The sequence below is a fragment of the Allochromatium humboldtianum genome (genome assembly GCF_013385175.1).
In the GTDB taxonomy this organism is placed as follows: Bacteria; Pseudomonadota; Gammaproteobacteria; order Chromatiales; family Chromatiaceae; genus Thermochromatium; species Thermochromatium humboldtianum.
The window spans coordinates 1-52,964 of record NZ_JABZEO010000018.1 but is presented as its reverse complement, the minus strand read 5'-3'; the positions used below and the strand labels follow the sequence as shown (position 1 = coordinate 52,964).

The 52,964-nt window shown below is 59.5% G+C and carries 72 protein-coding genes (1 of these 72 running past the window's edge); 23 read left to right on the top strand and 49 right to left on the bottom strand.

Going from position 1 to position 52,964, the window contains the following annotated elements:
- The 3 genes from HW932_RS18710 to HW932_RS18700 form a co-directional block, all read left to right on the top strand.
- Positions 1–240, top strand: partial view of an ORF6N domain-containing protein gene (locus HW932_RS18710; RefSeq protein WP_176977981.1) — the 3' end only. It extends 597 nt beyond the left edge of the window; only the last 240 of its 837 coding nucleotides appear in the window; the start codon falls outside the window, past its left edge; its stop codon occupies positions 238–240.
- A 161-nt stretch (positions 241–401) separates the two neighbouring features.
- Positions 402–689 (top strand): hypothetical protein, encoded by a 288-nt coding sequence (locus HW932_RS18705; RefSeq protein ID WP_176977980.1) that lies wholly within the window; start codon positions 402–404, stop codon positions 687–689.
- Positions 686–1,261: a helix-turn-helix domain-containing protein gene (locus HW932_RS18700; protein WP_176977979.1), complete on the top strand. Its 576-nt coding sequence runs from the start codon at positions 686–688 to the stop codon at positions 1,259–1,261. The genes HW932_RS18705 and HW932_RS18700 overlap by 4 nt, the downstream gene beginning before the upstream one ends.
- Positions 1,262–1,408: 147 nt before the next feature.
- Here HW932_RS18700 and HW932_RS18695 read toward each other — a convergent pair whose 3' ends face one another.
- The 6 genes from HW932_RS18695 to HW932_RS18670 all read right to left on the bottom strand — a co-directional run bounded on the left by HW932_RS18695 (position 1,409) and on the right by HW932_RS18670 (position 7,357).
- Positions 1,409–1,747 carry a hypothetical protein gene (locus HW932_RS18695; RefSeq protein WP_176977978.1) on the bottom strand — a complete coding sequence of 113 codons (339 nt, stop codon included), beginning with the start codon at positions 1,745–1,747 and terminating at the stop codon, positions 1,409–1,411.
- Positions 1,748–1,805: 58 nt separating this feature from the next.
- A complete protein-coding gene (locus HW932_RS18690; protein ID WP_176977977.1) occupies positions 1,806–2,285 on the bottom strand; it encodes a hypothetical protein in 480 nt (159 codons plus the stop codon).
- A 71-nt stretch (positions 2,286–2,356) separates the two neighbouring features.
- On the bottom strand, positions 2,357–5,950 hold the full coding sequence (gene recC / locus HW932_RS18685) for an exodeoxyribonuclease V subunit gamma (RefSeq protein ID WP_176977976.1): 3,594 nt from the start codon (positions 5,948–5,950) through the stop codon (positions 2,357–2,359).
- 43 nt (positions 5,951–5,993) lie between these two features.
- Positions 5,994–6,488, bottom strand: coding sequence for a SprT-like domain-containing protein (locus HW932_RS18680; RefSeq protein ID WP_176977975.1), 495 nt, complete (start codon positions 6,486–6,488; stop codon positions 5,994–5,996).
- 114 nt (positions 6,489–6,602) lie between these two features.
- Positions 6,603–6,791 carry a DUF433 domain-containing protein gene (locus HW932_RS18675; protein WP_222932448.1) on the bottom strand — a complete coding sequence of 63 codons (189 nt, stop codon included), beginning with the start codon at positions 6,789–6,791 and terminating at the stop codon, positions 6,603–6,605.
- Positions 6,792–7,075: 284 nt separating this feature from the next.
- Positions 7,076–7,357 carry a hypothetical protein gene (locus tag HW932_RS18670; RefSeq protein ID WP_176977974.1) on the bottom strand — a complete coding sequence of 94 codons (282 nt, stop codon included), beginning with the start codon at positions 7,355–7,357 and terminating at the stop codon, positions 7,076–7,078.
- Positions 7,358–7,415: 58 nt separating this feature from the next.
- Here HW932_RS18670 and HW932_RS18665 point away from each other — a divergent pair, with 58 nt between their 5' ends.
- Together HW932_RS18665 and HW932_RS18660 are read left to right on the top strand one after the other, a co-directional pair.
- Entirely contained in the window at positions 7,416–7,781 is a 366-nt protein-coding gene (locus tag HW932_RS18665; RefSeq protein ID WP_176977973.1) for a type II toxin-antitoxin system RelE/ParE family toxin, read from the top strand.
- Positions 7,774–8,088 (top strand): XRE family transcriptional regulator, encoded by a 315-nt coding sequence (locus HW932_RS18660; protein WP_176977972.1) that lies wholly within the window; start codon positions 7,774–7,776, stop codon positions 8,086–8,088. The genes HW932_RS18665 and HW932_RS18660 overlap by 8 nt, the downstream gene beginning before the upstream one ends.
- Positions 8,089–8,122: 34 nt before the next feature.
- On the opposite strand, the gene HW932_RS18655 is transcribed toward HW932_RS18660, so the two are convergent.
- The 7 genes from HW932_RS18655 to HW932_RS18620 form a co-directional block, all read right to left on the bottom strand.
- Complete coding sequence (locus HW932_RS18655) at positions 8,123–9,103, bottom strand: DNA-binding protein (RefSeq protein WP_176977971.1); 981 nt, start codon at positions 9,101–9,103, stop codon at positions 8,123–8,125.
- Positions 9,104–9,130: 27 nt separating this feature from the next.
- A complete protein-coding gene (locus HW932_RS18650; protein WP_176977970.1) occupies positions 9,131–10,159 on the bottom strand; it encodes a nucleotidyl transferase AbiEii/AbiGii toxin family protein in 1,029 nt (342 codons plus the stop codon).
- Positions 10,152–10,763, bottom strand: a complete 612-nt coding sequence (locus HW932_RS18645; RefSeq protein ID WP_176977969.1) for a DUF6088 family protein — start codon at positions 10,761–10,763, stop codon at positions 10,152–10,154. Before HW932_RS18645 ends, HW932_RS18650 begins: the two co-directional genes overlap by 8 nt.
- A gap of 157 nt (positions 10,764–10,920) precedes the next feature.
- Positions 10,921–11,217 carry a hypothetical protein gene (locus tag HW932_RS18635; RefSeq protein WP_176977968.1) on the bottom strand — a complete coding sequence of 99 codons (297 nt, stop codon included), beginning with the start codon at positions 11,215–11,217 and terminating at the stop codon, positions 10,921–10,923.
- 161 nt (positions 11,218–11,378) lie between these two features.
- Positions 11,379–12,563 (bottom strand): ATP-binding protein, encoded by a 1,185-nt coding sequence (locus HW932_RS18630; RefSeq protein ID WP_176977967.1) that lies wholly within the window; start codon positions 12,561–12,563, stop codon positions 11,379–11,381.
- Between the two features lie 47 nt (positions 12,564–12,610).
- Complete coding sequence (locus HW932_RS18625) at positions 12,611–12,931, bottom strand: hypothetical protein (RefSeq protein WP_176977966.1); 321 nt, start codon at positions 12,929–12,931, stop codon at positions 12,611–12,613.
- Positions 12,918–13,199: a hypothetical protein gene (locus HW932_RS18620; RefSeq protein WP_176977965.1), complete on the bottom strand. Its 282-nt coding sequence runs from the start codon at positions 13,197–13,199 to the stop codon at positions 12,918–12,920. The genes HW932_RS18625 and HW932_RS18620 overlap by 14 nt, the downstream gene beginning before the upstream one ends.
- 594 nt (positions 13,200–13,793) lie before the next feature.
- On the opposite strand from HW932_RS18620, the gene HW932_RS18615 reads away from it, so the two are divergent.
- The 7 genes from HW932_RS18615 to HW932_RS18585 all read left to right on the top strand — a co-directional run bounded on the left by HW932_RS18615 (position 13,794) and on the right by HW932_RS18585 (position 16,915).
- Positions 13,794–14,258: a helix-turn-helix domain-containing protein gene (locus HW932_RS18615; protein ID WP_176977964.1), complete on the top strand. Its 465-nt coding sequence runs from the start codon at positions 13,794–13,796 to the stop codon at positions 14,256–14,258.
- Positions 14,255–14,827 (top strand): PIN domain-containing protein, encoded by a 573-nt coding sequence (locus tag HW932_RS18610; protein WP_176977963.1) that lies wholly within the window; start codon positions 14,255–14,257, stop codon positions 14,825–14,827. Before HW932_RS18615 ends, HW932_RS18610 begins: the two co-directional genes overlap by 4 nt.
- Positions 14,828–15,067: 240 nt before the next feature.
- The gene (locus HW932_RS18605) at positions 15,068–15,304 is read left to right on the top strand and encodes a type II toxin-antitoxin system prevent-host-death family antitoxin (RefSeq protein ID WP_176977962.1); all 237 of its coding nucleotides are present in this window, start codon (positions 15,068–15,070) and stop codon (positions 15,302–15,304) included.
- Positions 15,301–15,687, top strand: a complete 387-nt coding sequence (locus HW932_RS18600) for a PIN domain-containing protein (RefSeq protein ID WP_176977961.1) — start codon at positions 15,301–15,303, stop codon at positions 15,685–15,687. The genes HW932_RS18605 and HW932_RS18600 overlap by 4 nt, the downstream gene beginning before the upstream one ends.
- A 22-nt stretch (positions 15,688–15,709) precedes the next feature.
- Positions 15,710–16,030 (top strand): hypothetical protein, encoded by a 321-nt coding sequence (locus tag HW932_RS18595; RefSeq protein WP_176977960.1) that lies wholly within the window; start codon positions 15,710–15,712, stop codon positions 16,028–16,030.
- Between the two features lie 43 nt (positions 16,031–16,073).
- Positions 16,074–16,508: a hypothetical protein gene (locus HW932_RS18590; protein WP_176977959.1), complete on the top strand. Its 435-nt coding sequence runs from the start codon at positions 16,074–16,076 to the stop codon at positions 16,506–16,508.
- Positions 16,505–16,915, top strand: coding sequence for a hypothetical protein (locus HW932_RS18585; protein WP_176977958.1), 411 nt, complete (start codon positions 16,505–16,507; stop codon positions 16,913–16,915). Before HW932_RS18590 ends, HW932_RS18585 begins: the two co-directional genes overlap by 4 nt.
- Positions 16,916–17,117: 202 nt before the next feature.
- Here the strand turns inward: HW932_RS18585 and HW932_RS18580 are convergent, their stop codons facing one another.
- Positions 17,118–17,375 (bottom strand): helix-turn-helix domain-containing protein, encoded by a 258-nt coding sequence (locus HW932_RS18580; RefSeq protein WP_176977957.1) that lies wholly within the window; start codon positions 17,373–17,375, stop codon positions 17,118–17,120.
- A gap of 33 nt (positions 17,376–17,408) precedes the next feature.
- On the opposite strand from HW932_RS18580, the gene HW932_RS18575 reads away from it, so the two are divergent.
- Complete coding sequence (locus tag HW932_RS18575; RefSeq protein ID WP_176977956.1) at positions 17,409–17,705, top strand: hypothetical protein; 297 nt, start codon at positions 17,409–17,411, stop codon at positions 17,703–17,705.
- Here HW932_RS18575 and HW932_RS18570 read toward each other — a convergent pair.
- Both HW932_RS18570 and HW932_RS18565 read right to left on the bottom strand, forming a co-directional pair.
- On the bottom strand, positions 17,690–18,121 hold the full coding sequence (locus tag HW932_RS18570) for an antirestriction protein (protein WP_176977955.1): 432 nt from the start codon (positions 18,119–18,121) through the stop codon (positions 17,690–17,692). The genes HW932_RS18575 and HW932_RS18570 overlap by 16 nt on opposite strands.
- 155 nt (positions 18,122–18,276) lie before the next feature.
- Positions 18,277–18,612, bottom strand: a complete 336-nt coding sequence (locus HW932_RS18565; RefSeq protein ID WP_176977954.1) for a hypothetical protein — start codon at positions 18,610–18,612, stop codon at positions 18,277–18,279.
- Positions 18,613–18,968: 356 nt separating this feature from the next.
- Between HW932_RS18565 and HW932_RS18560 the strand changes: the two genes are divergently transcribed.
- Together HW932_RS18560 and HW932_RS18555 are read left to right on the top strand one after the other, a co-directional pair.
- On the top strand, positions 18,969–20,051 hold the full coding sequence (locus HW932_RS18560) for an RNA-guided endonuclease InsQ/TnpB family protein (protein ID WP_343047418.1): 1,083 nt from the start codon (positions 18,969–18,971) through the stop codon (positions 20,049–20,051).
- 675 nt (positions 20,052–20,726) lie between these two features.
- Positions 20,727–21,119, top strand: coding sequence for a hypothetical protein (locus HW932_RS18555; RefSeq protein ID WP_176977953.1), 393 nt, complete (start codon positions 20,727–20,729; stop codon positions 21,117–21,119).
- A 253-nt stretch (positions 21,120–21,372) separates the two neighbouring features.
- Here the strand turns inward: HW932_RS18555 and HW932_RS18550 are convergent, their stop codons facing one another.
- From HW932_RS18550 to HW932_RS18530, 5 genes are all read right to left on the bottom strand, one after another.
- Positions 21,373–22,209, bottom strand: a complete 837-nt coding sequence (locus HW932_RS18550) for a transposase (RefSeq protein ID WP_176977952.1) — start codon at positions 22,207–22,209, stop codon at positions 21,373–21,375.
- The gene (locus tag HW932_RS18545; protein ID WP_176977951.1) at positions 22,206–22,649 is read right to left on the bottom strand and encodes a hypothetical protein; all 444 of its coding nucleotides are present in this window, start codon (positions 22,647–22,649) and stop codon (positions 22,206–22,208) included. Before HW932_RS18545 ends, HW932_RS18550 begins: the two co-directional genes overlap by 4 nt.
- A 296-nt stretch (positions 22,650–22,945) precedes the next feature.
- Complete coding sequence (locus tag HW932_RS18540) at positions 22,946–23,533, bottom strand: DUF2269 family protein (RefSeq protein WP_246296927.1); 588 nt, start codon at positions 23,531–23,533, stop codon at positions 22,946–22,948.
- Positions 23,530–23,976: a hypothetical protein gene (locus HW932_RS18535; RefSeq protein WP_176977950.1), complete on the bottom strand. Its 447-nt coding sequence runs from the start codon at positions 23,974–23,976 to the stop codon at positions 23,530–23,532. The genes HW932_RS18540 and HW932_RS18535 overlap by 4 nt, the downstream gene beginning before the upstream one ends.
- Positions 23,966–24,433 (bottom strand): MarR family transcriptional regulator, encoded by a 468-nt coding sequence (locus HW932_RS18530; RefSeq protein ID WP_176977949.1) that lies wholly within the window; start codon positions 24,431–24,433, stop codon positions 23,966–23,968. The genes HW932_RS18535 and HW932_RS18530 overlap by 11 nt, the downstream gene beginning before the upstream one ends.
- A gap of 403 nt (positions 24,434–24,836) precedes the next feature.
- Between HW932_RS18530 and HW932_RS18525 the strand changes: the two genes are divergently transcribed.
- From HW932_RS18525 to HW932_RS18510, 4 genes are read left to right on the top strand one after another with little or no spacing between them, the layout of a single operon-like run.
- A complete protein-coding gene (locus HW932_RS18525; protein ID WP_010791757.1) occupies positions 24,837–26,519 on the top strand; it encodes a Mu transposase C-terminal domain-containing protein in 1,683 nt (560 codons plus the stop codon).
- 2 nt (positions 26,520–26,521) lie between these two features.
- Positions 26,522–27,430, top strand: coding sequence for a TniB family NTP-binding protein (locus tag HW932_RS18520; RefSeq protein WP_000393453.1), 909 nt, complete (start codon positions 26,522–26,524; stop codon positions 27,428–27,430).
- Positions 27,427–28,644, top strand: coding sequence for a TniQ family protein (locus HW932_RS18515; protein ID WP_000801210.1), 1,218 nt, complete (start codon positions 27,427–27,429; stop codon positions 28,642–28,644). Before HW932_RS18520 ends, HW932_RS18515 begins: the two co-directional genes overlap by 4 nt.
- A 60-nt stretch (positions 28,645–28,704) precedes the next feature.
- Positions 28,705–29,319, top strand: coding sequence for a recombinase family protein (locus tag HW932_RS18510; RefSeq protein WP_000904941.1), 615 nt, complete (start codon positions 28,705–28,707; stop codon positions 29,317–29,319).
- A gap of 52 nt (positions 29,320–29,371) precedes the next feature.
- Here the strand turns inward: HW932_RS18510 and merE are convergent, their stop codons facing one another.
- Genes merE through merT form a run of 6 tightly spaced genes read right to left on the bottom strand, consistent with a single transcriptional unit; the run spans position 29,372 to position 32,519 of the window.
- Complete coding sequence (gene merE, locus HW932_RS18505; RefSeq protein WP_001087809.1) at positions 29,372–29,608, bottom strand: broad-spectrum mercury transporter MerE; 237 nt, start codon at positions 29,606–29,608, stop codon at positions 29,372–29,374.
- Positions 29,605–29,970: a mercury resistance co-regulator MerD gene (gene merD / locus HW932_RS18500; protein ID WP_003465059.1), complete on the bottom strand. Its 366-nt coding sequence runs from the start codon at positions 29,968–29,970 to the stop codon at positions 29,605–29,607. Before merD ends, merE begins: the two co-directional genes overlap by 4 nt.
- Before the next feature lie 16 nt (positions 29,971–29,986).
- Positions 29,987–31,633, bottom strand: a complete 1,647-nt coding sequence (merA, locus tag HW932_RS18495; RefSeq protein ID WP_000136268.1) for a mercury(II) reductase — start codon at positions 31,631–31,633, stop codon at positions 29,987–29,989.
- On the bottom strand, positions 31,630–31,875 hold the full coding sequence (merF, locus tag HW932_RS18490) for a mercury resistance system transport protein MerF (RefSeq protein ID WP_000654684.1): 246 nt from the start codon (positions 31,873–31,875) through the stop codon (positions 31,630–31,632). Before merF ends, merA begins: the two co-directional genes overlap by 4 nt.
- A gap of 2 nt (positions 31,876–31,877) precedes the next feature.
- Entirely contained in the window at positions 31,878–32,153 is a 276-nt protein-coding gene (merP, locus tag HW932_RS18485; RefSeq protein ID WP_000735441.1) for a mercury resistance system periplasmic binding protein MerP, read from the bottom strand.
- Between the two features lie 15 nt (positions 32,154–32,168).
- Complete coding sequence (gene merT / locus HW932_RS18480; RefSeq protein WP_032454987.1) at positions 32,169–32,519, bottom strand: mercuric ion transporter MerT; 351 nt, start codon at positions 32,517–32,519, stop codon at positions 32,169–32,171.
- A 71-nt stretch (positions 32,520–32,590) separates the two neighbouring features.
- Between merT and merR the strand changes: the two genes are divergently transcribed.
- A complete protein-coding gene (gene merR / locus HW932_RS18475; RefSeq protein WP_000429838.1) occupies positions 32,591–33,025 on the top strand; it encodes a mercury resistance transcriptional regulator MerR in 435 nt (144 codons plus the stop codon).
- A gap of 27 nt (positions 33,026–33,052) precedes the next feature.
- Here the strand turns inward: merR and HW932_RS18470 are convergent, their stop codons facing one another.
- The 5 genes from HW932_RS18470 to aadA1 form a co-directional block, all read right to left on the bottom strand.
- On the bottom strand, positions 33,053–33,379 hold the full coding sequence (locus tag HW932_RS18470) for a hypothetical protein (protein ID WP_077253980.1): 327 nt from the start codon (positions 33,377–33,379) through the stop codon (positions 33,053–33,055).
- Between the two features lie 127 nt (positions 33,380–33,506).
- Positions 33,507–34,346, bottom strand: a complete 840-nt coding sequence (gene sul1, locus HW932_RS18465) for a sulfonamide-resistant dihydropteroate synthase Sul1 (RefSeq protein WP_000259031.1) — start codon at positions 34,344–34,346, stop codon at positions 33,507–33,509.
- A complete protein-coding gene (locus HW932_RS18460) occupies positions 34,340–34,687 on the bottom strand; it encodes a quaternary ammonium compound efflux SMR transporter QacE delta 1 (protein WP_000679427.1) in 348 nt (115 codons plus the stop codon). The genes sul1 and HW932_RS18460 overlap by 7 nt, the downstream gene beginning before the upstream one ends.
- 135 nt (positions 34,688–34,822) lie before the next feature.
- On the bottom strand, positions 34,823–35,650 hold the full coding sequence (locus HW932_RS18455; RefSeq protein WP_001007673.1) for an oxacillin-hydrolyzing class D beta-lactamase OXA-2: 828 nt from the start codon (positions 35,648–35,650) through the stop codon (positions 34,823–34,825).
- A gap of 76 nt (positions 35,651–35,726) precedes the next feature.
- Complete coding sequence (aadA1, locus tag HW932_RS18450) at positions 35,727–36,518, bottom strand: ANT(3'')-Ia family aminoglycoside nucleotidyltransferase AadA1 (RefSeq protein WP_001206317.1); 792 nt, start codon at positions 36,516–36,518, stop codon at positions 35,727–35,729.
- Positions 36,519–36,663: 145 nt separating this feature from the next.
- Here aadA1 and intI1 point away from each other — a divergent pair, with 145 nt between their 5' ends.
- From intI1 to HW932_RS18435, 3 genes are all read left to right on the top strand, one after another.
- Positions 36,664–37,677: a class 1 integron integrase IntI1 gene (gene intI1 / locus HW932_RS18445; protein ID WP_000845048.1), complete on the top strand. Its 1,014-nt coding sequence runs from the start codon at positions 36,664–36,666 to the stop codon at positions 37,675–37,677.
- A gap of 296 nt (positions 37,678–37,973) precedes the next feature.
- Positions 37,974–38,573 (top strand): recombinase family protein, encoded by a 600-nt coding sequence (locus HW932_RS18440; protein WP_176977948.1) that lies wholly within the window; start codon positions 37,974–37,976, stop codon positions 38,571–38,573.
- On the top strand, positions 38,570–41,530 hold the full coding sequence (locus HW932_RS18435; protein ID WP_176977947.1) for a Tn3 family transposase: 2,961 nt from the start codon (positions 38,570–38,572) through the stop codon (positions 41,528–41,530). Before HW932_RS18440 ends, HW932_RS18435 begins: the two co-directional genes overlap by 4 nt.
- Before the next feature lie 33 nt (positions 41,531–41,563).
- On the opposite strand, the gene HW932_RS18430 is transcribed toward HW932_RS18435, so the two are convergent.
- From HW932_RS18430 to HW932_RS18350, 17 genes are all read right to left on the bottom strand, one after another.
- On the bottom strand, positions 41,564–41,851 hold the full coding sequence (locus tag HW932_RS18430; protein WP_176977946.1) for a hypothetical protein: 288 nt from the start codon (positions 41,849–41,851) through the stop codon (positions 41,564–41,566).
- 38 nt (positions 41,852–41,889) lie between these two features.
- Positions 41,890–42,156, bottom strand: a complete 267-nt coding sequence (locus HW932_RS18425; protein ID WP_176977945.1) for a hypothetical protein — start codon at positions 42,154–42,156, stop codon at positions 41,890–41,892.
- A gap of 72 nt (positions 42,157–42,228) precedes the next feature.
- Positions 42,229–42,489, bottom strand: a complete 261-nt coding sequence (locus tag HW932_RS18420) for a hypothetical protein (protein ID WP_176977944.1) — start codon at positions 42,487–42,489, stop codon at positions 42,229–42,231.
- Between the two features lie 2 nt (positions 42,490–42,491).
- Entirely contained in the window at positions 42,492–42,779 is a 288-nt protein-coding gene (locus HW932_RS18415; RefSeq protein ID WP_176977943.1) for a hypothetical protein, read from the bottom strand.
- The gene (locus tag HW932_RS18410; protein WP_176977942.1) at positions 42,772–43,116 is read right to left on the bottom strand and encodes a hypothetical protein; all 345 of its coding nucleotides are present in this window, start codon (positions 43,114–43,116) and stop codon (positions 42,772–42,774) included. Before HW932_RS18410 ends, HW932_RS18415 begins: the two co-directional genes overlap by 8 nt.
- A 65-nt stretch (positions 43,117–43,181) precedes the next feature.
- Entirely contained in the window at positions 43,182–43,553 is a 372-nt protein-coding gene (locus HW932_RS18405) for a hypothetical protein (RefSeq protein WP_176977941.1), read from the bottom strand.
- 611 nt (positions 43,554–44,164) lie between these two features.
- Complete coding sequence (gene iscB / locus HW932_RS18400) at positions 44,165–45,514, bottom strand: RNA-guided endonuclease IscB (protein ID WP_176977940.1); 1,350 nt, start codon at positions 45,512–45,514, stop codon at positions 44,165–44,167.
- Positions 45,515–45,783: 269 nt separating this feature from the next.
- Positions 45,784–46,014: a hypothetical protein gene (locus HW932_RS18395; protein ID WP_176977939.1), complete on the bottom strand. Its 231-nt coding sequence runs from the start codon at positions 46,012–46,014 to the stop codon at positions 45,784–45,786.
- 82 nt (positions 46,015–46,096) lie between these two features.
- Positions 46,097–46,570 (bottom strand): hypothetical protein, encoded by a 474-nt coding sequence (locus HW932_RS18390; RefSeq protein WP_176977938.1) that lies wholly within the window; start codon positions 46,568–46,570, stop codon positions 46,097–46,099.
- A gap of 64 nt (positions 46,571–46,634) precedes the next feature.
- Positions 46,635–47,984 (bottom strand): RNA-guided endonuclease IscB, encoded by a 1,350-nt coding sequence (iscB, locus tag HW932_RS18385; RefSeq protein ID WP_176977937.1) that lies wholly within the window; start codon positions 47,982–47,984, stop codon positions 46,635–46,637.
- Between the two features lie 290 nt (positions 47,985–48,274).
- Positions 48,275–48,985 (bottom strand): metallophosphoesterase, encoded by a 711-nt coding sequence (locus HW932_RS18380; protein WP_176977936.1) that lies wholly within the window; start codon positions 48,983–48,985, stop codon positions 48,275–48,277.
- 64 nt (positions 48,986–49,049) lie between these two features.
- Positions 49,050–50,399, bottom strand: coding sequence for an RNA-guided endonuclease IscB (gene iscB, locus HW932_RS18375; protein WP_176977935.1), 1,350 nt, complete (start codon positions 50,397–50,399; stop codon positions 49,050–49,052).
- Positions 50,400–50,622: 223 nt separating this feature from the next.
- Positions 50,623–50,919: a hypothetical protein gene (locus HW932_RS18370; RefSeq protein ID WP_176977934.1), complete on the bottom strand. Its 297-nt coding sequence runs from the start codon at positions 50,917–50,919 to the stop codon at positions 50,623–50,625.
- Positions 50,920–50,950: 31 nt separating this feature from the next.
- The gene (gene dnaN / locus HW932_RS18365) at positions 50,951–52,063 is read right to left on the bottom strand and encodes a DNA polymerase III subunit beta (RefSeq protein ID WP_176977933.1); all 1,113 of its coding nucleotides are present in this window, start codon (positions 52,061–52,063) and stop codon (positions 50,951–50,953) included.
- A 47-nt stretch (positions 52,064–52,110) separates the two neighbouring features.
- Positions 52,111–52,323 (bottom strand): hypothetical protein, encoded by a 213-nt coding sequence (locus HW932_RS18360; protein ID WP_176977932.1) that lies wholly within the window; start codon positions 52,321–52,323, stop codon positions 52,111–52,113.
- Between the two features lie 32 nt (positions 52,324–52,355).
- Positions 52,356–52,649, bottom strand: coding sequence for a hypothetical protein (locus tag HW932_RS18355; protein ID WP_222932446.1), 294 nt, complete (start codon positions 52,647–52,649; stop codon positions 52,356–52,358).
- 41 nt (positions 52,650–52,690) lie between these two features.
- Positions 52,691–52,964, bottom strand: a 274-nt coding sequence (locus HW932_RS18350) for a hypothetical protein (RefSeq protein WP_176977931.1), incomplete at its 5' end; no start/stop codon positions are given.

Here is a 52,964-nt window from a genome sequence, read left to right as displayed (position 1 = left end):
CTGGCCGATGGGATCTTTCATGCCGCCCTTGGCGCCTCGCAGGTGCCGACGAAGCCCTACATTCACACCACAGATGACGGCCATCAGGTTCCCACGATCGCGTATCTCGAGCACGAGATTGAGCCGGCGATCGAGCAGTTCCTGGCCGATTCTATTCAGTGCACCGCGCATATGTGCGCCTCCCCCGTGCTCGGTGGGCGGCGGTTTCGGTATCAGAAATTGGGAGCCTTGGCGGCGTAGTTATCCAAGCATCGTGCAGGCGTAAAGCTGCACAATGCAGTTGCCGCAACGCGCGGGGTAGGGTAGGGGAGACGAGAGGCCTAGCCCCGCGTTGCGCAATCTATCTCTGCCTAAAAGAACCAGTTTTTTCGCTGACTTTTTAGGAATAAGGTGTGCGTGTTATGCGATCTTCGGATACAGAAATGCTTTTTATAGACATTGCAGAAGACCAATCTTTATCGGTTCATGCGCGTTTGGTTTTAGTTTGGGCATTTGGGAACCGCCATGAATCACGTTTTCGCGTCAGCCATATTCGTGATTCATTGGGGATAAGCGAAGGCACATGGCGGCGGATTCGAGCTGAGCTTGTTTTGCGCAAAATACTAACAGTAAAAAGGAAATTCAAATCAGGAATAATTACATGGGATATTAAATTTAACTTTGACGCTATCACGCCAAAAGAATCATGACTGGAAACGAATTACGCGCGCTCTTGAGGCGCATTGGCTTAACACAGCAAGAAGCGGCTAATCGGTGCGACGTCACCCTCCGCACGATTCAAAACTGGATCGCGGATCGCTCACCGATTCCTGAACTGGCGGCACAAGCATTGCGGAAGATCGAGAGCGACGGCCGCGGGCTGCCAAACGATCGCCAGGAAGCCCTGAAAATCGTTGTTGCTGAACTGCGCCGCCGGATCACGCTTCTGGAAGGTTTTCTGGAAGAGGACAGGGTCGCGCTTGCGCGACATGAATCTCTGGCGCGAAGAGATACCGGTGTCCCCGCTGGAGAAGGTGTATTACCCAAATGCGCGAAAGAGGAGGTCAAAATGAACCTTGCAAATTGGTTTAACCCACACAATCCTGAGCATATGAAGGCCTATGATTTTTTGCGCAAAAATGGTCATTGGCATGAAGGCTTTATGCCGGATGATGTCGAGGTGCCTGTTCTTTGGGCGCCATTGATTCATGAGAAAATGGCTACGGCATGGCTCGAAGCCATGCGTAATGGGCATATTTTGGGCTGCTCTCCTTTCGATTAACACCGATACCACTCGAAAGAAGGAGTATCGATTTAATGGCCAATGACGCACTTCGCGAAGCCGAGGCTCAGACCCCACGCCTGTGTCTCCCCTGGACGAATCCAATGCCGGCCAGATGTCTCTGGAACCATTTTTTAGAAGGAGACGCTAACTCCTTGTTTTTTCGATGTGCTCTCGTGGTGCAGAGAAAAAGGTTAGGACCGGGGAATTGCTAAAAACGCTTGAAAAATAATCGATTTTAGCACTAAAATTTGTAGTAAACAGCCGGATAGGCTGCTTATAGAAAGAGCAGGATTCGCGACGGCTCGAAGTGCGAATAAACAGCCGGATAGGCTGCTTATCCAGCGCACCGACGCCTTCTATAAGAACGGCCAGCGGCTCTATTACAAAGACCTCGCCGGGCAACTGAACGGACTCAAACAGCATCCCGACACCGCCTGGCTCTCCGAGGTCTCCAGCGTCGTCCTGCAACAGGCGCTGCGGCATCTGGATATGGCCCCAAAAGAAACCCCGGCACTCAAGGAGCGTCGGGGTTTTTTGTTGGTCAGAGTGGCTCGCCGTGCGAGACGATTATGGGGATGAAATCCTCTTCCTTGATCGGATCATCGTCGCCCTGATGATTGGCGACGACGACCGCTTTTCGAGCCTTCTTGACGGCGTCCTCCGCGGTGGCAGCTGAAATTGGCCCCGAATGATATGTCTCCGCATATTCGCTGGTCATATATTCGGGGTAGAGCAGCGCCACCCAATAGGGCTTGGAGACCATCTGCGTTAAAACCGATTCCGACACAGCCTCTTCTGCATCGCGAAGCAGAACTCCTGCCCTAAAATTGACTGACGGCGCAGAATATCCACAAGCATCGTCTGAACAGAACATCGGCGAACGATCATCGAAATACCACTCTGAGTCCTTAATCGGGCGGGCTTCGAGCGTTTCATCATCGCCCTGGACCAGAACGCTGACGACAGAGATGTCGACGCGCAGGTCCGTGTTACCGCAGAGCGGGCAGCGATAGGTTGCCATGGAGCGTTTCCTCTCAAAAATCCCCAGCGGAATGCCAAGGTTCGAGAGGAGTTGAGAGGCACAAAAAGTCGTTACGACGCCGGTCGCTTCCTGATTCGTGCGTGCAGATCGGCATAGAGCCGATGCGCCCAGTGGGCGAACGCGCCTCCTGACCACAGCGCCTCGAAGCTGTCGTAACAGCGTCCGACGTAGGCGTTGTATTCCAGATCCTTCTCGAAGGCCTTGACCGCCTCCCCCCACGCCTTGAGCGGTTGCGGGTCGGAGTCATCAGGCAGGGCAGGGGGGCCATCGTGGTCGAGCCAGGCCATGCCGGCGTTGAGCGCCACGGGAAGCGGACCGTGCATGCCCTGCCACCAGGCGAGTAGCAGGCCTTCGAGTCGGGTGCGCGCCTCCGCAGCGGGGATGGGAGCAAGCCGTGCCTCGCCCGAGGGTGTCAGCAACAGCGTCGTGACCGGCTCGCCATCGATCTGACTGGCCAGATGGCGCACCCAGGCGCGCAGCGCATTGCGCCATTGATAGCGCCGCTCTTTGGTCAGTCCGCTGGCTTGCAGCAGGATCGGGCCCCGGCCGGCAGGCCCCTGGCGTATCCCGGTCAACACGTCCTCCAGGAGGATCTGTCCGGTCGGCACGGCCATCTCCAGGTCAATCAAGAGCGGGTGTTCGAGCGGCTGGGGCCATTCTTCCAGCGCCGCGTTCCAGGCGTGATAGAGATCCGGCAGATAGGCAATCGCCTCACGACCGATACGTTCGCCCAGCGCCCCGGTCAAGAGACGCCCCTGGGCCTGGAAGCGCGCGATGCCGGCGTGCAGTCTCCGCTCCAGCGTCGCGGGATCCAATCCAGGTTCAAAGGTCTCGCGGATCAGTTCGTCCTTGAGTTGCCAGGCACCGAGGCCGTCCAGCGCGAAGGTCTCCACATCCGGCGGGGTGATGACCTCACCCGGCGTCGTGATCCGCAGCCGCTGATCGAACAGCGCCGTGATCGGATCGCGCAGGAAGCGTTCGAGGCGCTCCAGATCGACGGGAGCCTCGGGGAGCCAGGGGGCGAGGTGATCAGGGCCGGCGTCCGGGCGGGCCGTACCCTCATGCACCGCGCGCCACTCACGGGCATAGGTGAACAGGGACGCCGGACGTCCCGGATCGAAATAGACGCGCCCAAAGGGTTGAAGTGGATGCACACTGGTCAGGGCATCGAGCAGCGACCCAGGCTGTCCCTCGGCCAGACGCCAGCCGGCGGCCAGATGATCGCGCAGCTGCCCTACCAGCACCGAGGGCGGGCGCTCACTATTGTCGCGGATGCTGCGTCCGGCCCAGCCAATGACCAGCTTTTCGCGTGCGGAAAGCAGTGCTTCCAGGAACAGATAGCGATCATCATCGCGTCGCGAGCGATCCCCCGGACGATAATCCCCAGCCATGAGGTCGAAATCGGCCGGGGCACGGCGGCGGGGATAGTCACCATCGTTCATGCCCAGCAGCCAGATCTGACGGAAGGGGATGGCACGCATCGGCATCAGGGTTGCGAAGTTGACGGACCCGCCCATAAACCGCTGGGTCAGATTCGGCTGATCGAGCCGCGAAAGAAAACACTCGCGGAAAATCTCTGCCGCGATGGGTTCCTCGCCCATGCCACCCTGGAGGCACTCATTTTCCCAGGCATCGAGCTCGTCGAGGATACGCGAGAGCATGGTTGCATCGGACTCGCTCGCTTCGGCGAAAAAGTCATCCAATAGCGTGCTCAACAGATTCACCCAATCGGCGGGCAGACGCGATTCGCTCAGGCGCAATTCATAGTGCTCCAGGCGCTCGAGCAGCTGCGCCAGAGGACCAAGTAACGCCGCTTCCAGTCCGCCAACCTCGTCGTGCGGCTCCACGCCGCGCCAGGGGCCGGTGCCGCCACTGGCGAATCCCAGCAGCAGCCGGCGCAGTCCGAAAATCCAGGTATTTTGCTCCAGTCCCTCCGGCAGCCCGAGTCGGGTACGCTGGGCGGCATCCAGTCCCCAGCGGATGTTGGCCCCTGCGATCCAGGAGCGCAGCTGTGGCAAGTCGGTTTCCTCGAGGTCGAAGCGCACGCGCAGTGCCGGAATGTCGAGCAGGTCAAGCAGGTCGCTGACGGTCAATCGGGCTTGCGGCAAATGCAGCAGGTATTCAAGTCCGATGACCAGCGGATGGCGGTGGCGCTGGCCCTGGTCGGCAATCTGGAACGGGATGTAACGCTTGTCGTCCTGATCGAAGCGATCGAAGACGGCCTGGATGTGCGGGGCATGGACGGCGATGTCGGGCACCATCACCAGCACCTCGCGCGGCTGCAACGGATGGTCGGTGCGCGCCGAACGCTCGAACTCATCGAGCAGCCGGTCGTGCAGGATCTCGATTTCGCGCTGCGGGCTGTGGGCAACGATGAACTCCAGACTACGGTCCTGTGTGGGGTCCACAACGGTTTGGCAAGCCTGGCGCTCGTGGAGCGGGCGTAGCTCCAGGATGTCATCCTGCAACTGGTGTAGCAGGCCGTCGGTGCCGGGCGAGGCGAACAGGTCGATTCCCTCACCCCAGGGCACCAGTCCCTGGAAATAGGCCTCGTAGCGCTGACGCTCGTCGTGCTCATCGAGCAGACGCATGTAGTCGCGGCCCTGCTTGCCCCAGCTGGCCAGCAACGGATGTCCGTGCAGATGCAGTTCGCGCTCCTCCACCCCCTCCGGCACCTTGCGGGCGGTCTGACGCTGATAGGGACGACGGAACAGATCCCGTCCCTCGATGATGTCGCCCCAGTAGTGCCGGCAGGGATTGAGCACGAACAGCATCACCTGCGACACTGGTGCGATGGCGGCCAGCACCTCCAGCATCTGGCGCGGCAGCGAGGAGAGACCGAAGACGATCACCCGGCGCGGCAGATCGGCGGCGTGCAATCGCGCGCGGCGATCCTGAAGCGAGCCATGGCCGGCGCGTTTCAGGAAGAGTCGGTGGACGTCGGCGCGGCTGGCGTGGAGGAGGGCAGGGCCCGTGGAACCATACTCCGCTTTTACGTCCTCCATAAGGGAGCGCCAGAGTACCGGCTGCCACGCTTGGCTGTCAGGAACCGGTCTCGGATCACCGTTCAGGTGAGCCAGACGATCGCGGCCTTGGCTCCAGTCCTCCAGCCAGTCGGCACGATAGACCTGATATTGGTCGAGCAAGTCGGCCAGTGCGGCGGCCAGCTGATAGAGTCCGCGTGCCGCGCCGGCTTTCTCCAGGTTGCACAGCGGAATCAGCGCCTCTAAACGCGGGTCGCCATGGCTATTCTTGTTTGATGACGTGTCCGACAACTGCGTCAGCAATCGGTACAGCCGCCAGGTCAGCGGGGCCTTGTCGAACGGGGAGGTCGCTGGAAGATCGCCGAGCACTGAGCGATAGGTTTGCCACAGGAAGCGCGCTGGCAGCATCACATCCAGTGCGGCGGCGATGCCAAGTCCCCCGGTGAGCGGATCCTCGGAGGGCTGCGCCGCCAGGGCGAGCTTGAGCCACTGGGCGATGCCGTTGCTCTGCACCAGGAGCGTTTCGTTCTCCAGCGGGGCGAGCGGATGACGGCGCATCCAGGCCACCATGAGTGCGCGCAACTCCTCCAGCCGGTTGCCCTGGATCAGCATGAAGCCGGTGGGCCAGTCGGCCGCTGGGGGGAGGTCTTCAGGGAACATACGTCGGTCCTGTGCGCGGTGGTTTGAGCGGTGGGTCCGGAGTCTATCCCGTCGTCTTCACCCGCTCCAGGCGCAACGTCCCGCGCGTCTCGGGCCGTCCGCGTACATGGCGGTGCGGCAGCGAGTCGAGAAAGGCGCGCGACGGGCGGCGGTGATAGTGCCGGATCATCTGCTCCTGCCCATCGACGAGGGGCACCAGCACATAGCGCGCCGGCAAGGGGGCGGCCTCGGGTGAGGCGGCGCGCGAGGCGGCGATGTGGGTACAGCCGACCTGCTCGGCCCAGGCCCGCCAGCGTGGGCTATGTCCGGCGCGGGGACCGGCGAGCGCATGGGCGATCTCATGACGGATGGTGTTGAGGATGAGCGCTGGATCCGGCTCACGCGCCGTCAACAGGGCCGAGAGTTCTATCCGACGTCGATCGTAACGGCACAGCCCATGCGCCCGGCGGCGACGATTCCAGCCGAATGACCAGTCGGCCAGCTGAGGAAAGCGGCGCAGTTCGCGCTGGGCCAGGGCTTCGGCGGCGTGCAGATCCATCGGCGACTCAAGCGGCTACCGGGCGTCAGACAGGACTTTGGCTGTACCGCCCCAGACGCAGGTATCCAGTAGCAGTTTCATGCGGCTTCACGGACGATCAACGGCTCAACCCGCTCATGCTCGACCATACGCCAGACAGGCCAGGATGTCTTCGCGCTCCAGCCAGGGGTAGCCCTCCAGCAGCGTCTCGAAATCGTCGCCGGCCGCGAGCATCCCCAGAACATGCTCAACTGCCAGTCGGCGGTCACGGATGATGGGCTTGCCGCTGAAAATAGCGGGGTTGATCGTGATGCGCTCTAACAACTGATGTTCAATGAAATTGAGGACACGCTTTTGAAGCGTTCAGAGCCGTGCTGCTATACTTGTCGCGCAGCCCTAGGCTCAAGTCCTCTCCCAGCCACTATACTGGTGATGACACTAGGTATGCCCCGGACACGCCTCTGCGTCAGCAAGCGACCGGGGCTCAGCTTTTCTAAGTCCTGTCAAGCAGGGCCACCCCAATTCCTCGACAAACCCGCCAGTAGGCGGGTTTGTCGTTTCTGGCACCTTGGCCTCGTGCTTGGCCAAGGCTGCGCGCCCCTCGTCCCTCAACACTCCGAATCCCGATCCGTCGTCGTCGCGCTCAAGCGGCGGATCTCGCTGAGTAGGGCCGCGCGTTCCCGCTCGCGGGCCGCTGAAAGTTCTTGGCGCTGAGCATCGATCTGAACCAACCACCGCACCGACTCGGCCTCATGCGTGGCCTGCGTGCGCTCCAGAAGATCGGTCAGGGTCTTGATCTGTGCCGCGTGTTCGGCAAGTGCCGCGCGTCCCGCTTCCAGATCCGACCGACTCTGGGCCAGAGCGGCCGCGAGTTGGGCGCGTTCAGGCACGGTCTGATCACACAAATATTCCTTTCAAGGAATATAGATTTGCTCTAAACTTGCCACTATGATCTGGGACGTTGAATATACCGATGAGTTTGAGCAGTGGTGGGCAAGCCTCACAGACAACGAACAGGAAGCCTTGGCCGCTTCCGTTGGGTTGCTGGAAGAGCGTGGTCCAGCACTGGGCTATCCGCACAGTAGCGATGTCCACGGTTCAAAGCACGGACGCATGCGCGAATTGCGGACCCAAGAGGGTGGACGCCCTTTGCGGACGCTCTATGCCTTCGATCCGCGCCGCTCCGCCATTCTTTTGATCGGCGGAGACAAGACCGGGGATAAGCGTTGGTATGACGTGTATGTTCCGATCGCGGATCGACTGTACGATGAGCATTTGCAGCAACTACGACAGGAGGGTTTGATTGATGGCTAAGAAGTTCGCTGAACTCCGTGCCGGGTTGTCACCAGAATCTCAGGCGCGCGCTAAAGCCCGGACGCAATCCATGCTGGCCGAGATGCCTTTGAATGAACTACGTCAGGCACGCGGACTCTCGCAAAAAATGCTCGCCGAGGTACTGCATGTGCAACAGCCGGCGATTGCCAAAATTGAGAAGCGCACAGATCTGTATCTGTCCACTTTGCGCAGTCATATTGAAGCCATGGGCGGCTGTTTGGATGTCATTGCGCGATTCCCTGACGGAGAGGTCCGGATCACCAATTTTTCGAATCTCGCTCGATAGCTTTCTACCAATTTCGAGCAAGCGCACCATTCGTTCAATCCTCGAGTGGTGGTCGAGGCGCAAACTCAGCGCTCAAACGGCGGATCTCACTGAGTAGGGTAGCGCGTTCCTGATCCCAGCGCCGCTCGCGCTCGCGGGCCGACGACAGCGCTTGGCGTTGATCGTCGATCTGAAGCAGCCAATGCGCGGATTCGGCCTCATGCGTGGCCTGCGTGCGCTCCAGAAGATCGGTCAGCGTCTTGATCTGTGCGGCGTGTTCAGCCAGTGCCGTGCGTCCGGCTTCCAGATCCCCTCGACTCTGATCCAGTGCGGCCGCGAGTTGGGCGCGTTCGCGTTTCTCCTGCGTGCGAAGGTGTTCCAGCTGGGCAATCTTCTGTTTGGCCGCTTCGACCTCGGCCTGCAACTGATCGCGCTCGGTCTCAAGGCGCTTCGCTGTTTCTTTCCATTCCTGCTCGCTGTGCTCCAGGTCGCGGACTTTGGCGACCAGCTGGGCACCGGTTTCCGTCAGCTGCGCGACACTGGCCTCGGCGTCGGCTAGGCGCTGCATCAGGTCGGCGCGCTCGGTCTCCAGGGCACGGGTGTGCTGGTGAGCGGCGAACAGTTCGCCCTGGGCCTGCGCGAGCGCCTGGGTACGCTGATCGCGTTCGGCACGAATCTGATCACGCTCATTCTCCAGAGCATCACGTTCCTGCGTGCGCTCGGCCAGCTGCTGATCGCGGCTCTCCAGCTGGGTCAGAAGCGCCGCGCGTTCCTCATCCCACTGCGCCTTGGCCGTCTGACAGGCCACATCCCAGAACGCGATCACAGCCATTTGCAGTGATTCCGGCAAACCGGGCAGCTGGAAGCGCCGCGCGGCTTCTTCGATCCAATCATTCAGTCCAGCCTGGATCGCGTTTTGGCCACCTTTGCCGCCCAGCTTCGCGCGCACGGCCACGACGGTCGGACGCTCGCCGGAGGCGGCCAGTTCGCAGGCGGCTTCAAACGCCGCTTTTCGGGTGTCGCCGTGGGTGCTCATCAGTTTCCCCTGGTAGACCAGACCGCTTCAGCGGCGACTAATGCTGTTGATTTCAGCTTCCAACTGCCGCAGGCGTCCCACGATGGTCTCGAATACCAGGGTGTCGCCGTAAAACATCTGGGCGGCCAGCATCGCCTGGTAGTCCTGACGCAAGGCATCCAGCAGCGGCTCATCCGGAATTAATCGTAAGCCACCCGCGATGCATCGGTCATAGTGACTGAAACCGCTTCGGTAGAAGGTCTCCTTGATGCGCAGGACGTCGCGCAGCAAATCTGAATCACCCAACGCTTGTTGCCCGACCTCGTGATCCGCGAGACGTGCGAGGTCGTACCAATGGCGAGACAGTCGTTCCGCACTGGGTCTCAGGCTCGAGCGATGGCACTCCACATGAATCAGCGTCGCCTTCTCCCAAAAGGTACGCGCGGCCGATAGCACCGACACCTGCGCCGTCGGCAAAGCCAGATCGGGGACGTGTTCGGCAATATCCGGTGTGATGGCCAGCGTGCTCTTTGGCAAGGTCGAGTTGCGACCACCGAACTCGATCAGGATGCTCGGCCGCACATAGCTGTCGGCGTTTTCTACGGCGCTGGGGTAGAACACCCACAGCTTCTCGGCATCATCACTGACCTCGATGCTGGTGGAATGCGTGGGCAACGCCGATGCCAGCGTCGCCCGCAGTGCCGGCACCAACTCCTCAATCACGTGCCTGGTGAGCGCCGCCTTCAAAGCGTCCGACAACTTGCTGCGCTGGCTGTTGCTGGCGATGGATTCCAGTTCGGGCGCGTCGGCTACCAGGCTGCGGTAATCGACCGTGACGTCGATGTCTTCCGAGAAGCGCTCAATCGCCTTGTAGACCTTGGACAGCGAGGTGCCGCCCTTGAAAGCCATGGGCTTGCGGCATGGAAGCTGAAAAAGGATGTTGAGCACCTGGCACAGCCAGATGTCTTTTTCGAGGATCTCGGCCCGGCGTCCCATCACGGGCGCCAGGCTCTGGAGCACATCGGCTTGATCACTGACGGGGAGGTCGAAGTAATGCTCGCGGTCGATGTCAGCCATGCGCCACCGTGCCTTCCTCATACCGGCGAAGGGCTTCGACCATCCAGGCCGGCATCGAGGCCTTGGCGCGGCGCAAGGCTTCGAATTCGACCGGCGGCAGCTTGGCGGCGATACGCTCGAACGTGGCCGGCGTGACTTGCCGACGGCCGAGATACCAGAGTGCGGACAAGGCTTGGCCTGCTGGTCGGCCGGCCAGTGCCAGCTTGCGCGCCGCGACGCGCTGTAGTCGCACCCGCAGCTTGCCCATCTGCACGGTGCGAGACGAGCCGGTCGTGTAAAAGACCGGCTGGGCCGGCACCTGGGTGCTGAAACCAAAACGACGAGCGGCTTCGGCTCCATGCACTTCAATAGAGGCACCTTCAGTGGCCGCTACCGTCTGCGCTACCGTTTCTGGCGAAGGCATGGTCTTCAGACCAAAACGGCTGGTCTTGGGGACGATGTAGAGGCCACGACCGAGCCGCTCAATGAGGCCGTCCTTGGTCAGGCGCATCAGGGTCTGATCAATAGACGCACGCGACCCCAACCCTGCAAACAGGGCCGGGGTGAACGGTTCTCCAGCAGGTTGCGCCGCGATGCGCTCGCGGATGGCTTGTGATGTGCTCATGGCGGCCTCCGTGTTAGATAATTTAACAAAAAATCTAACAGTTCACCACATCGTTGGCAGGCGGCTTCAAAGGCCGCTTTTCGGGTGTCGCCGTGGGTGCTCATCCGTTTTTCCTGTTTTTTGCTGCTTGCGCTTGACAGGCATTTTCGAAAAAGAATTAAGGAACAGTTTTTGGCTCCAAAACTTCCAAGGTGCAATGGCTTTCGGCTTTTGCACAAAACAACTGCATGGCGTTTTGCTGTCTGTTTTTGAAGTCGTCCGATGCCATCGCCAACTTCAGTTCATCGTGACTGGCAAACGGATACCCGCGCTCGGCCTCGATCGTTTTGATGACTTCATAGGCAACAGGAGAAAGTGCGTTCAGCGCCTCCCTGTCAATCTGAGAAACGCCTTCGGCAGAAAAGACCGCAGAACAAAAAAAGACGGATAACAACAGATGAGTCGATTTATTCATTAGTTTCTCCACGAGAAAACCCGTCGGGGCGGTAAGGAATAGCGGCTGCACTGTTGCATCCGCCGACTGACATAGGTGTGCTTTGGTGCAACGATATTATCGCGTAAGCTTTTAAAAGTGAATGTAATTCGATTATTTATTTGCGGTTAAATACAATGATTTTAAGTCGTTCCATTTCCTAAACTGTTGGGGCACATCGCCAATGACCGCCAGGACCGAATCTCGGTCTGTTCGCGCTGATACGAATCTTCCCCGCCATAGATCAGCCACCCCGGTAAGGTCTCATCACCGGCATAGCCCTGCCAACGATGCAGCGCCTTGAGCCACTCGCGCACGAAGGTCGCGCCGGATTTGATCTCGACCGGTTGCAGTCGCGGGCCGCACTCAAACAGCACGTCTACATCGTTCCCCGTGTTGTCGCGCCAGAAATACAAGTCCGGCGGACGTCCGGCATTGAATCGTTGTTTGATCAGTTCGCTGATCACCCAGGTCTCGAACAGCGCTCCGCGTTGTGCATGGATGCCCAGGGTATCGGCCTCACGGATCCCGAGCAGCGCGGCGGCCAGTCCGGTATCCAGGAAATAGAGCTTGGGCGTCTTGACCAGGCGTTTGCCGAAATTGCGGTGATACGGCGGAAGTCGCCAGACCAGATAGCTCGCCTCCAGCACTGTGAGCCATTCACGCGCGGTTGTGTGCGAGATCCCGCTGTCGGCCGCTAAGGCTGAGAGGTTGAGCAGCTGGCCGGTGCGCGCCGCGCAGAGCCGCACGAAGCGCTGGAAGAGCGTCAGGTCACGGACCTGGAGCAGTTGGCGGACATCGCGTTCCAGATAGGTCGCGATGTAGTTGGGAAACCAATCGCTCGGCGACAGCGGGCGGTCATAGAGCGGCGGATAGCCGCCCTGCCACAACAGCGTGTCGAGGTCCGCCGGCAACCGTCCGGCGGCCGCCAGTTCAGCGGCCGAAAACGGCAGCAACTCCAGACGCCCGACCCGACCGGCCAGCGACTGGCCGATCCGAGCCATCAACCCGAACTGCTGGGAACCGGTCAGGATGAAGTCCCCCATCCGTCGGCGTTCATCGACCACCCCCTGAAGATAGGAAAAGAGCGCTGGGACATGCTGGACCTCATCGATGACCGCTCCCTCGCGAAAGCGAGCCAGGAAGCCGCGCGGGTCGCTGTGTGCAAACTCGCGGTGTTCCGGATCTTCCAGGGACACATAGGGGCGATCGGCGAACAGGGTCCGGGCCAACGTCGTCTTGCCCGACTGTCGGGGGCCGGTGATCGTCAGGATCGGGAAGCCTTGCGCCAGGCGCTGGGCGGTGGTTTGAGCGAGACGTGGAATCATGTGCGGATCTTACAAATTGAATTCGCAAACTTCAATCTGTAAAAGCGTCATTTCCGGCCATAGGTGGCGTCATGATCGGGCGCGATGGTGAGCAGGCGAATGAAATCTCCGTCACGATACGCGGTGGCCCGTCGTGCCTGGGTGAGGCGCAGGGAGTAAATCGCATTGATCCCCTGGGGTGGTTTGACGCTGGTGATCTTTTCCCACTTGAGTCCTTGGTCGCGGTACAGCTGGTTCCAGGTCAGCTGGCGGATCTTGTTGAGCGTATCCAGGGCGGCATGGCGCTCGGGCTTTTGCAGGGTGAGCAGATTGTCCTGAAACACCGGGTTGTTCAGGTCGAGCCTGATCTTGGTTTCACGGCTCGTCATGTTCGAGACGCTTCAGGGTGTCTTCCGTCTCGGTGTCCGAGGCGGCTCGGGCGACGGACCAGGCCATGGCCGCTTCCAGATCAGCGGCTGCCTTGGGTTCGTGCAGCCAGCGTTCGTTGTCAGGAATCACTGTCGCGGTGCGCACGATCCAGACGCCGGGTTCGCGTTCTTCCACCAGCACTGAGCGGCCGGCGTATTGCTTGCCCAGAGAGATCTGGCCGTTTGTACCGACGACCTTGACCGTAGGTGAGTGTGCCGTGATGGCCATGATGAGGCTCCAGAAGAGTTCTGCACGATATTATAATTTTCGTGCCGCACTATTCAACGCAAAAGGTCGCACCGAAGCGACCCTGGCCAGTTGGTAGATGGCCCAGGAACGCCGCTGTTCGGGTATCGCCGTGGGCACCCATGCTGGAGTATATTTTTCGCGTAAACCGTTTTATGTAAATTTTAAGACGGTTTTAGGGTGCTGAGATCACTCACGATAATGGCAATTATCGTGAGTGATCTCAGGCGAGGGACCGATCCGCTGGGGAGGTCGGCGGCGCCGCAACAGCCCTGGAACAGCATCGGTGCTGGGCGGCGGAACGGGTTGGACGGCTGGCCGGGAAATAGCCGTTAAGCGCCTCGGGGGGCGGCTCCTCTCGCCCGTGCAGTCGAGGACGGCGCGCATAATCCATCCCGGCTTTCACAAAGCTGGGCGGCTGCCGGTCGCGGCCAGGTGCCCGATGGGCCTGGAGACCCCGTTGGATTCGGCCCCGGCTTTAGCCGTGGGGGGGGGCAGCAAAAGCGGTTGGATGTTTCGATTATTTCGTTTATGATTCGGGGGCAGCGCAAAAAATAGATAAACACCGAGAGCAAGATGACTACGATCCAACTACCGCAGACGATGCCCACGGCTGAAGAGGTGGCGCTGGCTCGTGAGAGCGGGCGCGCACTCTCGGCTTACCTGCAAATGCGCGCTGAAACCCAGCAGATCGAGCTTTTCGATGACAAGGGTGCGGCACACCCTGTGCGCGTTCCGATGTCGGCGCTACGTCTGCTAGTGGATGTGCTGACCGAGATTGGTGAGGGCAACGCTGTCAGCATCATTCCGGTGCATGCCGAACTGACCACTCAAGAGGCGGCTGATGTTCTCAATGTATCGCGTCCGCATCTTGTGAAACTGCTGGAAGGCAAGGAGATCCCGTTCCACAAGACTGGCACCCATCGCCGCGTTCGCTACCAGGACGTGATCGCCTACAAGGAGCGCATCGATACCGAACGGCGCAAAGCATTGGATGCACTAGCCGAGCAGGCTCAGGAGCTGGGGATGGGTTACGAATGAGTTCGCACTTCACGGTCGTCTACGACGCTTGCGTACTCTACCCTGCGCCGCTACGCGATCTACTCATGCGACTGGCGCTCACGGACAGGTTCCGTGCACGCTGGTCAAATGCTATCCATGAAGAGTGGATTCGCAATCTGCTTAAGCAGCGCCCTCAACTCGATCCTGCCGTACTGGAAAAAACGCGGACCTTGATGAATTCGAATGTGCGCGACAGCCTGGTCGAAGGCTTCGAGCACCTGATTCCAGCCATCGAGTTACCCGATCCGGATGACCGACACGTGGTGGCTGCTGCCATCCACTGTGGCGCTGAAACCATCGTCACGTTCAACCTGAAGGACTTCCCGTCTGGCGCACTGGAACGCTACAACTTGGACGCCCAGCATCCGGATGACTTTATCGTTGATCTATTCGACCTTCACCCAGCATCGGTTTTACAGGCAGTGGCCGAGCAGCGCGCCTCGCTGAAAAAACCACCCAAGACCGCTGACGAGTTTCTCGACATCCTGCTCAAGCAGGGGCTGACGCAAACCGTGTCGATCCTCAAAGACTGGAAACTCACCTTCTGAATAGTGAGTGATCTTGGGCGAGGGATCGATCCGCTGGCGAGTTCGGCGGCGGCTCAATGGCCGTGGAACAGCTTCGGTGCGGGGCGGCGGAACGGGTTGGACGGCTGGCCAGGAAATAGCCGTTAAGCGCCTCGGGAGGCGGATCCAGACAGGATGGACGCAGGCACTTGGAACACTGGAAAGACGAGGGGACCGTGCTAGACTTAGTCCATTAACTCAACCTATGCGCGAGCGCTCACTGTGACCCTGACCGTCAACGTCCATGAAGCCAAGACCCATTTTTCCCGCTTGCTGGAACAGGCCCATGCCGGACAGGAGATCATCCTCGCCAAGGCCGGCAAGCCCTACGCCCGGCTCATGCCGCTCTCCCCGCGCGAGACAAGCCGCCAACCCGGACGTCTGAACGCACGCCTGAGCGAGGCCTTCTTCGACCCCCTCCCGGAGCATGAACTGGCCGCTTGGGAGGACGGCCAGTGAGGCTGCTACTCGACACCCATGCCTTTCTGTGGTGGGTCACTGACGATCCGCGTCTCTCAGATCGGGCGCGGGAGGCCATATCCGATGACGGCAACCCGGTGTTTGTGAGCGCGGCCAGCGCTTGGGAGATAGCCACCAAGCATCGCCTGGGTAAGCTCGGGGAGGCTGAGGGGGCGATCGAACGCTTTGCCGAGCTCGTCGCGGCCGATGGATTCACGCACCTGGCAGTCAACTATTTCCATGCACTCAAGGCCGGACGCTATGCGGTAGAACACCGCGACCCCTTCGACCGGATGCTGGCGGCGCAAAGCGAGTTGGAAGGACTCGTTCTGGTGACACGCGATCCGGCGTTCGAGGCCTTTGCGACCAAAACGCTATGGTGACACCCTCCATCAAGGCGCAACCATGCTGACACACCATCCTATCACCGCGTTCTACCGCGCCATGGCCGACGCGCGGCGCGTCTTTCTGGAGCGCAGTCCTCAGTACGAACGCCGGACAATGACGCGCGACGAATGGTGCGCACTCAGCGCGCTGGTGCGGCTTCAGTACCGGCTGGGCATTGAAACAGACGAGGCCCTCGACAGATGGGTCTGGAAGCAGCGCCCGGCACTGCCCGGCGATACCGATCCGCGATCCGACGCGCTGCGATGGCGACTGGAGCGACTGCCGAATCGATGGACGCAGACGCCGGACGATTCCTACGATTCCGACATTCCATTCTGACTGCTGCCGTCTACTCCAGCAAATCCGTGCACTGAGGGCCCCCATGAAAATCATCAAGTCCTTCGACCCGGATGGCACCTTCACGGGCGTCACCATTCGCGCTTCCGATCGGGAAGTGCGCGGCGCGTCAATCGAGGTGCTCGACCCGGCCGAGACGTCCGTCCGGCTGCCGCGTGGTTGGTATCTGTTCCAGACCAGCGGGCGCAGCGAATACCAGCTGCTCTGCCGTCCGACCGATACCGATGTTCTGGCCGAACTGTCATCGGTTATGCGCCAGGTCCAAGAGATCCGCTCTAGCCTGATCCCTGACGATCCAAGCTGGGGCGACATGATTGAGGATTTCCGCTCGCTGTCGTTCCAGGACAGCCCCGACGCTTGGCGGGAATGGGCTACGGCCCGGATGCAGGATGCCGAGCGGGATGTCGAGCTCGCGGCACAGGCGATCGTCGAGGAACTGGGCCTGGAATCGGCTCAATGAGCGACGACACACCACCCAAAGCTAAGCGCCCTGCCCTCACATCGGCCGAGCGGCGGCAGGATGCACGCGATCGGGTCGAAGGGGCCATGTGGGAGCCGGCCCTGATCGCCGAGCTGCCCGACAGTCTGCTGCTCGAGGCGATCGGTCTGGCATTTCGAAAAAACCGCTCCGCGGCCCTGGTCGAGGCCACGCGCGAACTGTTCGACCGGCGCAATGCGCGCGATCCTGGAGGTCCGATCCATCTGGGGCTGGTCTACAACGAAGCCGACGCTCGCGCGTCTCGATTTGCGAGATTGACACGACTGAAACCGCCCGATAACGCTCACGACATCCTGCTGGATAGGAACGCCGAACAGGCCAAGGCGGCTACTGATGCTCAGCTGGATGAAGCAAAATTCCAGGATTAAGCCATGTCTCAGGCCTTTGTCGATTTCTCGACCACGGATATCCATCTGGCCGAAACCTTGTTTCAAGAGAGGCGGCTGTCGCTGGCACGCGCGGCCCGCTGTGCAGGCCTACCCCCCTGTTCATGTTTTTGCGGCGCGCCGGATGCCAAGTCGATCCGGCATCTTGTAGCCCAAGCACGACGCTTTAGCGGACCGCCAAAGGTCAATCCCTCCAAATTTCCCCCAATCCGGCGAAGTCGCAGAGCAATGCCCAAGCCGCATAGGGAATATTCGAATCCTCGCCGATCCAGCGCCGCACCGTGCGATCACCCTTGGCCCCAAGGCCGAGCTTTTTTGCGGCGGCTCCGCCCGTCAAACCTGCAAGTCGCAGCACCTCCCGAACTTCTTCGCCAGTTGGCCGCGTCCAACGCTCGGCCGGCTTCAGGCACTCCAGACGGATATGGTTTTTATGAAGTCTCACACCGCTAAAGCCTTTGGAAGGATACTGTTCAGAATGCGCACGCAATTCGTTCAGCTACTGGAGAGCCTCTCGGGCGAACAATTCGTCTTCGGTAATTCCGCGATCAATGCAATTTGCGAAATAAAGTACACCATCAGTTCCGCGCACAAACCGCCAACCATGAAAAAGCTCGGGGCCAATCTCGTTGTGCATGTCATGCGGGAACTTTTCAAAATGCTGAGAAAGCCATCTTTTGGCTTGTTCTCTCGTTGGTTTTGTTTTAGGGCGGAATCGAAAGATCATAATAACCTTAAAAAATCGCCTAACAAGTACCTTCAGTCAATAGCGTGAAAGATCAACCCGGCCTCGGCATGTTCGGATGCAAATTCGCGCAGCTGGTGGTAATGATCAATCACGGCATCCACCCCCGCACTACCCTCTATCTCTTCAGCCATTTGGCCTAACGCGAAGAGGGTCGCGACGATGCCGGCTGCATCGCTCGAAACCTCACCATCGAAGGCATTGCCATCGACAACGAGACGTAAGGCCGCGTCCTTGTCCGGAGCCATGTAGAAGCCACCATTGCTCAGCCTGTAGTAGTTCCAGAATCCGCCGTTGTAGTCCTGGGACAAATTAGACAGCCAACGATACACCAGCGCTTCAAATCGCATGAAATGCGGGCCGACCACTTCTGGCAAGAAGGAAAGACGGTCGCTTTCGGCAACCAGGGAGGCGGTAACGGGTGCTAGTTCTTGTTCTGTCGCCATCGGAAGCTCTCCAGTATGTGACCAGGGCGGCATGCCCGGCCTTCGGTTGTGAACATACTAGGGCAAATTGCCCTATACGTCAAGCTTTCCCATCGCGCTGATCCTCGCTGATTGAGCGGCGACAGCTTTTAGACTGCCGCCGTACGTTGGCGGGGCTACTTCAGGATCGCCTTAATGCGATTGAGATCTACCGTAATTGCCGTACTGACATAAGGATATCGCTTAAGCGGATCATATTTGTAATCGTGAGCATAGCCATTATGACTAAAAATTTCTAAGACGCGCGAAATTTGAGCAGTGTATCGATCGTAAGGCTTGTTGGGATATTTATTGATCACATCAAGAACATTTAATCGGTATGTATCCAGGTGCGGATTCTCATTACTCTTTTCAAGGCACATTGCAACTACTGCCTTAGCCGTTTCAATTTGTGGCACTTTGGCGTTTTTTCTATTTGCAAACAATTTTGCAAAGCTAGGGGTTAAGTTCATGACCATTTCCTCGCGAGGTGATTGAAATGCGACGATAGTCCCGGCTCGGTGTGGCGCTGGCCTAACGCAGCAAGCGTGTAGGGCCGACGGTCCCGAAGCCGTTCTCGGAGTGGGACGGAGCCGGGCCTCAAGGTTGTCACGTCGCGAGAGCGCGGGGCGACTGGGAGTCCCGCCACGCCTCCTGAGCGACGATGACACCCCCTAATCTGTAGTTATTTTTGTCAGACTCCTCAACCGATCGTTTTTCGATGTCTCACCAGATTGGCGCGAGAAGCCCCCGGCTTTAGCCCTGGGGAGGGAAGCGCCCCGCCCGTCAGGGCGGAAGGCGTCGGTTGGGATTGACGCGATTTTTCTTTGTGACTATTATCGTCAATATGAAAGTGACGCTGCAACTCAAACTGCTTCCCACGCCCGAGCAGCACGCCGCCTTGCTCAAGACCATGCAGATGTTCAACGACGCCTGCAACTTCATCGCCGAAGTAGCCTATCGCGAGCGCTGCGCCTCCAAGTTTGCGTTGCAAAAACTCGTCTACGCCGATGTGCGGGAACACTTCGGCCTCTCGGCCCAGCTGACCATCCGCGCCATTGCCAAGGTGGTCGAGGCCTACAAGCGCGACAAGTCCAAACAGTGCCACTTCCAGCCGTTCGGGGCTGTGGTCTATGACCAGCGCATCCTGAGCTTCAAGGGACTGGAAGCGGCGAGTCTCCTGACGCTCGATGGGCGGCTGACCATCCCGATGCAGATGGGCGCCTATCAGCGCACCGCCTTCTCGCGCGGCCACGGGCAGGCCGATCTGGTGCTGGTCAACGGCCAGTTCTATCTGCTGCTCGTCGTCGAGACCCCGCAAGCCCCGCCGATGGACCCCAACGGCTTCATCGGCATCGATCTGGGGATCGTCAACATCGCCACGGATTCCGACGGGGAGCGCTACAGCGGCGCGACGGTTGAGGCGAAACGCCAGCGCTACCAGCGTTTGCGCCAACGCCTTCAGGCCTGCGGCTCGCGCTCGGCCAAACGGCATCTGCAACGACTGCGCAAGCGCGAAGCGCGCTTTCGGCGCAACCACAACCACGTTCTCTCCAAGCGCCTGGTCGAAAAAGCCAAAGACACCGGTCGCGGACTCGCCCTGGAAGACCTCAAGGGCATTCGCGAACGGACCACGGTACGGAAATCTGATCGGGCCAAACACAGCGGTTGGTCGTTCCATCAGCTGCGCCAGTTCATCGCCTACAAGGCGCTGATCGCCGGCGTGCCGGTGGCGATCGTCGATCCGCGCTATACCAGCCGGACCTGTTCGGTCTGCGGAGGCGTGGACAAGGCCAACCGCGTGTCGCAATCCGAGTTTCGCTGTAGCGCCTGCGGGCATACGGCGAACGCGGATGTCAATGCGGCGATCAATATCGCCGCGCGGGCCGTGTGTCATGCGTGCCCATCGTAGCGTGCGATGACGACAACGGACTGTCCGAGTACAGCTACAAGCCCCCGGCTTTAGCCGTGGGGTACATGACACAAATCTAGTAGCCCAAAAAATGACGCTCATCAAAAAAACGCAAGCTAATAACTAAATTAGCGGTTTTCATAGAACCAGACGAGACGCCCCTGACCGGCAGCCGGTTTTACCCGATGTTCTACGGAGGTGCCTATATATTAAGGAATGATCCTGGTCCACACGACTCTCCCATCAGGAGCAGGCTCATCGTAGAGCCGAGACAACGTACATGGATCTGCCAACCCGGCTTGCAAACAAGCGCCCTCCCCGGCAAGATAGACCAATCTAATTCAGCTGCTTGCGAGGCCCGTCAGCTAATGGAACCACAGACGTTTAATTTGCGGGAAAACGGTTTTTTTCTTGGCACAATCACCGTCATGTCCCGAACTGACTCCCGAAAAACCGCCACCCGGCTTGGTCGGTATATCGAAAAACGCCTGAAGCGCTCGGTAACGGTGCATCCGGTATTAAACGCTTAACCGCCTCTCCACAGGATGCGCTGCTCGACATCCACACGTTTTTTTGTGTCCTCCAATACCTTTTGAAGATCGAAAAACGATCATCGAAGAAGCGCTAGGATTTGTGCGCGACGCTTAAACAGCAAACCATTATTGGAGACGTCAGATGTCTGAAAAAATTTCCGATATCGTCGCTGAACGTGATCGGCTACGAGAAAGAGAGAGAAGATGCCCAACCATGGCTGAAGCAGAAGCTCGGTCAATGCTGCGCGCACTGCAAGAAATCGCGGCGGTAATCGGGCTTGGCGAAGATGCCTCGCCAGCGATGATCCTCGCGGCTGTGCGAGACATGGCCGCGCTAAACGGCGACCGCAAAAAACAGCCGGCGGTGTCAACGAAACCGATTCTTGGGCAAGAGGCGATTTGCCGAGACGGCTTAGGTCGCGTCATCGCTTTCTGCGATGAGTTTCCCCATCAGTGGATACAGGTGTCGACCTATGTTAATGATCGGCAATGCAAGTGGGATCCAGGAAATGTCACCCTGATCCCCTCTGCATAACGACGAGCCACCCGGCTTCGGTGGGCATCTCTAGAGAGTCCGCCGACCCCAAACCCCAACGGCCATGCTGTTGGGGTTTTTTTGTGCGCGCTTAAAAGAGGGCCGATGGGCGCGCTGGTCGCGTGGTTCCCACAACCCTGGAGCCGGCACGCTCGACTCCTCGTCTGTAGACCTGGAGCATTTCACTGGGCGCTGAAGAAGGTCGCAACCATCAGGCGTCCATAGTTTCGGCCGGGCCGGAACCAGAAACATTTCACTGGGCGCTGAAGGTGGTTGCAAACCCATCAACCTTCATAGGAACGCCCTCATGATTGCTGCGCTTCCAAGCGACGCGGGTACGGGCATCCTTCTCCTTCTGGACGCGGATGCGCACCTTGTCCACGGCTTGGTTGGCCATTCTGACGACGTGGAACTTGTCGATAACCACCGGGACATCATTGCCTATCACAGCTTTGACCGTATCCCTGTAGGGGCGCCACATGTCCATGGCGACGCCCTTCACAACGGAGCGGTCCTTGAACTGATGCAGCCACCTGGCAAGGGTGGGCTTCTCACGGTCGGCCAGGATGTCGATGGGCTGGTTCCGGCCAACGTCGGTGAGGATGCAGCGCATCTGACGGTCCAACTTCGTTTCGTCGATGCCGAGCCACTCTGGCAGGTAGGGCTGAAACTCGCTGTTCAGAGCCTGGATGCGCTCGCCAGCAAGGTTGCGCACGGTGCCCTCTACGCAGCCGACGTGCTCGGCGATGCGCGTGAAAGTGTCGCGGGTGCATTGTTCCTGGATGTAATGCACGCACCGCTCAGTCATTCGGCGTGCCGCCTCGATGCCTTGCATGGCCGGAAGGAACGTCTCGCCGCAGTCACGGCACTTGTAGCGCTGCACGGTGCCGTCCAGGACGGCTGGCAAGCCACGAACAGGGCTGTCACGCAATCGCACCTTCTTGGTGCCGTGGCGGTATAGAGCACCCACCACACCGCACTTGATGCAGGCGGTGGCAGGTACAGTGTACTTGGCTTCGATGATGAACTCGCCCTGTTCGGTACGAGTTCCGGTGGCTTCCCAGCCTGGCAACTGAAGGATGTCGGTCACGCTACAGCATCCCTCTCAAGGATTATCAGGCCGCGCTTCTTGGTACGGTCAGGGAGTCGTCTCCATCCAGCGGAGATAAAGCAAAATCCAGGGTTGCTTGAGGCGACCGCTTGCGCGTCGACGTAGGTGTAATGCCGGCAACCAGGCCAGAGGCAATCAGCAATCGCATCCGCCTGGCGTATGAGTTCGCTGCTGAGGTGTCGGCTTTCATTGCGGAACACCGCACAGTTGATGCCCTGTTGGCCACTGTCGTCTTTGAATCTTCGCCACACGAACATGGCGTCTCCTTCGGCGGTACGGAGGACGACCTTCTCCCCCGGCCCGGTGAACAGGACCCTGCGTCTTCCGTCTTTGTATTGATAAGCCGAGTAGTGTCGTTCATAGAGTTCAAGGCAATCAAGGTCACCATCCTTCGTAAGCCACCAGATAGGAGACGACATACATAATTCCACACGAAATTACGAATTTAAATTCTATCACAAACTATGTAATTCCACACGGTTTTACGAATAGCCGGTAGAAGAATGACCCCTGTGAATCGAAATACCCGTCGACCTCCCACCCATCGGGGCACAACTCCTTGGGGTAGAACAAGCAGTCGTGTCACCAGCCGCCATTTCCAGGGAGATCATCGACGCTCGACGCGCGCTTTTCTGCATGAGCGGCGGAATATCCCGATCGGCGCCGCCAGAGCGGCTCGCGGCTGGTTCATTCGTCGCGCGGACGAGCGGACGCTTTAGCCATGATGTGTCTTCCAGGAATACAGCCTGGGAATAAACAAAGCGAGTATTGCTGCGATCACGATGGCCGCTGCCGTGCCCGACAACATCATCTCCCAGGTGTATGGTCTGATCACACCCAGGGCGATGATGACCGTGATGATGGGCAGATCCAGGAAATGCGCGAATGTTGGGGTGAAGCGGTCTCGCGTATCGCATAACACGCGCCTCGCCCAACCTGAGACCACCGCCTCCTGAGACAGGCGCCGCAAGCGGGTGAAGTAGCGCCTGGTCAGGGTGTTGCCCTCGATGAACTCGAAGAGGAAGAGTCCGACCATACCTATCAGCCAGGGATGATCGAGAAAGCCAAGCCCACCGTAGTAAAGCGCGATCAGGCTGACTCCTGAGAGGAGGGCGAGGAGTGCGCCCGGCAGCACGAGTCCGTCGTAGAAGACGGCGATCCAGCGGACCGATTCTGTATAGAGCTCCAGCGCTTCGACCTGGCGCGAGCGCACTTCGGCCAGCCAGACGCCAATCAGACCGGCAGACATCAGAGCCGCACCCAAAAGGTGGATGTACTTCAATAGCGGATAAACCATGTTCATCCCTCGCAACGACTCAGGCGACCGGTCAGCCGCATCCCGTCGCGGATATTCAGCCCCATCAGGAACAGATTGAGCGCACCGGCGAGCAGTTCCAGAACCTGTACCCCGTAGAACCCGCTGTCGAACGCACCAGCACCGGCCTTGGCGTTCAGGAACAGTGCTGACGGGATGAGAATCAGGAGTCCGTTCAGCGCGACGAATGGCATGCGCTGCCGCTTGGCGACGAGCTGGGGATGCTGACCCTGACCGCCCATCGCAAACCCCGTCCCACCTGTGGCGATCATGCAGGGGATGAACAGCACGAAGGCATAGACGATGCCGGCCTTCACCGCCGCCACGGCTTCATACGACAGGAACAGCTCGGAAACCAGGGTTGCGCTCCAGAAACTGGCGATGCAGAGAAATGACAGGAGACCGGCGAGCGCGTGGACCTTAGTTTTCATGCTGCTCTCCTTCAGAAGACAGGGAATGCAGTTGGCAGATTGTGTCGAGAACCCAGCGGGCCGTTGCGAGTTGCTCATCGGAAAACTGAGCGGAGAGTGCATCCGCGTGCGCACGCCAGCGCTTGTCTACTTGCTGGTAGAGCGCGTGACCAGTGTCCGTTAGCTGGTAGAGGGGGGAACGCAGATGGGCCGGGTTGGGCCGTTTCTCGATCAGCCCAGCCTCAACCAGCAGGTTGAGCTGTTTCTGTGCCCCTTGGCGTGAGACGCCCATGCTAGCCGCGATCTGGGGTGTCGTCTGAGGTTGAGCGGCGATCTTCAATGCTCCCAGCATCTGCCAGCGAGCGCTGGTCAAATCGTAGGGCGCGACGAATCGATCACCCCAATCAAGCAGTTGGCCGTTCGCTCGGAAGACCGAGAGGATGGTGGCGGTTAGGTTCTGTGGTTGTGCAGCAGACACGCAGGAGCTCCTATGGAACAATATTGACAACCAGTTTCCGTTATGGGAAACCAGTTGTCAATATATTCGCTGGCTAAGAAACTCCCTTCACCGGCTATTAGGAGAGTTAACGGTCAGTGGCTTCCTTGGGGTAGGAATTGCGGCGCGTGATCCCAAAGGCGCGGAAACGCGACAGGCAGAGCTGTGCTCGGTCTGTGAGACCGCTCGCCTAGACCTGTCGGAAAACAGATGATTTCCGACAGCGCACTTGTCGGCCTGGATGTCATTTTCAGAAGACGACTGCACCAATTGACGGGGCGTAACGCCAGATGTGCAGGCGACTCCTGACAACGCAATATCAGAAGTCATCTGCACCAATCTCGACTATGCTCAATACTCGTGTGCACCAAAGCGAGGTGTGAGCATGGCGTCAGACACATCATTGATTGCCGAGCAAGGCGTGGCCACCCTGCCCGATGCGGCTTGGGCGCAGGCCCGGCAACGGGCGGAAATCATCGGGCCGCTGGCAGCGCTTGATGTGGTCGGGCATGAAGCCGCCGATGCCGCTGCTCACGCGCTTGGCCTGTCCAGGCGGCAGGTGTATGTCCTAATCCGCCGTGCCCGGCAAGGTGCTGGGCTTGTGACGGACCTGGCTCGCAGCCGATCCGGCGGCGGAAAAGGCAAGGGACGCTTGCCGGAATCAGTTGAGCGCATCATCCGCGAGTTGCTGCAAAAGCGCTTCCTGACCAAGCAGAAGCGTAGCCTGGCAGCGTTCCACCGCGAGGTCGCGCAGGCTTGCAAAGCGCAAAAGCTGCGGGCGCCGGCGCGCAACACCGTGGCTCTGCGGATCGCCGGCCTCGATCCGCTCAAGGCCACTCGCCGCCGGGAAGGTCAGGATGCGTCCCGCAGCCTGCAAGGTGTCGGTGGTGAGCCTCCCGCCGTGACCGCGCCACTGGAACAAGTGCAGATTGATCACACGGTCATCGACCTGATCGTGGTGGACGAGCGCGACCGGCAACCGATTGGCCGTCCGTATCTGACCATCGCCATCGACGTGTTTACCCGCTGCGTGCTCGGCATGGTCGTCACGCTGGAAGCGCCGTCATCTGTTTCGGTCGGCCTGTGCCTTGTGCATGTCGCCTGCGACAAGCGTCCCTGGCTGGAGGGTCTGAACATAGAAATGGAGTGGCCGATGAGCGGCAAGCCCAGGCTGCTCTACCTGGACAACGCGGCCGAGTTCAAGAGCGAAGCGCTACGCCGAGGCTGCGAGCAGCATGGCATCCGGCTTGACTATCGCCCGCTCGGGCAGCCGCACTACGGCGGCATCGTGGAACGGATCATCGGCACGGCGATGCAGATGATCCACGACGAATTGCCAGGGACGACCTTCTCCAACCCTGACCAGCGCGGCGACTACGATTCCGAAAACAAGGCCGCCCTGACGCTGCGTGAGCTGGAGCGCTGGCTCACATTGGCGGTCGGCACCTACCACGGCTCCGTGCACAACGGCCTGCTCCAGCCGCCGGCAGCGCGCTGGGCCGAAGCTATCGCGCGGACCGGCGTGCCAACCGTCATCACTCGCACCACGGCTTTTCTGGTCGATTTTCTGCCCATCATCCGCCGCACGCTGACCCGCACCGGCTTCGTCATCGACCACATCCATTACTACGCCGATGCGCTCAAGCCGTGGATAGCTCGGCGCGACCGCTTGCCTGCGTTCCTGATCCGGCGCGACCCGCGCGACATCAGCCGCATTTGGGTGCTGGAGCCGGAGGGGCAGCACTATCTGGAAATTCCATACCGCACCTTGTCGCACCCGGCTGTCACCCTCTGGGAACAACGACAGGCGCTGGCGAAATTGCGGCAGCAAGGGCGCGAACAGGTGGATGAGTCGGCGCTGTTTCGCATGATCGGCCAGATGCGCGAAATCGTGTCCACCGCGCAGAAAGCTACGCGCAAGGCGCGGCGCGACGCGGATCGACGCCAGCATCTCAAGGCAACGGCAGTTCTTTTCAAAACCACGCCACCACCGGACGCGGACATGGCTGACCCGCAGGCAGACAACCAGCCACCTGCCAAACCGTTCGACCAGATTGAGGAGTGGTAGCCGTGGAAGAATATCCCATCATCGACTTGTCCCACCTGATGCCGGTGGCCCAGGGCTTGGCCCGTCTTCCGGCGGACGAACGCATCCATCGCCTTCGCGCTGACCGCTGGATCGGCTATCCGCGAGCAGTCGAGGCGCTGAATCGGCTGGAAGCCCTGTATGCGTGGCCGAACAAACAACGCATGCCCAACCTGCTGTTGGTCGGTCCAACCAACAACGGCAAGTCGATGATCGTCGAGAAATTCCGCCGCACCCACCCGGCCAGCTCCGACGCCGACCAGGAGCACATTCCGGTACTGGTCGTGCAGATGCCATCCGAACCGTCGGTAATCCGCTTCTACGTCGCGCTACTTGCCGCGATGGGCGCGCCATTGCGCCCGCGCCCACGGCTGCCGGAAATGGAGCAATTGGCGCTGGCACTGCTACGCAAGGTCGGCGTGCGCATGCTGGTGATCGACGAATTGCACAACGTCCTGGCCGGCAACAGCGTCAACCGCCGGGAATTCCTCAACCTGCTGCGTTTCCTCGGCAACGAGCTGCGCATCCCGCTGGTCGGGGTCGGCACACGCGATGCCTACTTGGCGATCCGCTCGGACGACCAGTTGGAAAACCGCTTCGAGCCGATGATGCTGCCGGTGTGGGAGGCCAACGACGATTGCTGCTCACTGCTGGCCAGCTTCGCGGCTTCGCTCCCGCTGCGGCGACCCTCGTCGATTGCCACGCTGGATATGGCCCGCTACCTGCTCACGCGCAGCGAGGGCACCATCGGCGAGCTGGCGCACCTGTTGATGGCGGCGGCCGTCGCTGCCGTGGAGAGCGGTGAGGAAGCGATCAACCATCGCACGCTCAGCATGGCCGATTACACCGGTCCCAGCGAGCGGCGGCGGCAATTCGAGCGGGAACTGATGTGAAGCCAGCGCCACACTGGCCACTGCATCCGGCTCCCAGGGAAGGCGAAGCCTTGTCTTCGTGGCTCAACCGCGTGGCCCTTTGCTATCACATGGAGGTGTCCGAGCTGCTGGAGCACGATCTTGGTCACGGCCAGGTTGATGACCTGGACACCGCGCCACCACTGGCGCTGCTGGCGATGCTCTCCCAGCGGAGCGGCATCGAGCCGGACCGGCTGCGTTGCATGAGTTTCGCCGGCTGGGTGCCTTGGCTACTGGACAGCCTTGATGATCAGATTCCAGACGCATTGGAAACCTATGCGTTCCAGCTCTCGGTGCTGCTGCCGAAACTCCGCCGTAGGACGCGATCCATCACGAGCTGGCGTGCCTGGCTGCCCAGCCAGCCGATACATCGCGCCTGCCCGCTCTGTCTGAACGACCCGGCAAACCAAGCCGTACTGCTTGCATGGAAGCTGCCCCTGATGCTGAGCTGCCCGCTGCATGGCTGCTGGCTGGAATCCTATTGGGGCGTGCCTGGGCGGTTTCTCGGCTGGGAGAACGCCGACACTGCGCCGCGCACCGCCAGCGACGCGATTGCGGTGATGGACCGGCGCACCTGGCAGGCACTGACGACCGGCCATGTGGAGCTGCCGCGCCGACGCATCCACGCTGGATTGTGGTTTCGGCTACTACGCACGCTGCTCGATGAGCTGAACACCCCGCTTTCGACGTGCGGAACCTGCGCGGGGTATCTCCGCCAAGTCTGGGAAGGCTGCGGGCATCCGCTGCGTGCTGGGCAAAGTCTGTGGCGACCGTATGAAACCCTGAACCCGGCAGTACGGTTGCAGATGCTGGAGGCGGCGGCAACGGCAATCAGCTTGATTGAGATGAGGGATATAAGCCCGCCGGGCGAGCATGCAAAGCTGTTCTGGTCCGAACCCCAAACCGGTTTCACCAGTGGCCTGTCGGCGAAAACGCCGAAGCCCGAACCCGTCGATCACTGGCAACGGGCAGTCCAGGCCATCGATGAGGCCATCATTGAAGCGCGGCACGACCCCGAGACGGCACGCTCGCTGTTCGCGTTGGCTTCCTATGGTCGGCGCGACCCCGCTTCCCTGGAACAGTTGCGCGCCACCTTCGCAAAGGAAGGCATCCCCCCGGAATTCCTGTCACATTACGTGCCTGATGGACCCTTTGCATGTCTTAGACAGAATGACGGGTTAAGTGACAAATTTTGACGACCAGAACTTTCCGGTGCACACTGTCACATAATCGAACGTATATGTGACAGGTACGACATGCTGATAGGCTACATGCGGGTATCGAAGGCGGACGGCTCCCAGGCTACCGATTTGCAGCGCGACGCGCTGATTGCCGCCGGGGTCGATCCAGTACATCTTTACGAGGACCAGGCATCCGGCATGCGCGAGGATCGGCCCGGCTTGACGAGCTGCCTGAAGGCGTTGCGAACTGGCGACACACTGGTCGTGTGGAAACTGGATCGGCTCGGACGCGACCTGCGACATCTCATCAACACCGTGCACGACCTGACTGGGCGCGGCATCGGCTTGAAGGTATTAACCGGGCACGGCGCGGCCATCGACACCACGACCGCCGCCGGCAAGCTGGTCTTTGGCATCTTCGCCGCCCTGGCCGAGTTCGAGCGCGAGTTGATCGCGGAGCGCACGATTGCCGGCCTAGCCTCGGCCCGCGCGCGCGGGCGGAAAGGCGGCCGGCCGTTCAAGATGACCGCCGCCAAGCTGCGGCTGGCGATGGCGGCAATGGGTCAGCCAGAGACCAAGGTCGGCGACCTGTGCCAGGAACTTGGCGTCACGCGGCAGACCCTGTATCGGCATGTTTCACCCAAGGGTGAGCTACGTCCAGATGGCGAGAAGCTACTCAGCCGAATTTGATGCCGGCATGAGGCAACGTAGCGACAGCGTGGTTTGTCTCAATGGGAAGCGCTCATGATCGATCTTTGAAGGCCCGCAGCAGTCGTGTCACAGACAGGACGAACAAACCGGTCAGCGTGAGGGCTGCGATACCCCAGTACTCTCCGATGAACGCGCCGGCCGTCGTGCCGGCCAGCACAATGGCGAGAATCGGCAAATGGCAGGGACAGGTGAGCACGGCCAGCGCGCCCCACAGGTAGCCGGTGATCGGTTTGTGCGTCTCGGACGGCAAGCGCTCGGGGCTGTTCATGGCAGACTCTCCGCGTGCTGTGCCGGCTCGGTCGGCATGGTGGCCAACTGCACCTCCAGATCGGCCAACGCTTCGCGCCGACGCTCGACGAACTGGCGCAGAACGGCAAGCTGCGCGGCCGCTTCATCGCCGTCCGCAGCATCCAGCGCCCGGCACAGCCGCGCCAGCGCGTCCAGGCCGATGCCCGCCTCGAAGGCCGCCCGCACGAAGCACAGCCGTTGCAAGGCGGCATCATCGAACAGGCCATAGCCGCCCGGGGTGCACGCCACCGGACGCAGCAATCCGCGCAGCAGGTAGTCGCGCACGATATGCACGCTCACCCCGGCATCAAGGGCCAGCCGGGACACGGTGTAGGCGCTCATTGAAAACCTCCTTTTTTTATCCAGCGCAGCAGGAAAGCTGCTTCACGTCCTTGTTGAAGGTCTGCGCCGCAAGCTTCAACCCCTCGACCATTGTCAGGTAGGGGAACAACTGGTCGGCCAGTTCCTGCACCGTCATGCGGTTGCGGATGGCGAGCACCGCCGTCTGGATCAGTTCGCCCGCTTCCGGGGCCACCGCCTGCACGCCGATGAGCCGTCCGCTACCTTCCTCGATGACCAGCTTGATGAAGCCGCGTGTGTCGAAGTTGGCAAGCGCTCGCGGAACGTTGTCGAGTGTCAGCGTGCGACTGTCGGTCTCGATGCCATCGTGGTGCGCTTCCGCCTCGCTGTAGCCCACGGTGGCGACTTGCGGGTCGGTGAACACCACTGCCGGCATCGCGGTCAGATTGAGGGCTGCGTCGCCGCCGGTCATGTTGATCGCGGCACGGGTGCCGGCGGCCGCTGCCACGTAGACGAACTGCGGCTGGTCGGTGCAGTCGCCGGCCGCGTAGATGTTCGGGTTGCTCGTGCGCATGCCTTGGTCGATAACGATGGCCCCTTGCGCATTGACAGTGACCCCCGCCGCGTCCAGCGCGAGGCTGCGCGTATTCGGTGCCCGACCGGTGGCAACCAGCAACTTGTCAGCGCGCAATTCACCGTGTCCGGTGGTCAGCACGAATTCGCCGTTCACATGGGCGACCTGGCTGGCTTGCGTGTGCTCCAGCACCTCGATGCCCTCGGCGCGGAAAGCGGCTGTCACGGCCTCGCCGATGGCCGGGTCTTCCCGGAAGAACAAGGTGCTGCGTGCCAGGATCGTGACCTGGCTGCCGAGCCGGGCAAAGGCTTGCGCCAGTTCCAACGCCACCACCGACGAACCGATCACGGCCAGGCGTGCGGGAATGGTGTCGCTGACAAGCGCTTCGGTGGAAGTCCAGTAGGGTGACTCTTTCAGGCCCGGAATCGGCGGCACGGCCGGACTGGCACCGGTGGCGACCAGGCAGCGGTCGAACGTTACCTCGCGCTCGCCACCCTCGTTCAAACGGACGACCAGGCTCTGGTCGTCCTTGAAACGCGCTTCACCGTGCAAAACGGTGATGGCTGGATTGCCGTCCAGGATGCCTTCGTATTTGGCGTGCCGCAGTTCATCGACACGGGCCTGCTGCTGGGCCAGCAGTTTGCTGCGGTCAATCGCAGGCACAGTTGCCGCAATACCGCCGTCGAACGGACTTTCCCGGCGCAGATGGGCAATATGGGCAGCGCGGATCATGATCTTGGACGGCACACAGCCGATATTGACGCAGGTGCCGCCGATGGTGCCGCGTTCGATCAGCGTGACCGTCGCGCCTTGCTCGACGGCCTTCAGCGCCGCCGCCATCGCGGCCCCGCCGCTGCCAATGATGGCGATATGCAAACCGGCGCCCTCAAGTGCATCACGGATTTTTGGTTCATCTTTGAAATCACCAACCCGGATCGAGCCTTGATAACCCAATGCGGCGATGGCGGCCAGCAGTTGGTTGTGGCTCACGGCGGTGTCTGCCATGACTTGCGCGCGGCTTTCTGGATAGGACACCACAGCGGCATTCACGCCGGGAATCTTTTCCAAAGCATCTTTGACATGGGTGGCGCAGGATGTGCAGGTCATGCCATTCACGGTGATTTCGGTCATTTTTTTACTCCATTGAATTTCGGGGTGCAGCAGGCATCGGCTTGGCGTTTTCGTTGGATGGCGTAGATGGTCAAGCCGATGAAAATCGCCAGCGCAGGCAGCAGCACATAGTCCAGATAGCCGGTCAGCGCGGACAAGCCGACCACACCGAGCAAAATGACCAGAACAGGGGTGAAGCAACACAGCGCCACGAGGGTTGTGCCAATGATGCTGACCCGCAGCAGTGTCTTCGGGTCTTTCATGATCAGTTCTTGACTGATGATGGGTAGCCCGCATCCTCGGTAGCCTTGGTCAGTTTCTGCACGCTGGTCTTGGCATCATCGAAGGTGACCACCGCTTCGCGCGTCTCGAAGGTCACGTCAACTTTACTGACGCCATCGACCTTGGAAATCGCCTTCTTGACAGTGATCGGACAGGCCGAGCAGGTCATGCCCGGTACGGACAGCGTAACGGTCTGGGTGGCGGCCCACACGGGGGCAACAACGGCAGCGAGGGCAAGGGCGGAAAGCAGCTTTTTCATGGTGAACTCCTGTGATCAATAGAAAAATGGCACGACGTAGGGAAATCCGAGCGCGACCAAAACCAGCACGGCCACGCCCCAGAAAATGAGCTTGTAAGTAGCTCGCACTTGGGGAATCGCGCAAACCTCACCCGGTTTGCAGGCGGCTGACGGCCGGTAGATGCGCCGCCAGGCGAAGAACAACGCCACCAGCGCCACGCCGATAAAGATGGGGCGATAGGGTTCCAACACCGTCAAGTTGCCGATCCAAGCGCCGCTGAACCCCAAGGCGATCAGAACCAGCGGCCCGAGGCAGCAAGCCGAGGCGAGGATGGCGGCCAGCCCGCCAGTGAAGAGCGCGCCGCACCCGTTTTGAGGTTCAGACATACGTTTGTCCTTTCGAATCTGAATTGGATAGCTTAAGCTTACTTCCGTAGTTATGTACGGAGTCAAGCGATATGGAAAACAATTTGGAGAACCTGACCATTGGCGTTTTCGCCAGGACGGCCGGGGTCAATGTGGAGACCATCCGGTTCTATCAGCGCAAGGGCTTGCTCCCGGAACCGGACAAGCCTTACGGCAGCATTCGCCGCTATGGCGAGACGGATGTAACGCGGGTGCGCTTCGTGAAATCAGCCCAGCGGTTGGGCTTCAGCCTGGATGAGATCGCCGAGCTGCTGCGGCTGGAGGATGGCACCCATTGCGAGGAAGCCAGCAGCCTGGCCGAGCACAAGCTCAAGGACGTGCGCGAGAGGATGGCTGACCTGGCGCGCATGGAGGCCGTGCTGTCTGATTTGGTGTGCGCCTGCCATGCGCGGAAGGGGAACGTTTCCTGCCCGCTGATTGCGTCACTGCAAGGGAAGAAAGAACCGCGCAGTGCGGACGCGGTGTAGCCCGAGGGAACTACGCCTTAGCGTGCTTTATTTTCCGTTTTCTGAGGCGACTCCAACGTCAGAAAAGACCGTGCGGTCGACTTTTGATATTTCGTGCTGTCGCCTTCTGAAAGTGACATCGGGATCCTCGGCCGACAAGGTGCAACAGCCGACGATGCCGTCGCTGCAACTCGCGACTAGGAGCTCGGATCTCAGGACGAAGGTCTCCGCGAATGTCCGGTCGATCCGCGCGACGTCCCAGGCGGGCGTTCCCTTGGCGGACATCCACGCCGCAGCGTCGTGCATCAGCCGCACAACCTCGTCGATATCACCCGAGCAGGCGACCCGAACGTTCGGAGGCTCCTCGCTGTCCATTCGCTCCCCTGGCGCGGTATGAACCGCCGCCTCATAGTGCAGTTTGATCCTGACGAGCCCAGCATGTCTGCGCCCACCTTCGCGGAACCTGACCAGGGTCCGCTAGCGGGCGGCCGGAAGGTGAATGCTAGGCATGATCTAACCCTCGGTCTCTGGCGTCGCGACTGCGAAATTTCGCGAGGGTTTCCGAGAAGGTGATTGCGCTTCGCAGATCTCCAGGCGCGTGGGTGCGGACGTAGTCAGCGCCATTGCCGATCGCGTGAAGTTCCGCCGCAAGGCTCGCTGGACCCAGATCCTTTACAGGAAGGCCAACGGTGGCGCCCAAGAAGGATTTCCGCGACACCGAGACCAATAGCGGAAGCCCCAACGCCGACTTCAGCTTTTGAAGGTTCGACAGCACGTGCAGCGATGTTTCCGGTGCGGGGCTCAAGAAAAATCCCATCCCCGGATCGAGGATGAGCCGGTCGGCAGCGACCCCGCTCCGTCGCAAGGCGGAAACCCGCGCCTCGAAGAACCGCACAATCTCGTCGAGCGCATCTTCGGGTCGAAGGTGACCGGTGCGGGTGGCGATGCCATCCCGCTGCGCTGAGTGCATAACCACCAGCCTGCAGTCCGCCTCAGCAATATCGGGATAGAGCGCAGGGTCAGGAAATCCTTGGATATCGTTCAGGTAGCCCACGCCGCGCTTGAGCGCATAGCGCTGGGTTTCCGGTTGGAAGCTGTCGATTGAAACACGGTGCATCTGATCGGACAGGGCGTCTAAGAGCGGCGCAATACGTCTGATCTCATCGGCCGGCGATACAGGCCTCGCGTCCGGATGGCTGGCGGCCGGTCCGACATCCACGACGTCTGATCCGACTCGCAGCATTTCGATCGCCGCGGTGACAGCGCCGGCGGGGTCTAGCCGCCGGCTCTCATCGAAGAAGGAGTCCTCGGTGAGATTCAGAATGCCGAACACCGTCACCATGGCGTCGGCCTCCGCAGCGACTTCCACGATGGGGATCGGGCGAGCAAAAAGGCAGCAATTATGAGCCCCATACCTACAAAGCCCCACGCATCAAGCTTTTGCCCATGAAGCAACCAGGCAATGGCTGTAATTATGACGACGCCGAGTCCCGACCAGACTGCATAAGCAACACCGACAGGGATGGATTTCAGAACCAGAGAAAGAAAATAAAATGCGATGCCATAACCGATTATGACAACGGCGGAAGGGGCAAGCTTAGTAAAGCCCTCGCTAGATTTTAATGCGGATGTTGCGATTACTTCGCCAACTATTGCGATAACAAGAAAAAGCCAGCCTTTCATGATATATCTCCCAATTTGTGTAGGGCTTATTATGCACGCTTAAAAATAATAAAAGCAGACTTGACCTGATAGTTTGGCTGTGAGCAATTATGTGCTTAGTGCATCTAACGTTGAAGTAACCGGCGCTGCGCGGTTTTATCGCGCAGCGTCCGAGTTGACTGCCGGGTTGGGCGGTAACGCTTCAATAGAGCGAAGGATTGCCCGCACGATTGCCTCCCTCTTGAAAAGATCATCCATTCTGTTTGGCGTATCAATATTCAGTGCGAAGAATACGGAGCCAGTCGGCCACTCAACCCATCCTACCCACCAACCCATACGGCCTTCCCAGCCCGTCTTTGCACGCAGTATCCAGTTGCGACCGGCTTCCACAATCATGAGATCCTTGACCAAGCGCTGATGTTCTACCCGAAAGGGCAGCTCGTTACGATAGAGCTTCCTGAGAAATGCAATTTGCTCCTGCGCCGAGATTGCAAGGCTGCCTTCTATCCAGTAATCGCCATTACTTGTCGAAGGATCGGCGTTGCCATAGTCGATTTTCTTCAAATAGCGCCGAGCTTTGTCATCACCAATTTCCTTTGCAAATAGCTCATACACCCAAACAGTAGAATTCCGCATTGCTGATCGCAAATCTTGGTCTTGATTGTGGCCTGCAAAGCCCCTGTTAACGCCGTCCCATCGAAAAATCTGGAACTCATCACGAACAGCGCCTGCATCAAGTGCAAAAAGTGTATGAGGTATCTTGAATGTCGATGCAGGCGAGTAGCGTTTCTTCGATCGCACAGGATCAAAAACCAACATGGCACGATCCGCTTGGCGTTCGTCTGCCACAACTATCGTGCCTTTGGCTTGAAATTCGCTGAAAAACTTCCTCCAGTCAGAACGTTCTAGCGTGCCTTCTTGCGCATGCGCGAAAGTGGCAAGAGAAAAAATGGAGAAAAGTATCGCGAAGATTCGGATTGCCATTAACTTTTCCTTAATGCCCAACGGCCAAGGTAAGCCGCGCCGCGAAGCGGCGTCGGCTTGAACGAATTGTTAGACATTATTTGCCGACTACCTTGGTGATCTCGCCTTTCACGTAGTGAACAAATTCTTCCAACTGATCTGCGCGCGAGGCCAAGCGATCTTCTTCTTGTCCAAGATAAGCCTGTCTAGCTTCAAGTATGACGGGCTGATACTGGGCCGGCAGGCGCTCCATTGCCCAGTCGGCAGCGACATCCTTCGGCGCGATTCTGCCGGTTACTGCGCTGTACCAAATGCGGGACAACGTAAGCACTACATTTCGCTCATCGCCAGCCCAGTCGGGCGGCGAGTTCCATAGCGTTAAGGTTTCATTTAGCGCCTCAAATAGATCCTGTTCAGGAACCGGATCAAAGAGTTCCTCCGCCGCTGGACCTACCAAGGCAACGCTATGTTCTCTTGCTTTTGTCAGCAAGATAGCCAGATCAATGTCAATCGTGGCTGGCTCGAAGATACCTGCAAGAATGTCATTGCGCTGCCATTCTCCAAACTGCAGTTCGCGCTTAGCTGGATAACGCCACGGAATGATGTCGTCGTGCACAACAATGGTGACTTCTACAGCGCGGAGAATCTCGCTCTCTCCAGGGGAAGCCGACGTTTCCAAAAGGTCGTTGATCAAAGCTCGCCGCGTTGTTTCATCAAGCCTTACGGTCACCGTAACCAGCAAATCAATATCACTGTGTGGCTTCAGGCCGCCATCCACTGCGGAGCCGTACAAATGTACGGCCAGCAACGTCGGTTCGAGATGGCGCTCGATGACGCCAACTACCTCTGATAGTTGAGTCGATACTTCGGCGATCACCGCTTCCCTCATGATGTTTAACTTTGTTTTAGGGCGACTGCCCTGCTGCGTAACATCGTTGCTGCTCCATAACATCAAACATCGACCCACGGCGTAACGCGCTTGCTGCTTGGATGCCCGAGGCATAGACTGTACAAAAAAACAGTCATAACAAGCCATGAAAACCGCCACTGCGCCGTTACCACCGCTGCGTTCGGTCAAGGTTCTGGACCAGTTGCGTGAGCGCATACGCTACTTGCATTACAGTTTACGAACCGAACAGGCTTATGTCCACTGGGTTCGTGCCTTCATCCGTTTCCACGGTGTGCGTCACCCGGCAACCTTGGGCAGCAGCGAAGTCGAGGCATTTCTGTCCTGGCTGGCGAACGAGCGCAAGGTTTCGGTCTCCACGCATCGTCAGGCATTGGCGGCCTTGCTGTTCTTCTACGGCAAGGTGCTGTGCACGGATCTGCCCTGGCTTCAGGAGATCGGAAGACCTCGGCCGTCGCGGCGCTTGCCGGTGGTGCTGACCCCGGATGAAGTGGTTCGCATCCTCGGTTTTCTGGAAGGCGAGCATCGTTTGTTCGCCCAGCTTCTGTATGGAACGGGCATGCGGATCAGTGAGGGTTTGCAACTGCGGGTCAAGGATCTGGATTTCGATCACGGCACGATCATCGTGCGGGAGGGCAAGGGCTCCAAGGATCGGGCCTTGATGTTACCCGAGAGCTTGGCACCCAGCCTGCGCGAGCAGCTGTCGCGTGCACGGGCATGGTGGCTGAAGGACCAGGCCGAGGGCCGCAGCGGCGTTGCGCTTCCCGACGCCCTTGAGCGGAAGTATCCGCGCGCCGGGCATTCCTGGCCGTGGTTCTGGGTTTTTGCGCAGCACACGCATTCGACCGATCCACGGAGCGGTGTCGTGCGTCGCCATCACATGTATGACCAGACCTTTCAGCGCGCCTTCAAACGTGCCGTAGAACAAGCAGGCATCACGAAGCCCGCCACACCGCACACCCTCCGCCACTCGTTCGCGACGGCCTTGCTCCGCAGCGGTTACGACATTCGAACCGTGCAGGATCTGCTCGGCCATTCCGACGTCTCTACGACGATGATTTACACGCATGTGCTGAAAGTTGGCGGTGCCGGAGTGCGCTCACCGCTTGATGCGCTGCCGCCCCTCACTAGTGAGAGGTAGGGCAGCGCAAGTCAATCCTGGCGGATTCACTACCCCTGCGCGAAGGCCATCGGTGCCGCATCGAACGGCCGGTTGCGGAAAGTCCTCCCTGCGTCCGCTGATGGCCGGCAGCAGCCCGTCGTTGCCTGATGGATCCAACCCCTCCGCTGCTATAGTGCAGTCGGCTTCTGACGTTCAGTGCAGCCGTCTTCTGAAAACGACACTGGAATCGCCTCGGCGATGCCTGCAAAAATGTGCGGAAACCACTGTCGTTTTGTGGGAGCATACGGAAACCACTTCTTGCAGGTTATCCGTTCATGTTGGTTGGCTATATGCGCGTGTCATCGGACGGCGACCGACAGAGCACGGACCTGCAACGCGATGCCCTGCTGGCCGCCGGCGTCGATGCCCGGCATCTGTTCGAGGATCACGCCTCCGGCGCGAAGGACGACCGTCTGGGCCTGGCTCAGGCGCTCGCGTTTGTGCGCGCCGGCGACGTCTTGGTCGTCTGGAAACTGGATCGACTCGGCCGCTCGCTCTCCCACCTGCTGGCCATCGTCAACGCCCTCAAAGAGAAACACGTCGCGTTTCGCTCGTTGACGGAGGGGATGGACACCACCACCGCCTCCGGTGAGCTGCTGTTTCATGTGTTCGGCGCCCTTGCGCAGTATGAGCGTGCGTTGGCTCAGGAGCGTGTCGTGGCCGGTTTGGCGGCCGCTCGGCGACGGGGTCGCATCGGCGGTCGTCCACCGGCGATCACCGGTGAGAAGCTGGAGGCGATTATCGCGGCCTTGGACGGCGGCATGTCGAAAGCGGCGGTGTGCCGCAACTTTGGCGTCAAGCGCACAACCTTGATTGAGACGCTGGCACGGACGGGCTGGCCTTCACCGTCCTTGCCGCCAGACGTGCCGACGTGACAGATTCCGAGCGGCTCGACGAGCCATGTCTGTTGACACCCGCCGAACTGGCACTGGTGATGACCAAGCACCGGGCAAGTCGGTTGGGTTTTGCCGTCCTGCTGACGTTTTTCCGCGAGCGGAGCCGGTTCCCACGCGATCCCAGCGAGATTGCAGCGTCCACAATCGCTGCCCTCAGCCGTCAACTGGATCTCCCGACACCGATGGCGGACGACATCTTGCTCACCGGACGCACGGCCGAGCGGTTGCGTGCCGAGATCCGCGCACGCTTCGGCGTCCGCGAGGCCACGGTGGCCGATGCCGAGCTGTTGCTGATCTGGCTACGGGATCATGTTGCTGCCGAGGTGGGCGGTGAACTCGAACCGATGCTTGAGCAGCTTGAAGTGCGCTGCCGCGAGCTCGCTATTGAGCCGCCAACACCGGAGCGGATGGAGCGGATCGCGCGCAGTGCCTGGCGTGCTCACGAAGAGCGCTTCCACACCCGCGTCTATGAGCGGCTCTCACCGGCCACGCGCGAGCGCTTGGAGGCCTTACTGCACCCCGACAAGACCGACACGGCTGCCGATGTCACGGGTGATGGAGCGGCGGCGACGGACCACGCGCCGGCGCTGTTGGTGAGACTGCGTGAGGATCCTGGCCGCCCGAGTCTGGCCAGCCTCCAGGAGGCGCTGGCGAAGCTGGAGTGTCTTCGCCGCATCGATCTACCCACTGGCCTGTTCGACGGGGTATCGTCGCGAGACCTGGAGCGCTCCCGGCAGCGTGTCTCGGTCGAAGTGCCCCGCGACCTGCGTCGGCACCCCGAGCCGGCGCGGCTCACCTGGCTGGCGGCCTTTGTCCACCAACGCGCCCGCCGCCTGACGGACGACCTCGTGGACATCTTGATCGAGACCATCCACAAGATCGGTGCACGCGCCGAGCGCAAGGTCGATCGGGAACTGCTGGAAGACCTCAAACGGGTCTCCGGCAAGCAAAACCTGCTGTTCGAGCTGGCCGATGCCGCGTTGGCCCAGCCAGATGGCGTGGTGCGCGACGTCGTCTTCCCCGTCGTCGGCGAGCAGACCTTGCAGGATCTGGTCAAGGAGTGGAAAGCCACGGGTCCAACGTATCGCGTCACGCTGCGCGCGGTCATCCGCAATTCCTACCGAGGGCATTATCGGCGCATGGTGCCCACGTTGCTGGCCGCACTGGAGTTTCGTTCCAACAACGCGCGTCACCAACCGGTGATGGAGGCGCTCGATCTGGTCAAGCGCTTCGCCACCACCAAAGTGCATACCTTCCCGGCCACTGAAACGGTTCCGCTTGACGGCGTGGTGCGCGGCCTATGGCGCGACGCCGTGATCGAAACGGATGCCGCCGGCCAGGAGCGCGTCAACCGCCTCACCTACGAGATTGCTGTGCTGGAGGCCCTGCGCGAGCGCTTGCGCTGCAAAGAGCTCTGGGTCGTCGGCGCGAACCGCTACGGCAATCCCGATGACGATCTGCCGACCGACTTCGAAACCAATCGGATGGGCTACTATCAGGCCCTGAAGCTGCCACTGGAGGTAGAGCGCTTCATCGCTGACAGCCAGGCCGAGATGGATGAGGCGCTGACGACGTTCGAGGCCGGACTGAAGAGGAATCGCGGCGTGCGGTTGAGCGACAAGGGCGGTGGCTGGATTACGCTGACACCGTTGGAGGCGCAGCCCGAGCCGCCCAACCTGACCGCCCTCAAAGCCGAGCTCAATGCGACCTGGCCGATGACCAGCCTGCTCGACATGGTGAAGGAAGCCGATCTACGGCTGAACTTCACCGAGGTGCTGCGCAGTCCGACCTCCTACGAGACGATGGAACGCGCGGTGTTACGGCCACGTCTGCTGCTGTGTCTGCACGGTCTGGGCACCAATGCCGGTTTGCAGCGCATGGCCGGGTTGGATTCCGGAGCAACGTCGCGTGACTTGGCCTATGTGCGCCGGCGCTACCTCAGTGTCGAGGCGCTGCGTCGAGCCATCGCCATCGTGGCTGACGGTACCCTGCACGCCCGTGATCCCGCCATCTGGGGGAGCGGCACGACCGCCTGTGCCTCCGATTCCAAGCATTTCGGCGCTTGGGACCAGAACCTGATGACGCAATGGCATGTTCGCTACGGCGGACGGGGCGTGATGATCTACTGGCATGTCGAGCGCCATTCGCTCTGTATCCACAGCCAGCTCAAGTCACCGTCCTCCTCGGAGGTGGCGTCGATGATCGAAGGCGTGATCCACCATTGCACCGAGATGGACATCGATCGCCAGTACGTCGATTCGCATGGTCAGAGTACGATAGCGTTTGCTTTCTGCCGCCTGCTGGGCTTTGAGCTACTGCCACGACTGAAGGCGATCCATGCGCAGAAGCTCTACCGGCCAAAGACCGGTCAGCCGGACGCCTATGCCCAACTGCAACCGATTCTGACCCGACCGATCGACTGGGCGCTGATCCGCCAGCAGTACGACCAGATGATCAAGTACACGACGGCGCTGCGCTTGGGAACCGCCGACACGGAGTCGATTCTGCGCCGCTTCACCAGAAACAATGTCCAACACCCGACTTACAAGGCGCTGGCCGAGCTCGGCAAGGCGATCAAGACGATTTTCCTCTGCCGCTATCTGCACTCGCCGGATCTGCGCCGGGAGATCCACGAGGGCCTCAACGTGGTCGAGCAGTGGAACGGGGCCACGGACTTCGTCTTCTTCGCCCGTCGTGGCGAGATGGCCAGCAACCGTCGTGAGGACCATGAGATCAGCATGTTAGCCCTGCACCTGATCCAGAACTGCATGGTCTATATCAACACGCTGATGATCCAGCGCGTGCTTGCTCAACCGCAATGGCAGGGCCGACTGACTCCGCGCGACTATGCAGCACTGACGCCCCTGATCTGGGAGCACGTCAACCCCTATGGTCGGTTCGAACTCAACATGAACACCCGATTAGCGCTGATTTGAGCGAAATGGCGGCTCATGACGCGACTGCTTGTTCTAGCCCTCCTTGGCACACTGCATGGCAACAGCCTTTCGGCTACTGATACTCGCCGTGCCCGGCAACTCGAACGTCAGGGTGTCGTTGATCTTACGCTTGCCGACCTTGCTCAGGTCGCCCACCGCAGCCACACAAGGCTCCCCGGCCATGTTGCGCATAACCATCTGGCAGAACTTCTCGTGGCTCATCTCGATCCGCACGATCCGACATCTGGACAGGGCGTCCCGAACCTCCAAGACCACCCCCTCCCCGGACCCGATAATCGACACATTAACGTCGATTTCCATTTATGCCTCCGCTATTAGACCAGTTTTTTTCAAAGCCCCTAAGACTCGCCACACTCCCCACACGGACACTTGTAGTAGTTACCCGCTTCCTCAATTTGTTGAGGAGTTGGTTTCAGTCCATGGGAAATGAACATAGACGCCTCACGCATGATGTCAGCCAAGCTTGGTTGGTGTTCGCTGGCATAATCGCCATGGGCGCGTTCGGCGGCTTTGCAGGATGGTAGCCAGGACCATAACTGGAATGCGGCCGACTGTTCCTGTTCCAACTCCTGCGCCAAACGAATAATGTCGTCTCTTAAGCTCATCAGTTCCTCCGCGAGAAGCCCCGTCCTTCAGGGCGGGGAGGGATAGCGGCTACGACCGTGCAGCCGTCGGAATCAGCACATATCCCAAGTAGCATCGACCCAACGCATGCGTTTTTTGTGCGGGGGAAACGCCACTTGTTCTATGGTGTGCCTGGGGTCGTCAATGCAAAGACGGAATTTTGCTGTGTCAGCCGCTTTCTGATCCCAGGAAGACCATTGATCAAGATGCTTTTTGGCAAAGCGTTTAGCCCGATCTTTTGTCTTTTGAGGTTCGCAAATTTTCGTCCAGATATCCGTCTTAGGATCTTTCGCCTCAACAAAAAATCCGGCCATTGTTATTCCTTATAGAGATCGAGCGCTTTTGCAATGCCACGAACAAGCGCATGTTGATTCGGACCAATGCTTTTACGTGCAATCCACAACAGCACGAGATATTCCAGCGATTCAGTCGATTCGTGCAATTCCTCGCAATGATAATTTATCACCGATTCATCGGGATCCCCAGTAAGCAAGGTACATTCGTCTTGCTTCCATGGATGATACTTTATCACTTCCATTGTGCGCCCATCGAAATTATACTCAAATCGATCAAGCACACGGCCCCATGTAAAACGCTTACTCATAATAAACCTCCGGTTGTGCTACCTCTGCCCGGTTCCACTCGACAAAGCAAGCAAAGCACTCGTCGAACGTGCCACGCTCGATGCCCGTGAGGGATCCGTCTGCCGTGATCTGAGCCACGCAATAGCTATTCTCGTCGAGAGCATCCGGATAATGCCGTTCCTTGGAAAACAGGATTACGCGATCTCCACCAAAATCGACGCAATCGAGAACGACCGTCCCGCCCAACCCTTCGATTTTCGCTCGAACGTGCGCCACAGAAAAACGCTCATGAGCGCGTGCGCCGCCGTAGTTATTGTTGTTGTTCAGGTCAATCAAATCGTCAATGAAGTTTTCCACTTTGTCTAGCCCTCGCGTTGAAAGTGACATCAATCTAGAAGGGATGACCCGGCAATTTAGTGCGTTTAACTTTCCCCTGTTGCCTTGTTGATCGCCTCAGTGACCTCTATCCATCCGATGCGAGCGCGTTCTGCCGCTTTGGCACGATCGGCGCTCGGATCATTATCCGCTATCGCGGACAGCATCTCCCAGGCACAACGCAGGTTTCGTTCTGCATCGCGCAGCGCTTTCAACAGATCCGACTCGTTTTGACGAAACTCCGCAATGGAGCCTGCAATCCATGGCAGCATGTCTTCATCCACCGTCACGGTAACTGACTGGAACCCATTACAGCAGAAAGATAAATCCACACCTCCGTAACGATCAGAGGATACTTTGACTGATCTTTTTCCGTCCGTTCGGATGATTGAGTTTTCAGCAGAAAAATCTTGTTGCATTATTCTCTCCTATTCTTTGTGACCTTCACTGATAGCCAAAATTTCTTTTAGCTTACCTTTGTGCGTCTCGCACCAGTTTACACTATACCTGCCCACACAATCCAAGGTCATAATCCATCTGATCTGGATCATCCCCGCCAAAATAATAAGAGCCTTGGTTGTAGTTTGTGCCACCCTCGTATGACCTCATAACCCTCTTTTCTGTCTGGGCTTTCGTGAATAGCGCAACCCCGGAATTATCAAACCCGACGGCTTTACTCCCCTTCTTTACACACCTACCTTTTGCATTCCACTCTTTTAGAGTTCGCTGTTTCATCTCAAAACCCCACAATTAACAGAGACCACTCAACGCTAGGCCTTTGTTGATTTGTATCCTGGTCTGCCCTGGTGTAGTATTTGGGCGATATAAAGATTATATATATATTCAAGATGGAGTCAACAGAAAATTTCGCTTCTCAATACAGATCGCACACCGATGCAGGCGGCTGTTTCCGCTCCGAAAAGTCTCAGATAATCTCAACTATCTGTTATTTTCTTCCTGCTTCATCAGTCTTGCGCGAGAAACCCCGCCCTAAAGGACGGGGAGGGATAGCGCGCGGCGCGTAGCGCCGTCAGGCCGCCCGTCTCGCTTCCTCCGTGTCTGGTTTAGGTTGAAAGGCGTAGCCATAGCCGTCGGCCCGTTGCAGGACGCGGCAATGGCGGTAAGAAATCCCCTGAACGGTTCCGCCCTGGGCCTGGATGTTGAACGATCCCGTTTGGCGCACGGCCACGCGCCCGACATGCACGCCGGCTTTCTTGCCCGTGGGCACCTCGGCGCGCACCCAATCGCCGGTCTGGAAGCCATGGACGCGCTTTTCGCGCATGAGATAGCCGCGCGGGAAGCCGTTTTTGAACGTGCGCGTGCGGCTGTAAGCGCCGCGTCCGGTGGCGCGGATGGCCAGGACCGGGCGGTTCCAGCCCCGGATCTGATCGACGGCCCCGACGCAGGCGGCATCAAGGGCATGGGTTTTGGGGAGGTCCAGGCGCGTGCGATTAAACTTGGTCCGTCCGCCCGAGCCGGTCTCGACGGGAAGCCCTGTCGCGGTCAGGGCTGCAAACAGCGCCCAGCGCGTCGCATTGACAGCGGCAGCGTCCTTCAGCGGCGCTTTGGCCTGCGCCTGGATTTGGTGCAGGAGCGCCGGTTGGCGTTGCAGAAAGTCCTCGATGGGTCGGTTCCCCTTGCGCTGATTGCAGGGGCGGCAGGCGAGCGTCAGATTCGAGACCCGATCCGAACCGCCCCGGCTCTTGGGGTGGATATGCTCGATCTCCAGCGGCACGTTCGTCGCGCCACAGTAGGCACAGGTCCGGTGCCACTTCTCCAGCAGGTATTCCCGCACCTCATAACCGGCCAGTTCGCCCTGTTGGTATTCGACCCGGCTGATCTCCGGGTTCTGGAGCGCCTGGGTGTCGAACCGCACCAATTCCTGACTGAGCATGGTGATCGGGGCGATCCGGCGCAGCCGCTCGACCCAGTTGAGCGTCGTGTCGAGCCGATGCTGTAACGACGGCGGCAACCAGCCCGCACGACGGGTGCGATTCAGGAAGCGCGCTGCCCGGTAGTGGGTCTTGCGAGCGCGGCGCGCCCGGCGGTAATGTCGCCGTTGCTCCAGCGCCTCCCGGATCGCCTGACCACGATGCGCCAGTTCCCCAAACCACAGACCATGCTCCAGGCGCTCGACCGCGCCCGTGTCCGGATCGACGATCTCGGATTCGCGAACGATGGCCAGCCCCGTGACGCGGCTGCCCGGATCGAGCTTCAGGCGTAGTGGTTGAAGCGCTCCGCCCACTCGATCCTTCAGCCGAATGGTGAACGGCGCCAGACGCACGACCACCGCGCGTCCGCGCTCCAGTAACAACCTCGCGCGTTTCTCCGTGCACGGCATCAGTGGCGTCTTCTGTCTGTCGAGTACGAATACCGCCATCGGTCTGTTCCAAAACGTGCCCTTACGGGCCTAGTGACGGAGCCTTACGGCTCGCTCCCCTCGGGAATGTCTGCAACCGGCTCCCGCCTCGCGGCGGCGATCGGAACCTTCGGCGCTTTACCTTTCGCCTGCATGATCCCGATCTTCCAGAGTCCGGGACTGAGGAAGCATCCCGGAGTGGGTCTTAGCGACCTGTTGCAAACGGAGCGGATTGGATACCGCTTTCCCTGGTCAACCCGGCTTGCGAGTCGCCTCACAAGCCCCCGCCTTCAGGCGGGGGTAGTTGACGGTTTATTGATTTTAGAGGGAGCTTCAGGATGCTCACGAAGCGCCCGGCGAACGCCCTCGGCGATAATTCCACGCCCCAGGTGCCTGGCAATTTCGATCAGCTCATCGTCCAGACTGACCGGCACAATTCGTTTTGGAGCACCTTCGGATGGGCGCCCTGCCCCTTGACGTTGCCCGCCATGTCCTGATCGCTTTTTTTCAGATTTATTCAAAAATCACCTCTTGTGCAGACATTAAAATTTATTTGATGTGGCGCAAAAATAATGGGAAATAACTCGGTCATCGGTGTTTTTATTAAATATTGTGCATCCAACTAATCGCCTTGTCAAAATCTTGCTGTGAGATTGGAACACCAACACGACAAATCCGCAAAAAGGCATGGCGAGCTTCACTCACAGTAGCATTATCAATAATCGTTTCCGTTGTTCTGGCTTCACGAAATCGATTGCAACTATGCTCCCACAGCTTGATAAAATCATCGACATCGGAACTCTTAAAACGCTTCGTCCATTCGCCGTTCCATCGTGAATAAATAAACTGCATGGAGGACTCCAGCGAAATCTCCTTGTTTACCGACTGAGCGAGTCGGTCAGCGTTTGACAGCACAGTCCAGGCCGGCAAACGGAGGCCGCGATCCGATTCCTCAGCCGGGACGAATTTGATCGAGTGCGAAGCATAGTCCAGAACTAACCGCTCGCCCCCGAGCCATGTGTCTTTTTCGGCCTTTGATGCGTCTGGTAAGGATTTGACAGGCTCCCTGGCCATCATCAGTCTTGCGCGAGAAACCCCGTCCTTCAGGACGGGGAGGGATAGCGCACCGCGCGGAGCGCGGTCAGGCCGCCCGTCTCGCTGCCTCCGTGTCTGGTTTAGGTTGAAAGGCGTAGCCATAGCCGTCGGCCCGTTGCAGAACGCGGCAATGGCGGTACGAAATCCCCTGGACGGTTCCGCCCTGGGCCTGGATGTTGAACGATCCCGTTTGGCGCACGGCCACGCGCCCGACATGCACGCCGGCCTTCTTGCCCGTGGGCACCTCGGCGCGCACCCAATCGCCGGTCTGGAAGCCATAGACGCGCTTTTCGCGCATGAGATAGCCGCGCGGGAAGCCGAAGCGATCCAGGCGTGAGCGACTGTAGGAGCCTCGTCCGGTGGCCTTAATCGCCAGGGCCGGGCATTGCCAACCGGACAGGGTATCGACCTGGCCCACACAGGCGGCATCGAGCGCATGGGTCTTTGGGATGTCCAGGCGCGTGCGATTGAACTTGGTGCGTCCGCCCGAGCCGGTCTCGACGGGTAGCCCGGTGGCCTTCAGGGCGTCGAACAGTGCCCAGCGCGTGGCATTGACGGCGGCGGCGTCCTTGAGCGGGGCTTTGGCCTGCGCCTGGATCTGGTGCAGCCGCGCCGGTTGGCGCTTCAAAAAGTCCTCGATGGATCGGCTCCCCTTGCGCTGATTGCAGGGCCGGCAGGCGAGCGTCAGATTCGAGACGCGATCGGAGCCACCCCGCGCGCGTGGAACGATGTGCTCGATCTCCAGCGGCACGTTCGTCGCGCCACAATAGGCACAGGTCCGGTGCCACTTCTCCAGCAGGTATTCCCGCACCTCATAACCGGCGAGTTCGCCCTGTTGGTATTCGACCCGGCTGATCTCCGGGTTCTGGAGCGCCTGGGTGTCGAACCGCACCAATTCCTGACTGAGCGCGGTGATCGGGGCGATCCGGCGCAGCCGCTCGACCCAGTTGAGCGTCGTGTCGAGCCGATGCTGTAACGACGGCGGCAACCAGCCCTCACGGCGGGTGCGATTCAAAAAACGCGGCGCCCGGTAGCGGGTCTTCCGAGACCGGCGTGCCCGGCGGTAGTGACGCCGAAGTGTCAAGGCGTCGCTGATCTGCTGGCCCCGATGCGCCAGTTCCCCAAACCACAGTCCATGCTCACGGCGCTCAACGGCCCCTGTGTCCAGATCGACGATCTCAGATTCGCGCACCAAGGCCAGCCCCGTGACACGACTGCCCGGATCGAGCTTCAGGCGCAGCGGTTGGGTCTCGCCGCCAATGCGGTCTTTCAGCCGAATGGTGAACGGGGCCAGACGCACCACCACCGCGCGTCCGCGTTCCAGTAACCGCCGCGCGCGTTTCTCCGTGCATGGCATCAACGGACGTTTCTGTTTGTCGAGTACGAATACAGCCATCGGTCTATTCCCAACTGTGCCCTTACGGGCCTGGTGACGGAGCCTCACGGCTCGCTCCCCTCGGGAATGTCTGCAACCGGCTCCCGCCTCGCGGCGGCGATCGAAACCTTCGACGCTTTACCTTTCGTCAGCATGATCCCGACCTTTCAGAGCGGCAGACTGAGGAAGCATCTGCCGGTGAGTCTTAGCGACCTGTTGCAAACGGAGCGGATGTTCACCGCTGTCCCTGGTCAACCCGGCTTGCGAGTCACCTCACAAGCCCCCGCCTTCAGGCGGGGGTAGTTGACGGCTTAAAATTCTCGATAATCGACAGAACAAAAACCTGTTGCCGAACTCCAAACAAGCACTTCGCTTGAAGTATCTAGGCAATCGACGTTGAAATTTTCGCCATCAGCTGTGAAAACACCCCGCTTTTTTCCGACAGGCCTGTAAGCTGTGTGCCCAAACACCTGTTTGATGCCTGCAATTGGCTCGAACTCGGACCAATAGTCGCACCAGACCGGCCCGCCACATCGATCGTTTCCGCCACGGATCTGACCGACCATGTTCCAGTCTGGCTGGCTTGCCCCGAACGACTCTTCGTCAAGGATTTCTTCCAGGCGTGCTTCAATGCTATCGATCCAGACTTGCGTAATGCCTGCGTGCGTTACAACAACCCCCGAGGCGGGATCTGTGTAGACATCAAGCAAATAGCGGCGCATGTCCGGCAGCAGCGCCTTGACCTGATACCAGATCGCTTTCCTAAAACCCGAGCACCTATAGCGCTGCGGATTCAGATAACTGTATTCGTGATTTCCCAGCAATCCGATGACCCGATCAGGGAAAGCTTGGGCGGCGTCCAGAACCAGCAAAAGCGTCTTAACCTGATCTTTAATCGAGCGATCAAAGCTGTCCAGGTAATCGCCCACGAAAATGATTTTATCATCCGGACAGTTTTTTAGAATATGTTCGGCGACCTCATATTTTCCATGCAAATCGCCCACAAAAATCGTCCTATTCATCAGTCTTGCGCGAGAAACCCCGTCCTTTAGGGCGGGGAGGGATAGCGCACCGCGCGGAGCGCGGTTAGGCCGCCCGTCTCGCCTCCTCCGTGTCTGGTTTAGGTTGAAATGAGTAGCCATAGCCATCGGCCCGTTGAAGGACGCGGCAATGGCGATAGGAAATCCCCTGAACGGTTCCGGCTTGGGCTTGGATGTTGAACGATCCCGTTTGGCGCACCGCCACGCGCCCGACATGCACGCCCGCTTTCTTGCCCTTGGGCACCTCGGCGTGCACCCAATCGCCGGTCTGGAAGCCATGGACGCGCTTGTGGCGCATGAGATAGCCGCGCGGAAAACCGTTTTTGAACGTGCGCGTGCGACTGTAAGCGCCGCGTCCGGTGGCACGGATGCTCAGGATCGGGCGGTTCCAGTCGCGCACGTGATCGACGGCGCCGACACAGGCAGCATCGAGGGCGTGGGTTTTGGGGAGGTTCAGGCGCGTGCGATTGAACTTGGTGCGCCCGCCCGAGCCGGTCTCGACCGGTAGGCCCGTAGCTTTGAGCGCGTTCAACAGCGCCCAGCGCGTGGCATTGACGGCGGCGGCGTCTTTGAGCGGCGCTTGAGCCTGCGCCTGGATCTGGTGCAGGCGCGCCGGTTGGCGTTGCAGAAAGTCCTCGATGGATCGACTCCCCTTGCGTTGATTGCAGGGCTGGCACGCGAGCGTCAGGTTTGAGACCCGATCCGAACCGCCGCTGGAGCGCGGCACGATATGCTCAATCTCCAGCGGTACGTGCGTCGCCCCACAATAGGCGCAACTCCGGTGCCACTTCTCCAGCAGATATTCGCGCACCTCATAACCGGCCAGTTCGCCCTGTTGATACTCCACACCGGAGATCTCTGGGTTCTGGAGCGCCTGAGTATCGAACCGCACCAGTTCCTGACTGAGGCCGGTGATCGGGGCGAGCCGGCGCAGCCGCTGCACCCAGTTGACGGTGGTGTCGAGCCGATGCTGTAACGACGGCGGCAACCAGCCATCACGGCGGGTGCGATTCAGGAAGCGCGGCGCCCGGTAGCGGGTCTTTCGAGACCGGCGCGTCCGGCGGTAATGTCGCCGAAGTGTCAGGGCCTCCCGGATCTGCTGGCCCCGATGCTCCAGTTCCCCAAACCACAGTCCATGCTCCAGACGCTCAACGGCCCCTGTTTCCGCATCGACGATTTCAGATTCGCGCACGAGGGCCAGACCCGTGGTCTTGCTCCCCGGATCGAGCTTCAGACGCAGCGGTTGCAGCGCCCCGCCGATCCGATCTTTCAGCCGAATGGTGAAGGGGGCCAGACGCACCACCACCGCGCGTCCGCGCTCCAATAACAGCCGCGCGCGTTTCTCTGTGCACGGCATCAGCGGTCTTTTCTGTTTGTCGAGTACGAATACAGCCATTTCCAGTCCTGCCCTTACGGGCCTGGTGACGGGGCTTTACAGCCCGCTCCCCTCGGGAATGTCTGCAACCGGCTCCCGCCTCGCGGCGGCGATCGGAACCTTCGGCGCTTTGCCTTTCGCCAGCATGATCCCGACCTTCCAGGGTCCGGGACTGAGGAAGCATCCCGGAGTGGGTCTCAACGACCTGTTGCAAACGGAGCGGCTTGGATACCGCTGTCCCTGGTCAACCCGGCTTGCGAGTCGCCTCACAAGCCCCCGCCTTCAGGCGGGGGTAGTTGACCTGTGCAGCGCCTTTTAGATCGTCCGTCAATCCGGCACGCTTGTAACCGTGAAAAATCGCCAGCAAATCTTGTCCAGCGAGGATGTCGGCTTGTATTTGATGCCGAACGTCCTCGCTCAGATCGTCCGAAAATGTTGCCGCGACGAACTCCGGTTCACCGAAGCGAGCGCAGGCTAATGTGCTTCCCTTCAGTTTCAAAACATGGCGATAGGTGTCGCCAGGTTTGATCGCCGTGCTCATACCCCCTCCTGACACGTTTTTTTTTCAGCGACTACAACCGCATCGGCATCACCACAAACGTCTCGCGCTCGGCCCCGAGACCTCGCAAGACCGCACTACCGTTGCCGTCCTGAAAGCGGATCTCCGCCCTGCTTTCTTCGATGGCTCCAAGCGCCTCAATCAGATAGGCGATGCTGAAGCCAATGGAGACCGCATCCCCGGTATATTCGATGTCGATTTCGTTTTCGGCTTCCTCTTGTTCCGACGTGCGCGTCATCAGTTTGAGCACACCCGGCGCGAAATCCAGACGAACGCCAGGATACTTCTCCCCTTTTGAGAGAATCGCTGTTTGTGAGAGCGCTCGCTTCAACTCGTTGGTTTCGACCGTAGCCAGGACGGCGCTACCGTTGTAGGCAGGGATGACCCGCTCATACTCGGGATAGCGGCCATCGATGAGCTTTGAGGTCAGCGTCATGGTGCCGACCGCCACGCGCAGGCTGCGTTCGCCCAAACGGATTGCGACCAGATCGTCGCTGGTGCCCAGCAGCCGTTTGAGTTCGATGACCGCCTTGTGTGGGATGATCGCTTGCCGCTTTTCGCTGACTAACGCATCCAGCGGTGTGACGAACTTGGCCAGCCGATGCCCGTCAGTCGCCACTGATACCAGCCCCGCCGCCGGATCCAGTTCAAACAGAGCGCCGTTCAGGTAGTACCTGACATCCTGTTGCGCCATGGCAAAAGCGATCTTTTCGAGTAGCTGCTTGAGTTGGCCCTCCTGGATCTGGAAGTCGAAACCGCCCTCCTCCAGATCCATAGTCGGAAAGTCGGCCGCTGGCAGCAGGCCCAGCGCAAACCGTCCGCGCCCCGCGGTGACGGTGCAGCGCTCGTCTTTGACCTTGAACCGGATTGCCACGCCATCGCTCAGGTTACGGCAGATGTCGAGCAGCTTGCGCGCCGGGATCGTCACCTCGCCTTCCTGCTTGATCTCGGCCTCGAAGCTGGTCTTGATCTCGGCTTCCAGGTCGGTGCCGGTGATGGTGACGCGCCCCTCGCGCGCAACGACGAGCAAATTGCCCAGGACCGGCAGCGTCTGGCGATGTTTGACAAGACTATTGGTCTTGTTGAGCACGGGAAAAATAACTTCTCGATTGACGCTAAATTCCATGGTTGATTTCCATAGTAGATAATTGAGAATTTATTTGAGCAGTCGATTTATATCGCCCGAGCATTTATGCAGGCCGCATAACAACGGTCAATCATTTCCAAAGCAGGCGCATCGCCGTGCTGGATCACGGCCTCCGCACACGCATGTCGGGTATCTCGATCCTGCTCCCGCAAAACACTCTCGATGGCCGACTGTGCCTCGGCACTATCCGCGCCGAAGAATTCCATTAAACCGGCCACTTTCTCGTTAAGCGTTCTCATCGCCAACCTCCAGTCATATCTAACGATTGCATCTAAAACTTCAGTTTTTCCAGTTGCTCGATTTTTTTCTTCAATGAAGCAATCTTCTTCTGGCGCATTTCTTCGGCGCGAGCAAGCGCCTGTTCGCGCGTTCGATGCCAATCCTTGCCGTGGGCAGTATTGGCGTGTCCATCAGTCTTCCACTCAAACATCGTAGAGCTCGTACCGTGACAAACGACGCCCTCAACTTCCAAAATGCCGATTGTGAGCGCGTATTTTGTGACATACGCGGTAATATTTTCGCTATCTTGTTTTTTTTGGGCTGGTTTTATGAAGTTTTTTGACATGATGCGCTATACCTTATATTCTTTATTGATGGATTAAGCGGTCATTGTTTACCGCTATGAAGATGCTGACGCACATACGCTTCGGCTTGTTCTTTTGCGCATTCCGGCGTCTCTACCGGATGATCGCATGTGTTTTTGTAAGGAACATCGCTATCCCAGCCAGCGACCCAATACCAGCCGGTTAATGGTCTTCTCGAATCACCGCCAAGTGGTGAGACCATCGCGTAGGTTTTTTCGCCGTCATGCAATTTGAAACCCGGCGGTCGACCGAATGCAGCGTATTGGCCTTTCGACTCTCTTTTCCAACGTAGGCGT

Bases quoted from the DNA above. Each gene is read 5' to 3' on its own strand.
- HW932_RS18705 (WP_176977980.1), top strand. From the start codon at position 402: ATGCGATCTTCGGATACAGAAATGCTTTTTATAGACATTGCAGAAGAC.
- HW932_RS18700 (WP_176977979.1), top strand. From the start codon at position 686: ATGACTGGAAACGAATTACGCGCGCTCTTGAGGCGCATTGGCTTAACA.
- HW932_RS18695 (WP_176977978.1), bottom strand. From the start codon at position 1,747: ATGCCGCAGCGCCTGTTGCAGGACGACGCTGGAGACCTCGGAGAGCCA.
- HW932_RS18690 (WP_176977977.1), bottom strand. From the start codon at position 2,285: ATGGCAACCTATCGCTGCCCGCTCTGCGGTAACACGGACCTGCGCGTC.
- recC (WP_176977976.1), bottom strand. From the start codon at position 5,950: ATGTTCCCTGAAGACCTCCCCCCAGCGGCCGACTGGCCCACCGGCTTC.
- HW932_RS18680 (WP_176977975.1), bottom strand. From the start codon at position 6,488: ATGGATCTGCACGCCGCCGAAGCCCTGGCCCAGCGCGAACTGCGCCGC.
- HW932_RS18665 (WP_176977973.1), top strand. From the start codon at position 7,416: ATGATCTGGGACGTTGAATATACCGATGAGTTTGAGCAGTGGTGGGCA.
- HW932_RS18660 (WP_176977972.1), top strand. From the start codon at position 7,774: ATGGCTAAGAAGTTCGCTGAACTCCGTGCCGGGTTGTCACCAGAATCT.
- HW932_RS18655 (WP_176977971.1), bottom strand. From the start codon at position 9,103: ATGAGCACCCACGGCGACACCCGAAAAGCGGCGTTTGAAGCCGCCTGC.
- HW932_RS18650 (WP_176977970.1), bottom strand. From the start codon at position 10,159: ATGGCTGACATCGACCGCGAGCATTACTTCGACCTCCCCGTCAGTGAT.
- HW932_RS18645 (WP_176977969.1), bottom strand. From the start codon at position 10,763: ATGAGCACATCACAAGCCATCCGCGAGCGCATCGCGGCGCAACCTGCT.
- HW932_RS18635 (WP_176977968.1), bottom strand. From the start codon at position 11,217: ATGAATAAATCGACTCATCTGTTGTTATCCGTCTTTTTTTGTTCTGCG.
- HW932_RS18630 (WP_176977967.1), bottom strand. From the start codon at position 12,563: ATGATTCCACGTCTCGCTCAAACCACCGCCCAGCGCCTGGCGCAAGGC.
- HW932_RS18625 (WP_176977966.1), bottom strand. From the start codon at position 12,931: ATGACGAGCCGTGAAACCAAGATCAGGCTCGACCTGAACAACCCGGTG.
- HW932_RS18620 (WP_176977965.1), bottom strand. From the start codon at position 13,199: ATGGCCATCACGGCACACTCACCTACGGTCAAGGTCGTCGGTACAAAC.
- HW932_RS18615 (WP_176977964.1), top strand. From the start codon at position 13,794: ATGACTACGATCCAACTACCGCAGACGATGCCCACGGCTGAAGAGGTG.
- HW932_RS18610 (WP_176977963.1), top strand. From the start codon at position 14,255: ATGAGTTCGCACTTCACGGTCGTCTACGACGCTTGCGTACTCTACCCT.
- HW932_RS18595 (WP_176977960.1), top strand. From the start codon at position 15,710: ATGCTGACACACCATCCTATCACCGCGTTCTACCGCGCCATGGCCGAC.
- HW932_RS18590 (WP_176977959.1), top strand. From the start codon at position 16,074: ATGAAAATCATCAAGTCCTTCGACCCGGATGGCACCTTCACGGGCGTC.
- HW932_RS18585 (WP_176977958.1), top strand. From the start codon at position 16,505: ATGAGCGACGACACACCACCCAAAGCTAAGCGCCCTGCCCTCACATCG.
- HW932_RS18575 (WP_176977956.1), top strand. From the start codon at position 17,409: ATGCGCACGCAATTCGTTCAGCTACTGGAGAGCCTCTCGGGCGAACAA.
- HW932_RS18570 (WP_176977955.1), bottom strand. From the start codon at position 18,121: ATGGCGACAGAACAAGAACTAGCACCCGTTACCGCCTCCCTGGTTGCC.
- HW932_RS18565 (WP_176977954.1), bottom strand. From the start codon at position 18,612: ATGAACTTAACCCCTAGCTTTGCAAAATTGTTTGCAAATAGAAAAAAC.
- HW932_RS18555 (WP_176977953.1), top strand. From the start codon at position 20,727: ATGTCTGAAAAAATTTCCGATATCGTCGCTGAACGTGATCGGCTACGA.
- HW932_RS18545 (WP_176977951.1), bottom strand. From the start codon at position 22,649: ATGTCGTCTCCTATCTGGTGGCTTACGAAGGATGGTGACCTTGATTGC.
- HW932_RS18540 (WP_246296927.1), bottom strand. From the start codon at position 23,533: ATGAACATGGTTTATCCGCTATTGAAGTACATCCACCTTTTGGGTGCG.
- HW932_RS18535 (WP_176977950.1), bottom strand. From the start codon at position 23,976: ATGAAAACTAAGGTCCACGCGCTCGCCGGTCTCCTGTCATTTCTCTGC.
- HW932_RS18525 (WP_010791757.1), top strand. From the start codon at position 24,837: ATGGCGTCAGACACATCATTGATTGCCGAGCAAGGCGTGGCCACCCTG.
- HW932_RS18510 (WP_000904941.1), top strand. From the start codon at position 28,705: ATGCTGATAGGCTACATGCGGGTATCGAAGGCGGACGGCTCCCAGGCT.
- merE (WP_001087809.1), bottom strand. From the start codon at position 29,608: ATGAACAGCCCCGAGCGCTTGCCGTCCGAGACGCACAAACCGATCACC.
- merD (WP_003465059.1), bottom strand. From the start codon at position 29,970: ATGAGCGCCTACACCGTGTCCCGGCTGGCCCTTGATGCCGGGGTGAGC.
- merA (WP_000136268.1), bottom strand. From the start codon at position 31,633: ATGACCGAAATCACCGTGAATGGCATGACCTGCACATCCTGCGCCACC.
- merF (WP_000654684.1), bottom strand. From the start codon at position 31,875: ATGAAAGACCCGAAGACACTGCTGCGGGTCAGCATCATTGGCACAACC.
- merP (WP_000735441.1), bottom strand. From the start codon at position 32,153: ATGAAAAAGCTGCTTTCCGCCCTTGCCCTCGCTGCCGTTGTTGCCCCC.
- merT (WP_032454987.1), bottom strand. From the start codon at position 32,519: ATGTCTGAACCTCAAAACGGGTGCGGCGCGCTCTTCACTGGCGGGCTG.
- merR (WP_000429838.1), top strand. From the start codon at position 32,591: ATGGAAAACAATTTGGAGAACCTGACCATTGGCGTTTTCGCCAGGACG.
- HW932_RS18470 (WP_077253980.1), bottom strand. From the start codon at position 33,379: ATGGACAGCGAGGAGCCTCCGAACGTTCGGGTCGCCTGCTCGGGTGAT.
- sul1 (WP_000259031.1), bottom strand. From the start codon at position 34,346: ATGGTGACGGTGTTCGGCATTCTGAATCTCACCGAGGACTCCTTCTTC.
- HW932_RS18460 (WP_000679427.1), bottom strand. From the start codon at position 34,687: ATGAAAGGCTGGCTTTTTCTTGTTATCGCAATAGTTGGCGAAGTAATC.
- HW932_RS18455 (WP_001007673.1), bottom strand. From the start codon at position 35,650: ATGGCAATCCGAATCTTCGCGATACTTTTCTCCATTTTTTCTCTTGCC.
- aadA1 (WP_001206317.1), bottom strand. From the start codon at position 36,518: ATGAGGGAAGCGGTGATCGCCGAAGTATCGACTCAACTATCAGAGGTA.
- intI1 (WP_000845048.1), top strand. From the start codon at position 36,664: ATGAAAACCGCCACTGCGCCGTTACCACCGCTGCGTTCGGTCAAGGTT.
- HW932_RS18440 (WP_176977948.1), top strand. From the start codon at position 37,974: ATGTTGGTTGGCTATATGCGCGTGTCATCGGACGGCGACCGACAGAGC.
- HW932_RS18430 (WP_176977946.1), bottom strand. From the start codon at position 41,851: ATGGAAATCGACGTTAATGTGTCGATTATCGGGTCCGGGGAGGGGGTG.
- HW932_RS18425 (WP_176977945.1), bottom strand. From the start codon at position 42,156: ATGAGCTTAAGAGACGACATTATTCGTTTGGCGCAGGAGTTGGAACAG.
- HW932_RS18420 (WP_176977944.1), bottom strand. From the start codon at position 42,489: ATGGCCGGATTTTTTGTTGAGGCGAAAGATCCTAAGACGGATATCTGG.
- HW932_RS18415 (WP_176977943.1), bottom strand. From the start codon at position 42,779: ATGAGTAAGCGTTTTACATGGGGCCGTGTGCTTGATCGATTTGAGTAT.
- HW932_RS18405 (WP_176977941.1), bottom strand. From the start codon at position 43,553: ATGCAACAAGATTTTTCTGCTGAAAACTCAATCATCCGAACGGACGGA.
- iscB (WP_176977940.1), bottom strand. From the start codon at position 45,514: ATGGCGGTATTCGTACTCGACAGACAGAAGACGCCACTGATGCCGTGC.
- HW932_RS18390 (WP_176977938.1), bottom strand. From the start codon at position 46,570: ATGATGGCCAGGGAGCCTGTCAAATCCTTACCAGACGCATCAAAGGCC.
- iscB (WP_176977937.1), bottom strand. From the start codon at position 47,984: ATGGCTGTATTCGTACTCGACAAACAGAAACGTCCGTTGATGCCATGC.
- HW932_RS18380 (WP_176977936.1), bottom strand. From the start codon at position 48,985: ATGAATAGGACGATTTTTGTGGGCGATTTGCATGGAAAATATGAGGTC.
- iscB (WP_176977935.1), bottom strand. From the start codon at position 50,399: ATGGCTGTATTCGTACTCGACAAACAGAAAAGACCGCTGATGCCGTGC.
- HW932_RS18370 (WP_176977934.1), bottom strand. From the start codon at position 50,919: ATGAGCACGGCGATCAAACCTGGCGACACCTATCGCCATGTTTTGAAA.
- dnaN (WP_176977933.1), bottom strand. From the start codon at position 52,063: ATGGAATTTAGCGTCAATCGAGAAGTTATTTTTCCCGTGCTCAACAAG.
- HW932_RS18360 (WP_176977932.1), bottom strand. From the start codon at position 52,323: ATGAGAACGCTTAACGAGAAAGTGGCCGGTTTAATGGAATTCTTCGGC.
- HW932_RS18355 (WP_222932446.1), bottom strand. From the start codon at position 52,649: ATGTCAAAAAACTTCATAAAACCAGCCCAAAAAAAACAAGATAGCGAA.